Origin of the sequence: Crenothrix polyspora (assembly GCF_900163755.1) — a bacterium.
Classification (GTDB): Bacteria; Pseudomonadota; Gammaproteobacteria; order Methylococcales; family Methylomonadaceae; genus Crenothrix; species Crenothrix polyspora.
Genome location: NZ_FUKI01000101.1, coordinates 1 through 57,671 on the forward strand (window position 1 = coordinate 1; position 57,671 = coordinate 57,671).

Consider the following 57,671-nt stretch of genomic DNA (forward strand, 5'->3'; position numbering starts at 1 on the left):
GACGTGTATCCCGACTTTCAGTCGATACCTTAAACCCACCGGCCTAGCCGGTGGTTGTTTAGTCGGCAGGTCTTAATTGTGATGATGAACGGATGGATTTAGGGCCGATATTGGCGCTTATGCAATAAACTTGTTTGGTATATACTGATTTACCGTGTATGGCAGTTATATTGATTAAGGGGTTTAAGTCATGGTTAAAATAAATTTGTTATTTAAGTGTGTTTTGTTTTTTGCCGTGCTAACACGTACAGGGGTGGGTATCGCAGAAACGCTTTATAAATTTCAGATAACCCGTGGTGTAGCCACAACAACGCCCGCCCGTAATCCGGCGAATTTACTACCGACTAAAACAAAGCTTACGGGTAATTTTAGTGCAAAATTATACGATGGAAAAATAAGATTTTTAAATCAAGGTAATGGACAGCCTGGAATATCGGCATTGTTAGCGGATTATAAAAATGGAAAATTTATCGCCAAACTAGATGCGGCAAATTTTGATAATGGCTATCAAGGCTATTTTGATGGTAAAAAAATCAGCTTAAATGGAGCAGTTGATCAGCGTCCGTTTGATGGCAGTATGACGGAATATAGCCTGATAGCGAAACTTATCAAGTCTACTGTTGTGACAGAACAGAAAGGCTATTTTAAAATCAGACGTGATATGCGCAAATGCGCGTCGCCAATGTGCGGTGGTTATTTTGTTAAGCAGGTGAATAAAACGAAAACCCAATGCGCTGATAAAGTTACGCGTAATGAATGCTATGTGCCTAGCGTAGATTGGGGAAACATACATGAGCCTGCTGTCGCGTTAGATGCTCTTTTGACTTACGGCTGGTTATCGCCAGAAAACTTTAAGGATTTCGGTTTGCGCGATCAGTTTACCGTCAGTGCCGCTTATGAGGCGGCGGGCGACGCATCGCATAGGGTAGGTAAGTTTTTTGCAGGTTTTAAAGATACTGGAATTCGCTGTATTATGGCACCTTGCCCTTCTATAAAAGAATATGTGTTAAACAGTTCTAAGGCTGCAACGTCTGTAGGTGTTAATTTAGATCGCGTTAAAACAGCAAAAATAAAACGCAGTATGGCCGATGATATTTTAAGCCAAGGTGGTTTATTATTGGCTGAGGGAAATCATCGTACCGAAACCTATACGCTAGCTGTTGGTGGCGAGGTGTCGGAGATTGTGTTTGTAGCCAGACAGTTTTATCTGCCTATTTTAAGTTGTGCTAGCGGTTATCAGGCCAAAAATGGTCGTTGCGAAACGGATTTTGGCTGTGTTGCGCCCAAATTAGAAAAGATAACTTACGGTGGCGCAGCTTTCACTGATCCTGTTACGGGTGAAACAGGCAGTAATATTTCGAGAAGCTGTGTTGACGCTTGTGATCCGCCTGGAAATTTAGAGCCAATAGGTGGCGTGTGCAGTGTTTATGCACCGTAATTAGCGCATTTTATTTTAAATGGATTTTATCTTAAAAATACGGGTTTTTATATGCACGATAACGCATTAAATCGTTTACAGCACAGGCATGATTTTGTCGTCAGTAACAAACAAGGCGAGCGCCGTACCAAGCTGATTTTAGTGTTGACAGTTTTTACGATGTTAGTGGAAATTGGCGCGGGTATTGTATTTGGCTCGCTTGCATTGCTGGCTGATGGTTGGCATATGGCAACGCATATTGCAGCCTTTATGATTACTTTATTTGCGTATCGTTATTCGCGTTTGCATACTCACGACAATACCTTTGCTTTTAGTGCCGGTAAAGTAGGTGTTTTAGGCGGGTTTGCAAGCTCTATTGCGCTGGGTGTTGTTGCGTTAGTTATGTTGGTTGAGTCGGTGGCACGGTTATTTACACCGCATGTTATTCAGTATAACGAAGCTATTTATGTGGCACTATTTGGCTTGTTGATTAATGTGGTGTGTGCTTTTTTAGTTAAAAATCATGTCCATATTCCTGTTGATACTGACGACACTGATCACAGTGAATCAGATTTTGAACATGCGTTTGATGCTGAGCATGAAGAAGATCATAATCTGAGAGCGGTGTATTTGCATATACTTGCCGATGCTTTAACGTCAATATTAGCTATCATCGCGTTGGTTGCTGGCAAGTATTATGGCTTAAGCGGCTTAGATCCTATTATGGGTATTATAGGTGCATTGGTTATTAGCCGCTGGGCGTATGGGTTAATTAAAGAAACCAGCCCTATTTTATTAGATGAAAATATTTCGGTGCGTTACAAGGCTGCCATACAAGAGACGATTGAAGCCGATGCGGATAATCGCATCTCTGACTTACATATTTGGCGAGTTAGTCCTGGGTATTTTGCCGTTATGATGTCCGTAGTGACGCACCATCCTAAACAACCCGATTACTATAAAGCCTTGTTAACACAATTTAATTTGCACGGTAGTAAAAATCATTTGGCGCATATAACGGTTGAAGTCAATCTGTGTTCGGACGAAGATTGTCTAGCGTCTGATTTATCGGCTCATAATGCGTCAACCTTAATCGATGCAGGGCAGGCCTAACGTATTTCAGGCTGCCAATAGAGATCGCGCCAGGTGTTGAAATCAGTGGTGACGCGCCTGCTTCTTTGCAGGTAATCATTTTGATTGATGACCGCATCGGTATTAATATTGGCACAAGGTTTTTTTGTTGTCCAACATTGTTTAACCCACGTTTGAAATTCTGCTTTTAAATCATTATTTTTTTTAGTTTTATCAAGTGAATTAATCACTTTATCTTTGTTAACATCCGCTAAAGCGATGAAATTTGTTTTCATAATGCCATTAATATAACTGACATACTTAGATACCCGTGTATAAACCCCGTAATAACCAGGATTAGCACAACCATTGCCCCAGCTAGTAATACCCGCCAAACGCCATTGTTTATTTTGTTGAATAACTAAAGGTCCACCGCTATCGCCGGTACAGCTGTCTATATTTGCATTGCTAGTGCCTGCACACAACATGGTGTCGACTATTTGTGCGCCATCAGGCGATTGTTTACATACGGCATTGGAGATAATCGGTAATACTGCATCGTATAAATTCTCTGGGTATATCGAGTGTATGGAATCAAACTCAGATAATGCCCCCCAGCCAATAATAGCAGCGTTTATACCTACTAGTGGTGAACTTCCGGTGACCAAAGGTAAGGCAGTTACACCGGTAATAGGTTTTTGTAATTGTATTAGCGCAATATCATTACTGTGGTTTTTAATATTATATTTTGGGTGCAAAATAATGCGCTTAACGGTAAATACTTGGCCGACATCATATTTTAAATTAAGGACTTTATAAATAACGTTAATATTTGCTGATTTTTCTTTTTCAAGACAGTGTGCTGCCGTCACTATCCAGGCTGGACTTATAACGCTGCCCCCACAAAATTGGCCTTGATAATTATCATTGCCTTTTCTTGATAAAGCCACTATCCAGGGCCATTGGTTTGCAGAAGACGCTTTGCCGCCGACAATTTTAGTGGTGATAGCGGCAGATGTCGTTAATGACCATGTGCTAAATGCGGCCAGAGTAAAGCAGATACAATAGTGTTTTATGCCCATAAAAACGCCTGTCTAGTGTAATAGGAAGGGGCATAAGTATAGTATATTAAAGGTATTTGTGCTGACGAATACACCGTTTGGCTGAGGTATTATTTTAGGTTTGTAGGGCAGGGTGGTTGTGCAGACAATGATGAGCTATTTAAATGAGCGTAAGCGCTAACCATCTAATTGATTGGTAATGAAACTTTATTTTTTCTTTGAATAAATGGGTATGGGTGCCGAGGTTATAGGTTTTCAGGCAAACAACCTTAGGCTTGATTATATAACATATTGATTTTAAATTATTTTGTACCGATAAAAATACAAGTTATTTATCTAACGATTTGGCGGGTATTAAAGTAAAACGCAGAACACAAGGCGCTAAGATCTCGTATTCTGCAATTTATACTTAATTCTTGGAATTAATGCTTGCGTTTTTTATTATGTTTTTTGCTTTTAACAGCGGCTACTTCAGGGGCTTTGGTTTTCACCGCTTCTGTGGTTGATGCAGGGGCGGCTGTTACTGCGCCTGTTGTTGCACCAGGGGCTGTTACTGTGCTTGTCGCAGGTGCTGCAACGGCGCTTGGTTTGGGAGCTTCTGTTGTGGGAAGCACGCTGGTGGCTGCTTCGGTCACTTGATTTTTAACAGCTTCAGTGACTTTGTCTTTAGCCACGTTAGTTGCCATGTCAGTAGCCGCGCCCAAAACAGTTGATTCGGCGAATGTTGCGCCAGACACTAATAACAATGAAACTAATAATAATGTTTTGTTTTGCATAATAAACCCTCGGTAGTGTGTAAGCGGTAACGGTGGTGTAACCGCAATAATATAATCGTTAGCTTTAAAAAGTGACGGTTATCTGGGATGGCCTCCTTAAAATACCTCATTAAAACAAAATAATAAAGTGTAATGCGTGACACCGCTTATTTAGCCAATAATCGTTTAAAACAATACAGTGGCTAATTAATTGCTAAGTATAGAGCAGTTATATTGTTCATGGGTGTAGCTTACGCCTATGAACCTGAACAGATAATGAATCAATTAAATTATTTATAAGTTTGGCAGTTGCATCGGTTAATTATTTGATAAGGTACAGCGTTTTCAACTTAGGACAGTTACAGCCACCGTTCGTGCTGAGCTTGTCGAAGCATGAACGGCACACTTCGACAAGCTCAGTGCGAACGGTTACGCTGTAACTATTGAACTGTGAAAACGCTTTAATATTCAATAGGATAAGGATAGCTACCTTTGCGAATATTAAAAAATAGCAGCTCTGGTAAGCTCGCTAACATACCTCTAGCGCCTATTTTTAGTGTTTTACCGTTATCGAATGGCCAGCGTGTCAAGCCGTATACACTTTGGCTGGTTGCGGCCAGCATATTTACCGCACCAAATAATGGTCTTAATAAAACGGTGTCGTCGGTAAAAAATACAAACCAGGCATCATCTGGATTGTGCTTATAAAGTCGTGAGCTAAATATATTGGCCTCTCGCGTGTACGCCCAACTATCTACTTCCCGTGCATACATTTTGGTTAATGCCTGTTGTCTGTAGGCAGGCAGTTCTGCTATTTTGATAACATTGTAAGTATTTTGCACCGCAGCAAAGGCTTGAAATGGGATAAACGTTGTTTGAGGATCAATAAATCCACCTAATAAGCGCACCGATTGTCCAGACACCGCCCTATTGATCTGTTCAAACAGCACTGTGACGCAGTTTTTAGTGATCAAATGATACGCGCTATGTTTACGATCGTGTTGCGTTAGGTCATTGTTAGCGATGTGTTGTTGATGCAGTGCCGTGTTTAATTGTATTGTGCTTAACTCGGTCAGTAAAAAATCGTTTAAAGACAGGCTTTTTCTCGGTACAGCCTGCTGGTTTTTATAAGCTAACACACCGGTTTTGTCACTGTTTAGCCATTGCTGATAACGGTTTGCGGCTATTTCCATCTCTACGTAATGCGATTCTTGCAGGTCTGGCTCAGACTGTAACGCAAACATCGTGTGTTGTAAGTGCTTTTCATCCTCATGGCGTTGCTGTTGCAAGTGTTGTGGGTACAGCTTTAGTTTTTGATTGGAAACAGGATGGACGGTTTCGTCATTGTCATCTAAAAATGTCCAGTGGCGTGATTGTAAGCTGTGTTCAATGACGATCAGTCTCGCCAATGTGATAAATAAGGCATAACCCCAATCAGGGCGTTTTGACACAATGAGTGTGTGTGCCGAACGCAACAAACTTTGCCGAAATGCTCGTATTTGTATTATCTGTGCGTGATTAATCGGCATATCGGCACGCTTGATTTGAAAACAGCTGTTGGTGGTCAGTGGTTGAGAAGTTTGCAGGGTTTGTAAGGCTAATAAAGCGTTCGATAGATCGCTGTAATGTTCGGAATAAGCATAAGGGTAAGACGATAGCTCGCTGATAACTGTCGGCTTGAGTTGGCTCAGTGTACTTTTAAGCGCGTTAATTTTTTGTACTAAAAAATCTTTGCCGTATTGATTTGCCAGTTGCCGCTTAAGTTCAGCACTGATGTTGGTGCTTGATTGCTCAGTCTTACAGTTTGATGTGCTTTTTGGCAATGTGGGACTATTTTTATCAGGATAAAACAGCCCTGCACCCAGTAAGCGTGGCAATAGTTCAGATAGTGCTGGTGTGATTGGTTTTTGGGCTTTCCATTGCAGTAACGCAGCTAATAAAGCGTGATTAGAATATGCCGCTTGTAATTGTTTAAGTTGTTGCGATTGTTGAAAATATTGGTTTTTAAAATAGTGGCTGACTTGTTCGTAAGTTACATCAGATATTTTAATGTCGGCTGAGCGAATGCTGCGGTTTTGCCGTAACTGGTAGTTGACGCGAAACGCATTAGCATCGTGTTTAAATAATCGGATGTGTGCGTTTTTATACTGATAATCGTAAACCGCATCACCCAGCTGAATAGCCACATGACCACCACTGGAATTGCCTTCGCTGGCGTTGATGTATAAAAACTCAAAATTCTTCGCCTGAGCGCTACCTGCAAATACCAGTAGTCCGAGTAAGGCTATTTTCACACTGAGCTTGATTTAGTGTTGATAGCCTTGCTGAATCAGCGCCATCTTGATGTTATCGCTGCGGGTGAATTGTCTTTTGTAAGCCTCGTATTGGTTTTGAGGTAGATTTATCTTTTTTAACGCCATGCCAATGGCGTGATACGTGTGTGGGTTAGCTTCCCAGTCGACAATGCCATTTTGGGCGGCGACATCGCTGATACCTGCCATAAATGTGTGTTGGTCGGGCGTATTAGCAGTTGAGCGTAAATAAGTGGCGATGAACTCTTGCGTTTCGTTTTCATAACGACTGGTTTTGCTGTCGTTTTCGCTGCTTTTACTGGAGGAAGTCGACGATCCTGAAATGCTGTCTGAGCTTTTTGCCATTGAGCCTGCACTATCGGAGGATGAACCTGCGCCGTTGGAGATGGAGCAGGCGCTCAGTAAAATAATAATGCTGGCGCTGAGCGCTGTGTAGCTAATCGACGTTAAATGATTTACATTAATCATGCTATTTCTGCCTATTAATAACAATAAAGCGCAACAAGTGCGGTTTTGTAAAATAATTATTTGAGGTTTGGGTTTTTTATGGTGGCTTAATGAAAATCAAGGTATAGTGTATTATCAGTGGTTTACAGTGCTTAACTACGCTATCAACTTCGGGTTTATTTTTACGTAATCTAAAGATTACTAATAATTAGGCATTAGCGGGCTTCCCTTTTTTGATTTCTTTGCCATAATTAAGTCGTCGTCAACAAAAGGATAAGGATGCTTTTTAGCAGGATGCTAAAGAAAGGATGCAGTTTTAATTAAGACGGCTTTAGCCTCAGAACCCCCTCTGTTGTTCTGAGGCTTTTTTATGCGTGTGTGTTTATCAATAGCAAAGTGGGCTAGCCTGTGCATAGCCCAATCTACCGATGACAAATTAGCTTTTAGCGGCTCTTTTACGTTCGTTTTCAGTTAATAATTTTTTACGCAAGCGTATTGATTTTGGTGTAACTTCGACTAGCTCATCTTCAGCAATAAATTCTAAAGCTTGTTCTAGCGTCATTTTTTGAATTCGCGCCAATACCAAACTTTCATCAGTACCTGAAGCACGCACGTTGGTTAATTGTTTGGGTTTACACGGGTTAACGCACAAATCATTGCTGCGTGAATGCAAGCCGACCAACATGCCTTCATAAACTTCATCGGCATTGACTAACAGCAATTCACCGCGTTCTTGCAAAGGATGCAATGAATAAGTAACGGCTTTGCCAGCGACCATAGAAATCATGACACCACGCAGTCGATTACCGACTTCACCGGCTTTCATGGGGCCGTAATGGTCGAAAACATGGTATAGCAAGCCTGAGCCTGACGTGGCGGTCATAAATTCGGTTTGGAAGCCAATCAAGCCGCGTGACGGCATCATATATTCCAAACGGATACGACCTTTGCCGTCGGGTACCATATTAGTCAAATCGCCTTTACGGTCGCCCAGTTTTTCCATAATGGTGCCTTGGTGGATTTCTTCCACTTCGATGGTCACCATTTCGAACGGTTCGCATTTTTTACCGTCAATTTCTTTTAGAATAACTTCAGGACGCGATACGCCCATTTCAAAGCCTTCGCGGCGCATGTTTTCAATTAAAACCGACAAATGCAATTCACCACGGCCAGAGACTTTAAACTTGTCTGGATCGCCAGTATCTTCAACGCGCAGTGCCACGTTGTGTTGCAATTCTTTATCTAAACGATCGCGGATTTGGCGGGTGGTGACATATTTGCCTTCTCTGCCAGCAAACGGTGAGTTATTCACCTGGAAAGTCATGGTGACCGTGGGTTCATCCACCATTAATGGCGGCATGATTTCTACTTTATCGGGATGACAGATAGTGTCAGATATTTCCAGTTTTTCAATACCGGCAAACGCAATGATGTCCCCGGCACGGGCTTCGGCCACTTCAACACGCTCCAGACCATGAAAACCATAGATTTGTAACATGCGGCCTTTACGTTCAACGCCTTCGCGGTTAACGATAGTCAGTTGTTGATTGGGTTTAATGCTGCCACGTTGAATACGGCCAATACCGATAACGCCCACATAGGTGTTGTAATCCAAGCTTGAAACCTGCATTTGAAACGGGCCATCCATATCCACTGGCGGTGGACTGACTTTTTCAATAATGGTTTCAAATAAGGGGGTCATATCGCCACCGGTTACCGTGTGTTCTAAACCGGCGTAACCGTTGATAGCAGAGGCGTATACGATAGGGAAATCCAATTGTTCATCGGTAGCGCCTAGACGATCAAACAAATCGAAAGTTTGGTCAACCACCCATTCAGGACGTGCGCCAGGGCGGTCAATTTTATTGATGACGACAATCGGTTTAAGCCCTAAAGCAAAGGCTTTTTGGGTGACAAAACGGGTTTGTGGCATAGGGCCATCCACCGCGTCAACCAATAATAACACCGAGTCAACCATTGATAACACACGCTCCACTTCGCCACCAAAATCAGCATGGCCAGGGGTGTCAACAATATTGATATGGTAGCCGTTCCAATCCAGCGCAGTATTTTTAGCCAGAATAGTGATACCGCGTTCTTTTTCAATATCATTGGAATCCATGATGCGTTCAGTTACTTTGGTGTGCGCGGCAAACGTACCCGATTGTTGCAATAATTTATCAACCAAGGTGGTTTTACCGTGGTCAACGTGTGCAATAATTGCAATGTTTCTTAGTTTTTCAATCACTTGTTGTACTCTACTGTTTTTAAAGGAGGGGTGGTGTGTTTGTCAGCACGGTTGTTATTTAACATTTGAAACGGTTAGATCTATCTAATACAGGGCTTTGTGTACTAAAAACGCACAAGTGTCTATCGATGTTAAATGCGAGGCGAGTGTTGAACCTAGCGTGTTGTCAGTGCAATACAGCATTATCTGGCCTGCAATGACGCGGGTTATCGATGTATTAGTGGATATATTTCAACATTTTGGACTAAGCCCGATGTTGCATTATTGAGACACAGCTATTATAGCAAATAATGCGTGTGATTAACTTTGTTGCCAAGGTAAGCCAGAAAATCGCCAGCCCGCTTGGTTGCCACGGCGCTTGTGTGCGTCTAACGGACCTTCAAAACCATCAGCGATGTTGATGAGGTGTTTATAACCTATAGCATCTAGCGCCAAAGCTGCATCTAATGAGCGTTGGCCACTGCGGCACAGTAATAAAATAGGGGTGGTGTAATCGGGCACGGTGTTGCTAACTTCGTTGATAAAATTATTATTGAGTTGCCAGTCGGGAGCTTCTTTCCAGGCAATATGTACAGCGCCGAGCGGATGACCGACAAACAGATGTTCCATTTTGGTACGCACGTCGACAATCACTGCCGTAGGGTCACGTTGTAATAAAGCCCAGCATTGTTGTGGTGTTAAATTTTCTATCATAAACAGAAGCCTATGGGTTGTTTTGTCAAGGATATGCGGCGCAAGTGTATTGCACTGTTTGGTCGGCTATTATCGCAGTTATCAAGCACTGGTCAAGTAATCACAACAGATGTGATACTGCTGTTTTTGTTAGATTATTCAGGCGGCGGCATACTAACGCGATGCTCTAGCCAATCTTGCAAAAAATCCATAAAGCTTTTTACTTTGGCAGATAAATATTTTCGATGCGGATATACTGCGTAGACATCCAGCGGCGGCAATAAATAATCTTCTAGTACGACTTTTAATTTGCCTTTTTCAATATCTCTGCCGACCACATAAAATGGCAGCATCACTAAACCTAAGCCATTAATGGCGGCAATGCGCACCGGCTCACCGACATTGGCCCATACCCGACCTGAGACATTGATGGTGGTATAACCGGTTTCAGTTTTAAAGCGCCATTTGTCTTTGGGGGCAACTGCCCAGTTTACTAAGCAACTGTGATTCAATAAATCTTGCGGTGTTTGCGGTACGCCGTGTTGTGCAAAATATTCAGGTGAGCCACAAGCTACCAGTAAAGACGTGGCGACTTTTCGCGCGACTAAGCTGCTGTCATCTAACGCCCCTAAACAAATGGCGACATCAACGCCTTCATCCACCAAATCCATTGGGCCGTTTTGCAAAATCATTTCCACGGTTAAATCGGGGTGGATTTTTAAAAATTCGGCGACGGCACGGGCAATATGGGTTGAGCCAATGCCGTAGGGCGCACTGATACGTAACAAGCCACGCGGCTCGGTTTGTAAGTGGGTGACGGCCGCTTCCATTTCTTCAACTTCGGTGAGTACGTGCTGGCAGCGTTCTAGGTAAGAAACGCCGACATCGGTTAAACTCAAGCTACGGGTGGTGCGATTAAATAACCGTGTGCCCAAATCGCTTTCCAGCGACATAATATGCTTGGTGGCCATCGCTCTGGAAATATCCAGTTCGCGTGCGCCCGCTGCAAAACTTCCGGCTTTGGCGACACGGACAAACACATTCATACTGGTTAATTTATCCATTGTGTTCTTATGTTCGGTGAGTTTAGTGTAGAAATATCGGCTACCCGTTTAAGTTGAGACACACTTGTAGGTTGGGGTGAGGTAACGAACCCCAACGATACGATCCATCATTATGTTGGGGGTTCCTAGCGTCACCCCAACCTACAGCGGACATTCTTATTTTGTCTCATGTTAAGCGGATAGCCCAAAATACGGAATATATGGTTTTTTGTGCCTTTTGTGCCTTTTGTGTTTTTCGTGGACAACTAAATTGTAATTGTGGGCTATCCACTTAAGACGGGACAATAAACTACAACTACCGTTCGGCCTGAGCTTGTCGAAGGCTGTTATTCATGGTTCGACAAGCTCACCACGAACGGCTTAACCTAAAACTGTCCCGCCTTAAGTGGGTAGCCTAATTGTGGAGTTCTTGCGTGGTTTTACCTAACATTAGCCACGCTCAAATAACTGATACGCCACTTCTCCGGCTGTTTTATGCTTTAATACCTGCCAATTAGCCGGTAAACCGGATAGCGTGAGTGACCGTTCAGTTTCTATATAAATCTTGGCGTGCGGATTTAGCCAACCGTTATTTTCCAGTGTCAAGCAGGTCGTTGGCACGAGATCTTTAGTAAACGGGGGGTCAATAAATACCACATCAAAGCCTTGCGCAGTCGCCGCTAAAAAACGCGACACTTCCGTTTGCGCAATGCTAATCTGCTGAGCCGACAACATCGCCACATTGTTTTTTAACGACAGGCAAACCTGCGCGTTGCTTTCTACCAGTACAACAGATTTAGCGCCTCTGGAGGCCGCTTCAAATCCCAGTGCGCCGCTGCCTGCGTACAAATCCAAACACGTCTTGCCAGCAATATCATAGTGCAGCCAATTAAACAGCGTCTCCCGTACCCGTGCCGGTGTCGGCCTAAGGCCAGGTGCATCGCTAAACGTAATATTACGGCTACGCCATGCCCCACCAATAATACGTAGCTTATTTTGCACTGTCGGTTGTCGCCTGCTTCAGCTGACCTGCGGTCACGGTTTGCAATAATTGTGGATTAACACGGCGCTGAAACGCACTGACAATCTCTGCTACAGTCACTTTTTCTATACTTTGCTGAAAGGTATCCAGATAATCCAGTGGCAAGTCGTAAAAGCCGATCATCGCCACATAATTGGCCAGTTCCTTATTGGTATCAAAGCGCATGGCAAAACCACCGACGATATTTTGCTTGGCAGCGGTTAATTCCTCTGGGGTTGGGCCTTTGGTAATATAGTCGCTTAAGGTTTTATTGAGCACTTCCAAGGCTTGCTGGGTTTGGTCATTACGGGTTTGTAAACCAATGGTAAACGGACCTTGTTTTAACAACGGCGAAAATGAACTGGACGCGCTATAGGCCAAGCCACGTTTTTCACGTACTTCATCAAATAATTTAGACACCAAACCACTGCCACCTAATACATGATTGCCGACGTAGAGCGGGAAATAATCCGGATCTTTCCGGTAACTGCCGGGCAAACCCACCAAAACATGGGTTTGTGAGGAAGGGAATTCGATATGTTGCACACTGGCTTTACTGGGCATAGTAACATCAGGCAACGCGTCTGGCTTCTGGCCGGTTGGCAAGCCAGCCAGCAATTTTTCAGCAGTTTGTTCCGCTTGTTGTTTGCTTAAATTACCAACGATCACCACCATTGCATTGGCGGCGACATAGTGTTGTTTATAAAACTCTTTCAGATCTTTCGCTGTCAGCGCCGCAACAGTTTTGATAACACCAGCGGTGGGGTGAGCATACGGGTGTTCGCCGTAGATGGCATTGGAAAACGCGATGCCAGCCAAATCCCCCGGCGATTCTTCGGTTTGCTTGAGCATAGCCAGCGTGCGTTTTTGTTCGCGGCTAAAATCGTTTTTACTAAAAGCAGGCTTGGTTAAAATAAGCTGTAGGGTGTCCAGGGCTTTATTAAACAAGGCGGGATCAGTTAAGCTGCGCAAAGACACGGTAGCCAAATCGGTACTGGCACCGGCACTAAAAATAGCACCGACGCTTTCAAAACGCTTGGCGATATCGTCAGCGTTTAAATCAGCTGCGCCGCTGTCCAGCAAATCTGCGGTAAACGAGGCCACGCCAAATTGCTTGCCATCACGGGCGCTACCCGCATCAAACACCACCTGAATGTCCGCCATCGGCAAACCATCGGCTTGTACGTAGTACACACGACTGCCTTGTGCGGTGCGCCAATTTTCAATTTTTGCAGCCGCCCACGCGCTGTTACAGGCCAGCAATAACAATAAACACACTAAACGTTTTGGCATTATTTTGCTCCCTTTTTAGCAGCAGGTTTTTCGGTTTTTTCGGTCTTTTCAGAATTATTGATGGCTTGCGGTTCCAGATAGGCAATGTTCAAATGATCTTCAATCAGGTATTTTTTGGCCACAGCACGAATTTGCTCAGCGGTGACCTGATTGACTTTTTCAACGTAGTCATCGGCTTTTTTCCAGCCCAAACCCACGGTTTCCAACATGCCTAGCTGCATAGCCTGATAAAAATTGGAATCTTTTTCGTAGACATTGCTGGCCAAAACTTGCGCTTTTATGCGCTGCAATTCGTCGCTACTGACCAAGTCTTTTTGCAACTTGGTGATCTCGGCTTTTAAGGCGGTTTCTAAATCGTGTACAGTTTTGCCTTCGTTGGGCGTGGCTTGCAGTTCAAACAAGGTTGGTAGTCGATCCGTCATGTTATAGCCTGCACCTGCCGATACAGCAAGCTGCTTGCCGCGCACTAAACCTGAGGTTAACCTCGCACTGCTGCCACCATCTAACACACCGGCTAATACTTCTAGCGCATAGGCTTCCCATTCGGGATCGGCGGTTTTTAATACCGGCACTTTATAACCCATGATCAGGTACGGCAGTTTGGCGGGTAATTTTACCGTTATTTTGCGCACACCGAGTTGCTCGACTTCGGTTTGGGGTTTTAAGGTTTCAATGTCACTGGTTTTTAATGCACCAAAATATTTTTGCGCCAGATCAAATACTTCTTGCGGCTTAACATCGCCCACTACCACCAAGGTGGCATTATTGGGCGCGTACCAGCGTTGATACCACGCTTGCAAATCTTTCACGGTATACGCGGCAATATCAGCAGGCCAGCCGATGACTGGATTTTTGTACGGGCTGTTGCTAAACGCCATGGCCATAAAATGCTCCTGCATTTTGGCTTGTGGGTTGTCATCGGTGCGCATACGGCGCTCTTCGGTGACCACTTGTAATTCTTTTTTCAGCTCTTCGGGCAATAAATGCAAATAGCGCATTCGGTCGGCTTCAAGCTCCAAGCTCACCGATAATTTGTCAGCCGACATGGTTTGAAAAAAAGCGGTGTAATCTTGGCCGGTAAAGGCATTTTCATCACCGCCGTTGGCGGCAATAATTTTGGAGAATTCACCGGCGGGGTGTTTGTCTGTGCCTTTAAACATCATGTGTTCTAACATGTGCGACGCGCCGGTAATGCCACCAGGCTCATAACTGGAGCCGACTTTGTACCACACTTGCGATACCATTACCGGTGAGCGGTGGTCTTCTTTTACTAAAACTTTAAAGCCGTTACGCAAGGTGTGTTCAGATACTTTGCTAACGGTTGCGCTGGCCAATACCGGCACAGCTAATAACACGAGTCCTATTAATTGTTTGTACATAACTCTCCCTTTAGTAAAAAGCTAGTCCTTCGGACTATTTCAATAATCAATGGTTCACTGTATTCTATTGGATAATTAAAAAGTTGGAAGTTATAAATTAATGCAAAAGCCATCTACCCACAGACCCGCTACCTGGCAATGTTACCTGAATTTGTGTAAATCTAACGTTGTTATCGAAATGATTTTCACCTCAACGGTCGGCATGTTATTGGCTGTTCCGCTATTTCCGCCGTGGTCTGCACTTATTTACGGTAATTTGGGGATTGCATTAGCCGCTGCATCGGCGGCGGCTATTAACCATTATGTGGACAGAGACATTGATAAAAAACTCAATCCGCATCGCCCGATTCCTATGGGGTATTTAACGCCGCAACAAGTGATACAGTTTGCAGCGGTGGTCGGCGTTTTGGCTATGTTAATACTGTTAATATTGGTTAATACCTTAACTGCGGTACTCACATTATTGTCCATGTTTGGGTACGCCATTATCTATACCCAATATTTAAAGCGTATGACCTCGCAAAACATCGTTATTGGCGGTGCGTTTGGTGCAACACCGCCGTTATTGGGCTGGTGTGCGGTAACCGGTAGCATACATCCGCATGCTATCTTATTGGTATTGATTATTTTTGTGTGGACGCCGCCGCATTTTTGGCCGTTATCCATTGCTCGGCTGGAAAAATACCAGCAAATTTTTCTCGACCATAAAATCCCCATGTTACCGGTTACTCACGGGGTTAATCACACCCGTTTACACATTCTTTTATACAGTATATTGCTGCTGATCGTCACCGTGTTGCCTTATCTTACCCACATGAGTGGTTTGATTTATCTGGCCATTGCTGTGCCGATGGGCTTAGGGTTTATTTATTATGCGTTGTTAATGATGCGTAACAAAGACGCAAAAACCGCTATGACCACGTTTTGGTATTCAATTGTGTATATTACCGTGTTGTTTGCCGCACTGTTAATCGATCATTATTTTCGTATCACCTTATGACCTTTACTCACCACGAACAAACCAATCAGCCTGAGCATGTGTTTGCAGAGTTTATCCGCATACTGGGCAAAGGCAAAAAAGGCTCGCGGCCTTTAACGCAAGATGAAGCCTACCGCGCCATGCGCCTAATTATGGCTGATAAAGTATTGCCTGTGCAACTGGGCGCATTCTTAATGTTAATGCGTGTAAAAGAAGAAACGCCGGAAGAATTAGCTGGTTTTGTCCTGGCGGCCAGAGCCGCTTGTGGCATGGTAGCTGACGAGGTACACATTGATCTGGACTGGTCATCTTATGCCGGTAAGCGTCGGCATTTACCGTGGTTTTTATTGTCAGCCTTATTACTGGCTCATAATGGCATTAATGTGTTTATGCACGGTGCTAAAGGTCCGTCGGCGGATCGTGTGTATACCGAAGACATGTTGTCGTTTTTGGGTTTGCGGGCGGCTACCTCGGTGGCAGAGGCTAAGCAGCAACTGTTAGCACAGCATTTTAGCTATCTTTCTTTAGAGCATTTTTGCTCTAAGCTGCATGAGATTATTGAGCTGCGTCCGGTACTGGGTTTACGTTCGCCCGTACATACCTTGGTGCGTTTGTTAAATCCGTTTAATGCACCGTGCAGTATTCAGGGAATTTTTCATCCGGGTTACCGGCCAGTGCATCAATTGGCTGCACAGTTGTTAAACCAACCCCATGCGGCGGTGTTAAAAGGCGATGGCGGTGAAACTGAGTGTAATCCGGATGTGGAATGTTTAGTGCAAAGCGTCCATAACGGCGTATTATCAGATGAAATCTGGCCCGCGTTATTTGCACGCCGACATGTAAAGCCTGAGCAGCTTGATCCTAAACAATTAGCCTTGGTTTGGCACGGTGAGCTTGTGGATGAATATGCCCAAGCGGCGGTGATAGGCACGGCGGCGGTCGCGTTAAAGTTGTTGGGTAAGGCGACTACGCAGCAGGAAGCGCAGGCGTTGGCGGCGGATTTTTGGCGAGATCGATTAAAATAGACCGTGGTTTTACCGCTTAGGAACGCGTACGTCACGGCTGAGTTTAACTCGCGTTGTGCGGATAAATCTGCACCTACACTAAAAAAAATTGTTCAATGGCGCTCAGATGTTTCTAAGCAAAAAATTTGCAACCCTGTGATGCTTTTTCTTCATTTAAAAACTTCAGTAAGCACTTTCTTATGAAAATATCACTCATTGTTGCGATGGCACGCAATGGCGTTATTGGTCTTGACGGCCAAATGCCGTGGCATTTGTCGGCAGATCTTAAGCATTTTAAAAAAATAACTTTGGGCTCGCCGATTATTATGGGGCGAAAAACCTTTGAGTCCATCGGCAGGCCGCTACCCGGTCGTAGCAATATTATTATCAGTAGAAATCCTGATTATCAACAAGACGGTTGCACGGTGTTTGACAGTATTGACGCGGCGTTAAAGCACTGTTGCACGACGGTATCGCGTGTTTTTATTATTGGTGGTTCCACGTTGTATCAAACTACATTGGCATATGCAGATACTTTGTATGTGACAGATATACAACAAGATTTTTTAGGAGATAGCTTTTTTCCCGTCTTGGATAAAGAGCAGTGGTTAGAAACAGCACGCGAAGATGTAAATGATGACCCTGATGTGTCATTTAGTTACAGTTTTATAACTTATCAACGTAAGTAAGTGTAGTTGACAGTATTGCCAACAAGGGTTAGATGGACTGATAAAAGGCAGTTTGTCTTGCTTGCTACGTGTTTAGAGTTTCGGGAGTCAGTTGCTTATTTTTCTTTATAGACTTTCAAATAAATAACGCCACTGATTACTCTGTAACATGCTGATTAAAAATAATTTTATTTTCACAAAATGGAAGTTATTTATCTGAAAAACTATAGATAAAGTTTATTGCTGCATTGCTCAGTTAGGTGTATTATCGAATCGAATAGTATAAATAAACGCAATGTCAAGTTTACAGTGATAAAACAGATACACCCTATGTAAATAACAGAAAATAAGAAGCTTACGATGATTTTTAATCCAAGTCCCCATCAAGGCTTTAAGCCTGTACTCATCGTTGCCGGATTACTGTTGGCCTTGCCCTTTAGCCATATGGCCTTAAGTGCCGCCGTTGTTAAACTCGCTCCAAAACCCGTTTACAAAATACCGCTTAACGACACCGGTATTGCTACTTGTTCAAATGAATCTAAAAGTGGCTTGCCTTGCCCAGTCGTGGGTTTTCCTGGCCAAGATGCCCAATACGGCCGCGATAAAACGCACAACAACAATGCTGACGGCCACGCCGGTTTTAGTTTTACCAAAATCAGCAACACGGGCAAGGCGTTAGCGGCCAGTGCCAAGAACTGGAATTGTGTAAAAGACAACGTAACGCGCCTGATGTGGGAAGTTAAGGCCAATGACAAAAGTTTGCACGATATGAACTGGACCTACAGTTGGTATAACCCCGATAACAAAACTAATGGTGGTGCTGAAGGTTATCAAAACGCGGGTAAGTGTGTAAATACTATAAGCTGCGATACCGATGCCTATGTAAAAGCGGTTAACAAGGCCGGTTGGTGTGGCTATAAAGACTGGCGCATGCCCACTCGAATGGAATTAATAGTTTTGGCCTCATTAAATGGGATGGATCCAGCACTGGATAAAAAGTACTTCCCTGAGTCCAATATTTTGATGTTTTGGTCGTCGTCTCCTTCTGTCGACACTGTCATCCGAGCATGGCTCTTCGTCTTCAACAACGGCGGCTACAGTGATAACGACTTCAAGGGTTACGGCCATCAGGTGCGGTTAGTGCGTAGCGGACAGTGATTCTGTCTTTTGCTGATGCCAAGAATCAATAGCTCTATCTGTTGGGCGGGATATCATGACTGTTGAGCCAAAATATTGTCGACTATAGTAAGGTAACCGGCTTTGTATGCTGCTAAACAGGCTTAAAATACCACTTTGTTTACCGTTAAATCTTTAAAATCGGAGTAACGTTAATGACGAAAACCTGCCAAACCACACTAAGCTGCTTGTTGGTATTGCCACTACCATTGCTAGGCAACGACCAAGTCTGCAACACCCAAGTAACCGCCACCACGCCAACGGCTCGCTTTACCAGTTTTAATAACGGTACGGTGTTAGATAAGTATACCGGCCTGATGTGGAAAAAATGCAGCGAAGGCCAGAAGTGGAATGTCGCCCGCCACACATGCAATTTATTTGCCGCCACCTATACCTGGCAACAAGCCTTGCGACGAGCGCAAGCGTTAAATAGCAAAGCGGGCTTTGCTGGTTATAAAGACTGGCGCGTACCCAATATAAAGGAGTTGAATACGTTGGTAGAAGAGCAATGCGCCCATCCAGCCATTAATCTGAGGGTGTTTCCAACAACTTCAATTCAAGGTTTTTGGTCGTCGTCTCCTACTGACTACGATAACTACGATGTCGCATGGAATGTCAACTTCAACAACGGCAGTTCCGGGGGCAACGGCGATATCGACGAAGGTCAGGTGCGGTTAGTGCGCCGCAGACAGTGATTTTGTGTTTTGTTGGCTTGGAGACAGAAAACAATACAGATACGCCATTTATACCTAGCATAAGGAGCTTACGATGACTTCTAGTCTCAGCACCAGGCAACGCTTTAAGCCTGTACCCATCATTGTCGGAATATTGTTTGCCTTGCCCTTTAGCCATATGGCCTTAAGTGCCACCGTTGTTAATCCCGCTCCAAAACCTGCTTATAAAATGCCGCTTAACGACACCGGCATTGCTACTTGCTCAAATAACTCTATAAATAATTTTCCTTGCCCAGTAGCTGGCTTTCCTGGCCAAGATGCCCAATACGGCCGCGATAAAAAGTACAACAACAATACCGACGGCCATGCCGGTTTTAGTTTTACCAAAATCAGCAACACGGGCAAAGCGTTACCGGCTAGCTCCCAAACGTGGAATTGTGTAAAAGACAACGTAACGCACCTGATGTGGGAAGTTAAAACCAATGATAACGGTTTGCACGATATGGACTGGACCTACAGTTGGTATAACCCCAATAAGAAAACCAATGGCGGTTATGCAGGCTATCAAAACGGTGGTGAATGTGTGAATACTACAAGCTGCGATACCGATGCCTATGTCAAAGCGGTTAACAAGGCCGGCTGGTGTGGCTATAAAGACTGGCGTATGCCCACTCTCATGGAATTAATGGGGTTACTTTCACTGGATCGTTTCAAGCCGGCACTGGATCAAAAGTATTTCCCTGAATACAATATCGGGGTATTTTGGTCGTCGGCTCCTTATGCCAACAACAGTACCCCCCCTGGATGGGCATGGGACATCGACTTCAGCGAGGGCTTCGTTGCCTGGGGAGAGTACGGCGTTGACGATGAAGGTCGTCAGGTGCGGTTAGTGCGTAGCGGACAGTGATACTGCTTTTTGCTGATGCCCAGAATCAATCTACCTATTTTGCGGGATCGACCGCCTGTTGCTGGCTGGTTAACCAAAATATTGGCGACTATATAGCAAAACACTCGACTGTGCGTGTTGCCGAACAGGCTTGAAATGCCGCTTTGTTTTACCATTAAATCTTTAAAGCCGGAGTAGAGTTAATGACCAAAATCTGCCAAACCACACTCAGCTGTTTATTGGTGTTGCTGCCACTGCTAGGCAATACTCAAACCTGCAAGACCCAAACCATAACCGCCACCACGCCAACGGCTCGCTTTACCCGTTTTAACAACGGTACAGTGTTTGACAAGTATACCGGCCTGATGTGGAAAAAATGCAGCGAAGGCCAGCAATGGAATGCCGCCAACCATACCTGCAATTTATTGGCCACGACCTACGACAACTGGCAACAAGCCTTGCAGCAAGCGCAAACAATAAATAGTAGCACTGGCTTTGCTGGTTATAAAGACTGGCGCGTACCTAATATAAAGGAGCTGATTACCTTGGTAGAAGGGCAATGCCACCATCCAGCCATTAATTTAAGTGTGTTTCCAACAACTTCGGGTAGTGCGTTTTGGTCATCGTCTTCTCTTGCTAGCGATCGCGACGTCGCGTGGTTAGTCGACTTCGCCTCCGGCGGCACTTCCAAGAGTTCCAAGACCAACGGTGAGGCGCAGGTGCGGTTAGTACGTAGCGAACAGTGATTTTGTGTGTTGTTGGCTAGCCAGAAAGAAAACAACAGCACGGTCAGCCAGCCGATAAGTGCATCGTTAGACTGCGGTTTTTTAAAAATACCTCTGTTGTGACTGCAATAACCGACATTCCGCACCCCTATTCATAATTTTATGATTAAATTTAATTTAATAGTTTCAGTATGTTATAAATTTTTCGAATTTTTGGCGTATTTTCAAAGTCATTTATATCAGCTTATATTTAACAAAAAACAAACGAGAGATGAATTTTTCTTGTTTTAACTCGAAAGTCTAAAATACTAAAATTCATTAAATATCAATATGTTGCTTAAATGCTGAATTTTTATTTAGGGGTGCGGAATGTCGGCAATAACAAAACAGATATGCCATTTATACCTAGCAGAAACAAGGAACTTACAATGATTTCTAATCTCAGCATCAGGCAACGCTTTAAGCATGTCCCGCTAATTACCGGATTACTATTCGCCTTGCCCTTTAGCCATATGGCCTTAAGTGCCGACGTTGTTAAACCCGCCCCAAAACCTGTTTATAAAATGCCGCTTAACGATACCGGCATTGCTACTTGCTCAAATAATTCTAAAAATAGTTTACCTTGCCCAGTAGCAGGTTTTTCTGGCCAAGATGCCCAATATGGCCGCGATAAAAAGTACAACAAAAATGCCGACGGCCATGCCGGTTTTAGTTTTACCAAAATCAGTAACACGGGTAAAGCGTTACCGGTCAGCGCCAAGAGTTGGAATTGTGTAAAAGACAACGTAACGCGCCTGATGTGGGAAGTTAAAACCAATGACAACGGTTTGCACGACATGGACTGGACTTATACTTGGTCTAACGCCAATATCCAACCCAGAAACGGTGGCCCCGATCCTGCCAAGTGCATGACAACTACAAATTGCAATATCACTGCCTACATCAAAGCGGTTAACAAGACCAGCTGGTGTGGCTATAAAGACTGGCGCATGGCCACTCGAACGGAATTAATGGGCTTGGCCTCATTGGATCGCGTTGAGCCGACATTGGATAAAAAGTATTTCCCTGAAACCAATATTGGGGTGTTTTGGTCGTCGTCTCCTAGTGTTTACAATGGCGGCATCTACTTATGGTACGTCGACTTGAGCGATGGTTACGTTTTCTGGTCCAACCCAGACTATGCCTTTCATGTGCGGTTAGTGCGTAGTGGACAGTGATTCTGCCTTTTGCTGATGCCAAGAATCAATAACCTTCTGGCGGAATATCAATCGCCTGTTGCTGGCAAATGTTGTCGATTATAGCAAGGCATCTGGCTGTTGCCGAACAGGCTTGAAATACCGCCTTGTTTACTGTTAAATCTTTAAAACCGGAGTAGAGTTAATGTCCAGAACCTGCCAAACCACAGTATGCTGTCTGCTGGTGTTGCTGCCACTGTCAGGCAACGCCCAAACCTGCTGGATCAAAACTATAACCGCCACCACGCCAACGGCTCGCTTCACCAGTTTTAACAACGGTACGGTGTTAGACAAATATACCGGCCTGATATGGAAAAAGTGCAGCGAAGGCCAGCAGTGGAATGCTGCCAGCCACACTTGCCATTTTTTTGCCACTGCCTACAACTGGCAAGAAGCCTTGCAGCAAGCGCAAACGGTAAATAGCAGCACTGGCTTTGCGGGTTATAAAGACTGGCGCGTACCCAATATAAAAGAGCTGAATACGTTATTAGAAGAGCAATGCGAAGATCCAGCCATTAATTTGACTGTGTTTCCAACGACTCCGGGGAAGGTGTTCTGGTCGTCGTCTCCTCATGCCGGCAGTGGCACCAACGCATGGGGCGTCGACTTCTACTACGGTTACCCCAGCGGGCAGAACCCTAAGGACAACTACTACACTCAGGTGCGGTTAGTGCGCGGCGGACAATGATTTTGTGTGTTGTTGGCTTTGGAGACAGAAAACAACAGCACTGTCAGCCAGCCGGTTAAGGCAACGTTATGCTACGGTGTTTTGTAAAAATACCCATGTTGTGATTGCACAAACAAAATAGATGCGCCATTTATACCTAGCAGAAACAAGGAATTTACGATGATTTCTAATCCAAGCATCAGACAAAGCATTAAGTATGTACCAATAATTGCCGGATTACTGTTTGCCTTGCCCGTTAGCAATATAGCCTTAAGTGCCACAGCTGTTAAACCTGCCCCAAAACCTGTTTATAAAATGCCGCTTAACGACACCGGCATTACTACTTGCTCAAATGGCTCTAAAAGAAATTTACCTTGCCCGTTAGCGGGTTTTCCTGGCCAAGATGCTCAATATGGCCGCGATAAAAAGTACAACAAAAATACCGACGGCCGTGCTGGTTTTAGTTTTACCAAAATCAGTAACACTGGCAAAGCGTTACCTGCCAGCGCTGAGATTTGGAATTGTGTAAAAGACAACGTAACCCACTTAATGTGGGAAGGTAAAACCAATGACAACGGTTTGCACGACATGAATTGGACCTACAGTTGGTATAACCCCGATAGCAAAACCAATGGCGGTAGTGCGGGCTATAAAAACGGTGGTGAGTGCGTGAATACTACAAGCTGCGATACCTATGCCTATGTAAAAGCGGTTAACAAGGCCGGCTGGTGTGGCTATAAAGACTGGCGCATGCCCACTCGAATGGAATTAATGGGGTTAGCCTCATTGCATAGTATCGAGCCGGCACTGGATCGGAAGTATTTCCCTGAATCCGATATTACGATGTTTTGGTCGTCGTCTCCTAGTGCCTACGATGCTTTCTTTGGCGGCAACCGCGTATGGGTCGTCGACTTCCGCTTCCACTACGGCTTCGTTTACTGGTGGTACAACGAGAACAACTACGGGCATCAAGTACGGTTAGTGCGTAGCGGACAATGATTCTGCCTTTTGCTGATGCCAAGAATCAATAGCCCTCTGGCGGAATATCAAACGCCTGTTACTGGCTGACGAGCCAAAATATTGTCGATTATAGCAAGGCCGCTCGGTTGTGCGTGTTGCCGAACAGGCTTGAAATGCCGCTTTGTTTACCGTTAAATTTTTAAAACCGGAGTAGAGTTAATGCCTAAAACCTGCCAAACCATACTAAGCTGCCTGTTGGTAGTGTTACCGCTGCTAGGCAACGCCCAAACCTGCCAAACCCAGATAACCGCCACCACGCCAACGGCTCGCTTTACCAGTTATAACAACGGTACGGTGTCAGACAAGTATACCGGCCTGATGTGGAAAAAATGCAGTGAAGGCCAGCAATGGAATGCCTCCAGCCACACTTGCCATTTTTTTGCCACTGCCTACAACTGGCAAGAAGCCTTGCAACAAGCGCAAACGGTAAATAGCAGCGCTGGCTTTGCTGGTTATAAAGACTGGCGCGTACCCAATATAAAAGAGCTGGGTACGTTGGTAGAAGAGCAATGCGTCCATCCAGCCATTAATCTGAGTGTGTTTCCAACGACGCTGGGTAATGGGTTTTGGTCGTCTTCTCTTGCTGGCGATGACGGCTTCGCATTGATCGTCGAGTTCGACTACGGCATCGCTGGCCACAGCCAGAACAACTCCAATCAATTGCGGTTAGTGCGTAGCGGACAGTGATTTTATGTTTTTGGCTTAGCTGGGTGGCTGATAAATGAAGTACGCGGTATGCTTGTGTACAAAGAAGATGTTATGTTGATTGTGCAGTATTTATTTGCGGCGCTGACAGCTCCAAAAGCTTTATGGTATCAAACGGTTGCGCCATTGCTATAAATACGCTAACCACAACTAACAATCCCATAATCCGTATCATACTGATTCCTCTCTGTTTTAATATTGATTGGTGCGTAACAACATAAGCAAGCTACACTTAAAAAGTACGTATTGCTTGGTGTTGTTACAGCACTAATTTTAAAAACGCCAATTACGCGTGTCTTTTTTGATAAAACGCGCTTAACTCAACATTACCTAAGCCTAATAAATTTAAAATAGCGGGATTAGGTGCTTTTCTGTGCTCATCAAGATGGGTAATTTGTGCGCTTATCGATTGGGATTGCTCCACCTTAAAATCTAAACGCAAGCGGGTAACACAATTAAACTGGGTTTTATCACCGCTAAAAGCCGAATAAGACTGAAAAAATTGCGTCCCCGTACACAGCTGAAATCCGGTACTGGCAAGACCGTCATTAATTGAGATATTTACAGAAAAATCAAAATCAACATCGAGTGCCTGTAACAAAATGCCATGACCTAAAGCATTAAAATCGGCAGCCTCAAAGCTGTACTCTATAAAACAAGTCCCGTTCGAGCCACCAGAATTATTAATTTTTAAGAATGAACCACCAATAATCACTGTTTCAAATTCGTAAATACCGCCAGTGGCTAATGCAGAGACATTGCGCGTTACTTGCTTAAGCGCAGTCGCTGAGGTTAGTTTTTCTAAAGAATTGGTGGCGCTATAGTCAACACCGTTGTCACCAACATGTTGATCGAGGGTGAAGTCATCAATTAATAAGCGTGAGATTTTGTTTTCACCTGCAAAGCCAAGTGAATTAAAAACCATAATTTTAGCGGCGGTAGATTTTATACTGGCAGTCATGAGCAATATCCTTATGTATTCAAAATTACGAAAGCGTATATTTTAAATAAAGCAAATCGTATGCCAATTTATAAGGTATTGATTGTAGTATTATATATAATTAAATTGCTAAATTACTCACTAGGGCATCAGCAAAAAATGTCACTTTTTAACAAAAAAAGCCCATCGTAGAGATGGGCTTTTTTGACAATCGGTTAGCCGCGTTAAAACACGCTGCGCAGTAACTGCTAAGATTTAGTTTTTCGCTTTATCCACAATCTGATTGGCTTTAATCCACGGCATCATACTGCGCAGCTCTGCGCCCACCACTTCAATAGGATGCTCGGCATTTAAGCGGCGCTTAGCAGTCATTTCAGGGTAGTTAGTTAAACCTTCTACGATAAAGCGTTTAGCGTATTCACCATTTCTGATATTTTGCAACGCTTCACGCATGGCTAAACGGCTTTCAGCGTTAATTACTTTAGGGCCGGTAACATACTCGCCATACTCAGCATTATTAGAGATTGAATAATTCATGTTGGCGATACCGCCTTCGTACATTAAATCCACAATCAGTTTCAATTCATGCAGACATTCAAAATACGCCATTTCCGGTGCGTAACCGGCTTCTACCAAAGTTTCAAAACCGGCTTTAATCAACTCAACTGCACCACCGCATAATACCGCTTGTTCACCGAACAAATCGGTTTCAGCTTCATCACGGAAGGTGGTTTCAATAATACCAGAGCGGCCGCCGCCAATAGCCGATGCGTAAGACAAGCAGATAGCCTTGGCTGTACCAGACATGTCTTTATGAATCGCGATTAAATCCGGTACGCCGCCGCCACGAACAAATTCAGAACGCACGGTATGGCCAGGTGCTTTCGGTGCAATCATGATGACATCCAAATCGGCACGGGGCACAACTTGGTTGAATAAAATAGAGAAGCCGTGTGCAAATGCTAACGCTGCACCCTGTTTGATATTTGGCTCAATTTCGGCTTTATACAATTGCGATTGAAATTCATCTGGGGTCAGAATCATGACAATATCGGCATCGGCAACGGCATCAGCCACATCTTTAACCACTAAGCCACAAGCTTGCGCTTTAGCAACCGAAGGCGAACCGGCACGTAAACCGACAACAACCTCAACCCCGCTGTCTTTTAAGTTGTTTGCATGAGCATGGCCTTGCGAACCGTAACCAATAATGGCTACTTTTTTGCCTTTGATGATTGCAAGATCGGCATCTTTGTCATAATAAACGTGCATGTGTTTTCCTAGGTATCAATAAAAGTAAAATAATGAGTAGAGTAGACTGGGTTTAAATTTTGAGCCTTGCTTGTCGTACTAATAATTAAATGTGCAAACCTTTTTCGCCGCGTGAAATACCGGTTGCGCCAGAGCGCACTACTTCAACAATGCTTTTCGCATCAATAGCGGCCAAAAATGAATCCAGCTTATCCGATGGCCCCGTAATTTCAACAACATAAGAAACTGGCGTGACATCAATGATTTTGCCGCGAAAAATATCCGCCACATTTTTGATTTCTTCACGGGTTTTTTCATTGGTATGGACTTTAACCAACATCAGTTCGCGCTCTATATGCGGGCAATCCATCAGATCGATCAATTTGACCACATCAATCAACTTATTCAATTGCTTAACAATCTGATCAACCACTTCTTCGCTGCCGCTGGTGACCAAGGTCATCCGTGACAAGCTGGTATCTTCGGTGGCGGCAACGGTTAATGATTCAATATTGTAGCCTCGCGCCGAAAATAAGCCCGCCACCCGCGATAACGCGCCCGATTCATTTTCAATCAGAATAGAAATAATGTGTTTCATTACGCCAATTCCCTATCCGTTGTTGTGCCTAGGGCAACTCTTAATTTCATATCGTGATGGCCTTTGCCCGCTTCTATCATCGGGTAGACATTTTCAGTGCGGTCGGTGATAAAGTCTAAAAATACCGTGCGATCTTTTAACGCAAAAGCCTCTTCCAAGGCAGGGCGCACATCTTCCGGTTTTTCAATACGCATCCCGACATGACCATAGGCTTCGGCCAGTTTCACAAACTCAGGGATGGTATCCATATACGAGTGTGAATAACGGCATTCATAGGTAAACTCTTGCCATTGCCTGACCATACCCATGTAACGGTTGTTCAGGTTAATAATCTTAACCGGTGTTTTGTACTGCAAAGCGGTCGATAATTCTTGGATACACATTTGTATACTGGCTTCGCCGGTAATACAGGCCACATCGGAATCAGGAAACGCCAGCTTAACGCCAATAGCCGCAGGTAAACCAAAACCCATCGTGCCCAAACCACCGGAATTAATCCAACGGCGTGGCTTATTAAAGTGATAATACTGTGCCGCCCACATTTGGTGCTGGCCGACATCAGACGTAACATAGGCATTGCCTTTGGTCACTTCGTATAATTGCTCCACCACGTACTGCGGCTTAATCAACGGGCTGTTACGGTCATAAGCCAAGCAATCAATAGAGCGCCAGTCTTCAACTTGTTTCCACCAAATTTCCAAGGCTTTCTTGCTGGGCTTTTTCTCGCTGTCTTTAATCAAGTCAATCATCTGCTCCAGCGCTGGCACAACATCGCTGACAATAGCGACATCTACTTTCACGGTTTTGGAAATAGACGCAGGATCGACATCGAAATGAATGATTTTGGCATACGGGCAAAATAAATCCAGCTTGCCCGTAACGCGGTCGTCAAAACGCGCACCAATCGCGATAATCAAATCACTCTCGTGCATGGCCATATTGGCTTCATAAGTTCCGTGCATACCCAACATACCAATAAACTGCTTGTCGGTCGCAGGAAATGAGCCCAAGCCCATTAAAGTATTGGTAATAGGAAAACCCAGTAAACGTGTCAGCTCGGTTAATTGCTTGCTGCCATTGCCCAATACCACGCCACCACCGGAATAAATAATAGGCCGCTGTGCTGCCAATATTAATTCCAGGGCTTTTTTGTATTGGCCTTTATCCGCAGTTACTGTCGGCTCGTAAGAACGGATACTGACTTTTTTAGGGTATTTATACGGCACTTTAATGTGCGGTGCGGTAATGTCTTTCGGCACATCAACCACTACAGGCCCAGGACGACCGGTAGTGGCCACATAAAAGGCTTTTTTAATGGTTTCAGCTAACTTGGTAACGTCTTTTACCAAGTAGTTGTGTTTAACACACGGGCGGGTAATGCCGATCATATCGACTTCCTGGAACGCATCGCTGCCGATAACCGGCAATGATACCTGACCAGAAATAATTACCATCGGAATAGAATCCATATAGGCTGTGGCAATACCAGTGACGGCATTGGTCGCACCAGGGCCTGAGGTGACCAGTACCACACCGGGTTTTCCCGTCGCGCGGGCATAGCCATCTGCCGCATGGGTTGCACCTTGCTCGTGCCGAACCAATATGTGTTTGATATCTTCCTGTTGATACAGTGCATCATAAATATGCAACACTGCCCCGCCAGGATAGCCAAAAATGAATTCTACACCTTCGTCTTTCAGACTTTGAATCAGAATTTCCGCGCCGCTTAGCTCCACGCTAATACCTCGTAAACGTAAGATGATTTTTGCGATGTCATTAAATTATAAGTGTTTTTGGGTCGCTCTGTGCTTACGCACGGCTAAAAACAAGTGAATACACGACAGCAAAATAAAGTTAATGCTATTACCTAACCGGACATTTTACTGGATTTTGGTTGAAATTGTAACGGCGATATGTATTGTTAAGATAAAAAAGCACAATTTTTATAAAAATCAGGCATTTTTCGGCAATGTAGAGGGGATTTAAATAATCTGACTAAAACTGGTTAGCTAAAATATTTAATTGAAGCGTATTGGGGCGGAGATGTTCATGGTGTAATCTTAACGGTGCTAAAAACCGTCAACAAAATAAAAAGTGTATCTCCCACCGATGCCGTTATACACTTTCGTCCTTGAACCGATGGTTCAAGTGGGGATGCGGGCGATAAATCAGGCTTCCCGTCGAGACGGGCATGCTCACATTATCGGAATTCACCCCCGGGGGTAATATAGGTTCAGGAAACACCCAGCGCACTGTCGAACACTGTAGGAGATACCGGTTAATAGTTTACTCTGTTTGTGGATTATCCAAAACGTTTTCTATTTTATTGCGGATATGATCTAAGCACTCACCAAGTTGCTGGCTTAGCAAGGCATTTTGATTTTTAACTATTTCTAACTCATGAGACAGGTTTAAAGCGGCCATTACCGCAATTCTATCGGAGCCATTAATTTTTCCGGTATCACGCATTTTACGCATTTGCTGATCCAACAATTGCGCAGAGCGAACCAATGTATCTCGCTCGTCAGGGTCACAGGCAATTTTATACTCCTTGCTCATAATAGTCAGTGATATGGGTTGAAATTTCTGTGTCATGAGCCATACTCCATTGCTTTTAATCGATTAATCATGGCCTCAACCCGTAATTTGGCAAGATTGGTTTTTTCCAGGAGACTGTCTTTTTCTTTGACCAACATTTCTTGTTTGGATTTGAGAGAGTTATTTTCGTTTTTAACGGCTGTATACTGCTCAATGAGCTGATCAAGCTTATTTTCAAGGTTTTTCAATTCTAGGATGTATTCTGTCTGTGTCATGTCGTTAACTAACATTGCAAGTAAGCGCAGCCAATTTTTAGTAAATTTTACAGTGTGATGCCTAATTAGGATTTATTTTTGTTACATTATGGCGTGATACAGTTATTGTTAGCGATTTGACTTTAATGCCAAAAACAAGGCTGTAGAGTCCGCTAGTAATCGTAGTCAACTACCTTTCCGTAGGTATTAAAACATTGGTTGCAATGCCACGCTAACCCACAGCATTATTATTTTGCCCCATCCTAACTGGGAAGCCACAACGTTTAACAAATTTCAGTCTGCTTAGAACTTCAATGGTAGCATAGGCGCTGATTTTTTTTTAGCTATCGTAACCAATTGGACACAATCATGGCCTACGCCGAGATCAATAGCCTGCTGCTACAAAGTGAAATTGAGTACTGTGCTGCCGAAGCACACGGCTTAGCTACCGGATTGCTGTGCGCTAATCAACACGCTAACAGCGCACACTGGTTAAAAGAGCTATTATCTGCTGAGCAATCTTTGTCGCACTCACACAGCGATGTACTGGTAAAATTTTTCAATATCACTCGCACAACGTTGACCAGTGATGATTATACTTTTAATCTGTTTTTACCTGACGATAGCCAAGCCTTGATTAAGCAAGCGGAAGCGTTACAAAGTTGGTGTCGCGGTTTTTTATTTGGCATCAGTCTAACGGGCACATCGGTTATTAGTAGCGTAAAAAATGGCCGCGAAATACTCAAAGATATTGCCGAATTTACCAAACTCGATACCGATGTCGAAGGTGAAGAGGATGAGCAGGCTTTTATGGAAATTACCGAATATTTACGCGCTGCTGTTTTATTACTGCGTGATGAGCTTGCTGTCAGTCATACCGATACTGTCCATTAACTAGCCACTGTGACATACGTTATTGCAAGTCAGTATTTACGAAAATATCACTATAAAAATAAATACAACTATGAAACACAGCGAATTTAAAAAACGTCGCAAACAACTCATGCAGCGACTGGGCCAAGGTAATATTGCTTTAATCAGCAGCGCTTCAATACGTTCGCGTAATCGGGATGTCAATTATGCGTTTCGACAAGACAGCGATTTTTACTACCTCACCGGTTTTAATGAGCCCAACGCAATGGCGGTTTTCATTCCAGGGCGTGAGCAAGGTGAATACATATTATTCTGCCAGGAATACGATGAGAAAAAAGCTATTTGGGAGGGCGCTCATGCAGGGCTAGAAGGTGCTACCGGCAACTACGGTGCTGACGATGCTTTTCCTATTGACGATTTAGACGATATTTTACCCGGCATGCTGGAAAATAAAACCCGTGTGTTTTACCCCATGGGACGCAATTCCGATCTTGATCACAGTTTACTTGATTGGATTAACCACATTAAAAGCCACTCGCGATCCGGTGCAGTAGCGCCAGGTGAGTTAATTTCTTTAGATCACCTTGTCCATGACATGCGGCTTTATAAAAGCGCTGAAGAAATCAAGCTAATGCGCCGTGCTGCCGAAGTATCAGCCAGTGCGCATATTAGAGCCATGCAAACCTGCAAACCCGGCCTGTACGAATACCAAATAGAAGCCGGATTAGTGCATCATTTTATGCAAAATGGTTTGCGTTACACGGCGTATCCTTCTATTGTCGCTGGCGGTAAAAACGCTTGCGTACTGCATTATGTTAACAACACCGATAAATTAAAAAGCGGTGATTTATTACTGATTGATGCTGGAGCAGAATGCGATCATTACGCGGCGGATATTACCCGCACCTTTCCTGTTTCTGGTCGTTTTAGTGAGCCGCAAAAGCTGCTTTATCAACTGGTGTTAGATGCGCAATACGCTGCTTTAGAGCAAGTTAAGCCTGGGCAGCCGTGGCTTGCGCCACATGATGCCGCTGTTGAAGTGCTAACGCGTGGCTTGGTAGCACTAGGACTTTTGAAAGGTAAAATCAAAAAATTGATTAAAGACGAAAAATACAAAGCCTTTTATATGCACAAAACCGGCCACTGGCTGGGTATGGATGTACACGATGTCGGCGATTATAAAATCAATCAGGAATGGCGGTTGTTAGAACCTGGCATGGTATTAACTGTAGAACCTGGTTTGTATATTCCCGTTAACTGTAAACAAGTGGATGAAAAATGGCGCGGCATTGGTATCCGCATTGAAGACGATGTCTTGGTTACCACACAAGGTCATGAAGTCTTAAGTAGCGGCGTGCCTAAAACCATACTGGAAATTGAAACTTTAATGCAGGCTATCAATGTCAGCTGAATATGATGTGTTAATTGTTGGTGGCGGCTTAGCCGGTAATTGCTTGGCTTTAGCGCTGCATGATAGCGGTCTGCATATTGCTGTCGTTGAGGCCAATACTCCCGAACAATTGCACAATCATCCCGCAGGCAGTCGCGCTTTGGCTTTAGCCGCTGGCACGATACAGCGCCTGGAAGACCTTGGGGTTTGGCAAGACATACAGCATCATGCGACTGCGATTAAAACCATCCATGTGTCTGATCGCGGTCATTTTGGTAAAACACGCTTGTCGGCACACAAAGAAAACGTCGATGCTTTGGGTTATGTTATTGCTGCCCGCGACATTGAAAGCTACGTTGCCAAGCGGGTTGCTGAAAGTGCAATTGAGTGTATTAATCCGGCGCGTGTTGTTGGCTTAATGTCCGGCATCAGTGAGATGAATATCAGCTTAAAACGCCACAATGACAGCTTTAGTGCGGCGGCTAAATTGGTGGTGGGGGCGGATGGCGGTCAGTCTTCGGTACGCAAGCTGCTGGAAATTGATCAACACGTCCGTGCTTATGATCAAACCGCACTTATCACCACGGTAAAAACATCGCGCCCTAACCTGAATACCGCTTACGAACGTTTTACCAGTACAGGGCCTTTGGCGCTATTGCCCATTGGCAACCACCACAGCGCGGTTATTTGGACGCATTCTCCTGAAAACGCCGAAGCTTTAATGTCCGGTAGCGAAGCTGATTTTCTGGCAGAATTGCAATTGTGTTTTGGCTTTAAGCTGGGCGAACTGACGCTGGCCGCACCACGCCACGCCTTCCCATTATCATTGATCCGCGCAAAGGCCATGATCAGTGATCGTGCGGTGATTATTGGTAACGCCGTGCATCAATTGCATCCGGTGGCTGGGCAAGGTTTTAATTTAGGTATCAGAGATGTGATTCAATTGGCAGACAGTATTAAAGCGCAGTCTAGCCGGGGTGAAGATATTGGCGCAAGCGACTTTTTGCAAAATTACGCCACAAGCAGACAGCGTGACCATGATCGCACGGTGGCTTTCACTGACAACTTAATCCGCATTTTTTCCAATGATTGGTTACCAGTGGCCGCCGCCAGAAATGTGAGTCTAACGCTATTGGATCACATTCCTTTTGCCAAATCGTTGTTAACACGTCATGCCATGGGATTAGCAGTGTCGTTATTGCCCAAAAATTAAGCTGAGTTGCCTGTGGTCGATAAAAGGCAACCAGATCTCAGTATGCAACAAAATCGCTCGCGTTATGATTTACTTTTAAGGGCGTATGCTGCTAATTGCTCTGGCGTAGCCTCGTGCTGAAATTTATCGCGCCATTCACTGTATGGCATACCATAGACAATTTCTCTGGCTTGTTCGTAATCCACATCGATAGCTTTGTCTTGTGCAGCGGCGGTATACCATTTTGCCAAACAGTTTCTGCAAAAATCCGCTAAGATCATTAAATCAATATTTTGCACGTCGCTGTGTTGCTGTAAATGTGCTATTAAGCGCCGGAATGCAGCGGCTTCTAATTCTAATTGGGTAGTTTTATCCATAATAATAAGGTTTGTAATTGATAGCACATTTTAGCAGGAACTGTCATATCATCATGTACATTTAGACACAAAGATTTTACAATGACCACATTAAGCTCATAGTTTTAATGCAATAATCGAACTCTGTGCAAAAATAGGCTGTTAAGTAGTAAAAAATGAACTATTCTTTATTCGGTAGAACTTTTGCTTAACTGCCGATAATGCGGCGTTTTGCCAGCGATACAAAAAATAACGCAACAACCGATGTAAATCAAACACCCTGGCAACGCTTAAATAATCAACACGCGCTCTTAAAATCGACTTTTCAGTGGATTACAATCGTGCATCTTATTCCTCCACGCTAACGATTATGAAACAAATTTTCGAGTTTTTTCCCGTACTGTTGTTTTTTGCAGCCTATAAGTTTTACGATATTTACGTTGGCACAATGGTTATGATTGCGGCCACCATAATACAGGTTGCGATTGATTTGGTATTACACCGTAAAGTTGCAGCCATGCGCTGGATTACCTTGGCGCTGGTGGTGGTTATGGGCGGTGCCACTATTTATTTACATGATGAGCAATATTTAAAATGGAAGCTGTCGATTATTGAATGGCTGTTTGGTTTGGCCTTTTTAGGCAGCCAGTTTATTGGCGAAAAACCTTTTGTTCAGCGCATGATGTCGGGCAGCCTGACCTTGCCAGCTAACATCTGGAAGCGTTTAAACCTACTGTGGGCAGGTTTTTTTACCAGTGTGGGTTTTATTAACTTATATGTTATGTTCCATTACAGCACTGACGACTGGGTCAACTTTAAAACGTTTGGTGTGCCGGTGTTAATGTTGGTTTTTATTGCGTTACAAATGGTTTTTTTATATAAATACGTATCTGATACCGAGGAATAACCGTGTTATACGCCATTATTAGCGAAGATGTTCCACACAGCCTGGAAAAAAGATTAGCTGCACGACCCGCTCACCTTGCCCGTTTACAAGCACTGCAAGATGACGGACGCTTAATACTGGCAGGGTCACATCCCGCTATTGACACTGAAAATCCAGGTGATGCAGGTTTTACCGGCAGTCTTATTGTGGCCGAATTTGATAACCTGCAAGCCGCACAGCAATGGACAGTAGCTGATCCCTATATCGACGCTGGTGTTTATGCCAGAGTCTCTGTTAAACCCTTTAAAAAAGTTTTACCATAATGACCTCAAACTTAATTAAAAAATCATTAACCGATGCGCTTAAACCACAACTGTTAGAGGTACTGGATAACAGTGCTGCACATGCCGGCCATGCGGGTGCAAGAAGTGGCGGCGGTCATTATCATGTCACTATTGTGGCAGATGTATTTGAAGGAAAATCGCTCGTCGAACGCCATCAACTTGTTTACAAGGCGCTGGGCGATCTCATGAAGCAAGAAATTCACGCGTTAGGTATTAATGCCATTTCACCCTCAGAAGAAACCAAAGGAAGTTTATAAATGAATAAGAAACTTATCCCCTTATTAGTTGCTGGTACTGCGCTGCTCGCAGGTTGTGATCAACAAATGAATAGTACCACTGGCAGCAATACTGCCGCGCCCGCAGCGGTCATTAAAAAAGAAGATGCCATTGCCAGCGTTAATGGTCAATTTATCAGCAAAGCCACCTTGGCTGAGTTAGAAAAAGAAATTGCTGAAAAAGCCCATGGCCAAGCTTTTCCTAAAGAAAAGTTAATTGAAGAATTGGTACAGCGCGAATTGTTAATTCAAGATGCGGTTAAAAAGCAGTTGGATAAATCACCTGACATGCAAAAACAACTGGATTTGGCGAGAAAATCGTTGTTAACACAGGCGGATCTGCAAGATTTCGTTAAGAAAAATCCTGTTACGGACGCAGAAATTAAAGCGGAATACGATGCCAAAGTAGGTGGAACAAATGCTACCGAATACAAAGCGCGCCACATTCTGGTAAAAACTGAAGACGAAGCGAAAAAATTGATCGCAGCTCTGGATAAAGGGGGTGACTTTGCGAAGTTGGCTAACCAAAATTCATTGGATGCTAAAGAGTCGAAAAACGGCGGCGATTTAGGCTGGTTTAATCCTGGCCAAATGGTAGCACCGTTCTCGGAAGCAGTTGCTAAACTTGAAAAAGGCAAATACTCCAAAGTACCGGTTAAAACCCAATTTGGTTTTCATATTATTTTAAGAGAAGATTCTCGCGCTCAAACACCCCCCCCGTTTGACTCGGTTAAAGATCAAATAACACCGTCTTTGCAACGTCAAAAGATTCAAAAAATGCTTGAAGGTTTACGTACCCAAGCAAAAGTTGAGATTTTGATACCGGTTACCGATGACAAAGCCAAAGTCGTTGCGCCTGCCACCGTTCCTGGCGCTAACCCTGCTGCCACAGCACCCACACCTGCCGCAGGATCAGCACTAGGTGCAGAAGTTGCACCTGTCGAACAGCCAGCAACTATTGAGCCTGCGCCAGATGCTGCACCGGTTCCGACAGCAGCGCCTGCTGCTGTACCTGCGCCCGCAGCGCCCGCACCAAAGCCTGAGCCTGCAAAAAAATAAGGTTTTATTGGCACGACTAAAGGGCGGTTATGCCGCCCTTTTTTACAGGGTTTTTTCCATATACTGCACCATTAATTGCAGCGAACGATTACCTCTAAATTCATTGATATTAAGGGTGTAAACAGCAGTACACGCACGCATTCCTTGCCAGTGTTCGGGTTTATCAATAAAAAATGCAATCGCATCGATTAATAGATCGCCGTTGAGTTTTCTAAGTAACAGCTTTAAATGCCGTTGCCCCACAATTTTTACTTGTACCACCTCAAACTGGCCACTGAACACAGGCTCAGGACAGCCTTGCCCCCAGACGCAAGCGTTTTGTAACATATCAGCAAATTCAATGTTCATATCGTGTTCGCTAAGTTCACCATCAACCAGTAATTTTTGCGCTAGATCGACCTGTGCTAGGCGTTTTTTAACCATTGCATCAAATAGCAGGGCAAAGGCTGGGTAATCGTGCATGGCAATCGTTAATCCTGCTGCCATTGCATGGCCACCAAACATATACAATAATTTAGGCTGTGCGATGGCGATATCGGCTAATACATCACGAATGTGTACACCTGGAATTGATCGTGCCGAGCCTTTAATTAGATCTTTACCGGCAGAAGCAAAGGCAATCACGGGACGATGCAGTTGATCTTTAATACGTGATGCCAAAATACCAATAACACCTTGATGCCAGTTAGCTTCATACAAGCAAACGCCTGCGAGCGCTTGTTTGCCATCCAGCATTTTCATTTCGCTTATCAAATGCTGGGCTTCTTGTTTCATTTGGCCTTCAACTTCTTTGCGGTCATTATTTAACGCATCTAATTGATCAGCCATTTTTTTAGCAGTGATCAAATCGGTCGCTAACAAGCATTGTATGCCTAGCGACATATCGTCCATACGGCCTGCGGCATTTAAACGTGGCCCCAATGCAAAGCCTAAATCGGATGCTTGAATGGTGTGTGGACTTTTACCGGCCACCGCAATTAATGCATTAATGCCAGGCTGCGCTGCGCCTGCGCGAATACGCAATAAGCCATGATGCACCAAAATACGATTCACCGCATCTAACGCTACAACATCGGCCACTGTGCCCAAGGCGACGTAATCCAGTAAGCTGGCCAAATTGGGTTCAGGGCGTTGTTCTGTAAACCAAGCGATTTCTCGTAAACGGCTGCGTAAGGCCAGTAATACATAAAACATCGTACCCACACCGGCAATTGCCTTGCTTGGAAATTCATCACCAACCAAAGCCGGATTAACAATAGCTGCCGCAGCCGGTAATTGCTTACCAGGTAAATGGTGATCGGTAATTAAAACTTTAATGCCCAGTGCATTGGCTGCATCAACGCCTTCAATACTGGAAATGCCATTATCAACGGTCAGAATAATATCCGGCTGTTGTAACTTAACCAGCTCAACGAGTTCCGGTGTTAAACCGTAGGCATATTCAAAGCGATTTGGCACAACAAAGCGCACTTGCTGCAAGCCGAGTAACTGCAAGCCTTTAATGGCTAACGCACAACTGGTTGCGCCATCGGCATCAAAATCTGCTACCACGGTGATGCGTTGTTGCTGCAAAAATGCGGTGATAAGATGATTCACCATAGTCTGCATGTTTGACAATAACCAGGGCGAAGGTAGCTTAGCGAATGATCTGTCCAGATCAGCAGCTGATGTTAAATCACGACTTAAAAACACCCGTTCCAAAACGGGATGTATATCACCCAAGCTATTGGATTTTTTAGCAACTTGTCGAGTAACAATGGTTTTTTTAACGCCTTGGGAATACATAATGCCTGCTGGGTAAGTAGTTGTAAATGTAGCGGATGTTGTATAGTGCAAAAAATTATATGTGTCGCATAAAAGCTTACGCTAGATTTTTTAAAACGGTACTGTTTTAGCAGTTATTGAAAAATTTAATGGCTTTATTTGTGACGCGATTCACGTTATTTTCGGTATAACTAATGTATGCTAAACGAGCTTAAAGGTGTGGTAAAAACAATAGCAATCGCAGCTCGATAGTGTCGGTTTAATTTACAAATATATTCTTAAAAACAAAAAATATAAACACTAAGTTAGCCTAAATACGCTATCGGCAAAGCCAGAGAGCTTGTTGACTGTATGCTTTACAGTGATGTGGAAATATTCAAGCTATGGTGGAATAGCACAGGTTTTTATTTATCACTAACTATGTCGTATTAATTTACAACTTAGCGAATATTTTTCAACTAAAATACCGAGTGATACTAATAATAGACTGATTTTGTGAGTATAGTTTTTTATGGCACAACTATTGCATTTTATTGTTCTATGAATCGGGTTAAATTTAGCCATATGCCTGCACAACACGTTTAGGTAACAAATGACAGGCGCACTCATCTTTGTTAAAAACGTAATACAGCGCTTTTGAAAATTTAAAATAATTTTTATGCGCCTCACCTGTTGATTCCTAAAACATTATAGCCAGTGTCTCGTGTCGTATACAAAAATTGTCATCTTTGATTGTATTTGTTTTTTAAAAAGAAAGAAGAAAGGAGTAAGTATTCAAGGTAAGCCCTTAAGGATTAATCTTAGCGTACTTATGTTAAGTTTTTAGTCGAAAATATTGGTTAACACGTAATCAATATTGGTTAGTAATACGTTGTTTGATAGCTTTTAGATTGCTTAAATTCTTATTTGTGAAAAGGAAAATAAGCGTTTTTTCATTAATTTTATATAGGTTTTTTCCATGCGCAATAAATTTGGATCGTATTTGATACAAGGTCTGGCTATCAATATGTTAATTTTTTCCGGCTCAAGTCACGCCATCTCTTTAGCACGATTTAACGTGCGACTAAACGACATTGCTGTCGGTTCTGAGACGGCAAACCTTGCTAATAAACGTGCATTTGTGTCTTTAGGTAAAGGTTTTACTGCCGCAAAAGCCTTTGATCCCATATTTAAATTTGATACCGCCGGTAGTTTTTCGTTTGAATGTGGTGGTGAAAAAATGAAAAGTGGCCAACCTTGCCATTTTAAAGCGGTAAAATACGGTGATAGCTCAGAAGTTATTAAAGTTTTTAACGGCAGTGCGTTGGTTGATACCTATACAGTGGTGTTCACTAATCTTCCGGTTATACAAATTACAACCACAGGCCCCATTATTAATACCCCTAAAGTTCGTGGTGATTTTCGCTTAATGAGTGGCGAATTTAACCAAGACACCGGAAAATTACCTATGGGTATAGAAACCCGTGGCCAAACAACGCAAGACTTTGATAAAAAATCTTTGGGCTTAAAATTGGGTACAGCCGCTACACCTAACAAGGTTAAATTACTTGACATGAAGGCGGGCGATGACTGGATTTTGGATGCGTCTTACGCAGACACCAGTTTTGCCCGTAATAATATTAGTATGGATGTGTTTAATGAAATCCATCCTAATAAAGACAAGGCACGCCCTAATGGGCAAAATGCCATACAAGGACAGCCAGTAGAAGCCATTGTAAACAACAAGTACCAAGGTGTTTATATTTTAAATCAGCATGTAGGGCCAACATTGCTGGGTTTAAAGCTTGCAGCCGGTAGTAGCATATATAAGGCAGATTTTTCTGTATGGCACGGAAAAACGGTGGCGACATCTGAGCTGTTCTTCCCTTATAAAAAAGGCGATATTGAATTTAATTTTTCTCAGGTATACCCCAATACCAAAGCAGACTTTGCACCGCTTAAAAAATTGATTGATTTTGTTGCCAATTCGAGTGAGCTTGATTTTCTTGTTGGTATAGAAAAACGCATTGATTTTAACAGTCTTGCTGACTGGTACTTGCTATCAAAAGCCACCCAGTCGTCAGATACAACCTCCAAGAATTTTTTCCTTGCACAAAATGCTGGCAGTAGTAAGTTTTTTGTTGTGCCTTGGGATCACAACGCTACCTTCGGTTTAGCGTGGGATGGTAAGGCAGATCCGACATCTACTTTTTTTGCAACGGTAGATAATAATTTAATTAACCGATTGTTAGCTGATCCTGATACCGGCTTTAGTGAATTATTGAAAAAGCGTTGGGCGGTACTCAGCAAAACCAGTTTATCTGAAAAAGCCTTACTGGCACGTTTTAGTCAAAAACAAGCTATTTTAGTACGCGGTGGTGCAGCTAAAAGAAATGCTGCGTTATGGCCGCAACCAGGTACTGGTACACTTACCAGTGGCCAACCTAAAGGTATTTCTAACCCTACATTGAGCACAACTAAGTATTTAACCGCGTTCTTAAAAATACGTTTGCCTGCTATGACTAATTACATTAACACGTTGCCATAACCAATAACAACAGCGTATTATGTGCGCTGAGCAGGTTATAAGCTAAAGTCTTAGTTCCATAATAACCCTCGCCGGAGTTTTCCGAGCGGGGGTTTTTTATGCCTACTGACAACAGCACCGGTTTTGATTAAAATAGCCGCTTTTACGCGGTGGATTTACGATCCAACCTGCACCAGGAAAATTAGTTATGTCTCAAATCGTTGTGTGTGCGCTGTATAAATTTGTTACCTTGGATGATTATCAAGACTTACGTCAACCCTTACAAAACCTAATGGAAGCACACGCTATTCGCGGTACTTTACTGCTGGCGCGTGAAGGTATTAATGGCACAGTATCAGGAACGCGGCACGCTATAGATGCGTTATTACAAGGTTTACGTAACGATGCGCGTTTGGCAGACCTTAATGGCAAAGAATCTTACACCGACACCGTTCCGTTTAATCGTGCTAAAGTTAAGCTGAAAAAAGAAATTGTTACGATGGGGGTTGCCGGTATTGATCCGCAATTTGTTGTGGGTACTTACGTTAATCCGCATGATTGGAATGCCCTGATCAGTCAACCTGATGTATTACTTATTGATACCCGTAACGATTACGAAGTAAAAATTGGCACGTTTAAAAATGCGGTTAACCCACACACCGAGTCTTTTCGCGAGTTTCCGCAGTATGTGAAAGATCATCTTGATCCTAAAAAACATACCAAAATTGCCATGTTTTGTACGGGCGGCATTCGCTGTGAAAAATCCACGGCGTTTCTAAAAGAACAAGGCTTTGATAATGTTTACCATTTAAAAGGTGGTATCTTAAAATACCTGGAAGACGTACCCACACAAGACACGTTATGGGAAGGTGAGTGTTTTGTATTTGATGAACGGGTGACGGTTAATCATCAGCTTAAGCAAGGTCAATATGACCAATGTAATGCGTGCCGGATACCGATTACCGAAGCAGAAAAACAAGATCCACGCTATCAACAAGGGGTTAGCTGTGTTTATTGTTACGACAAAAATACCCCTGACCAAAAAGCACGTTTTACAGAGCGCGAAAAACAAATGGCATTAGCCAAGCAACGCGGTGAGGCACATATAGGTTCTGATGCGGCTAAAGCCCTGCTAGCCAAACGTGTAGCTAAGTTAAATCGAGCCGTTACCGCGCAGTCATAATCTTGGCTACCAACGTAGGCTGGGACAAAATGTAGCTTGGGTTGAGTGCTTTTTTCAACCTAACATGATTTAATAGGTGTTAATGTGGTTGACAAACAGCAGATCGCCCAACTTTCAGTATCATTATTTTTTGCCCCGCTTTACGTTGGTAGCCAAATTTTGGAGAAAGCATGCACTGGATATTAATTGGCATTGGATTGTTAATTTTACGGTTGACTGAACCGATGTTTGGTATGTTTTTAAGCGAAATCAGTTGGTTTGTTTTTTCCGGGCTTTTTATCTATCTTGGTTTTGCTTTAAACAGCTTGCAAACGGCTATTCGAGAATTACAAATCAGACAGCGCGAATTATTGTTAGAGATCAAACGGGTATCAAAAACCACACTACGTGCTGTACAAACACTGGATTACGGTTTAGAGCAAGACGTTAAGCCCTTTGAAACCAGCTCTTGGCTAGAGGAATATGATAGACACGAGGACTCTGTTGCTGATATATCGTCCTCATTAACTGACCAAGATTGGCAAAATTGGCTAGCTGAGCAAACGGGCACTGTATTACGTCATCAGCAACATATGCCACCCAATGTATAATTATAGCTAATCGGTCTAACTGGACTGGCCAGTTGTCCACCTCAAAAGTTACTGCCATCAAAAACTGTCTTTCTTAAGTAAAGAAAGGCATGTCTTGTTAAATATGTAATGGCAGCAACTGTAAAAATGGCTTGCTTCTTTATCAAGCCATTCGCTCCAATTTAATATTTATGGCATAGGTTTTTTACTGATTAAAACCTTATCGTCAATAATTAACTCAGTAATACCGCCAACAATTGTACGCACTGTGCAACTGGCTTTTTTAAAGCCACCGGTTTTAGCATTTTCGCCCACCCATTTTAGTGTGAGATAGGTCTCCTTATCACTGTCTGTTTCTGAGGTAAAATACACCTGCTCCTTAGTGGCTTCCATAATGGCGGCAGGGCATTTTTGGCTAGCCATTGTATGCAGCGCCGCATAGCCGGAAACCTGTGCCGCGCCTTGTTTTTGCTCATTTGTTGAAGTATCCATTTTGCTAAGCCCTACCACTATAAAGCCTATAACAAAAACACCCACAATACCGAACAGCATTTTGCTGGTTTCAGACATTTTTTCATTTTCTTCAGACATATCGATCCTCTCTCATTGCTATTAACACGCCTCTTTTGAGGCAAAATCTTACGTTTTTAGCGTACTGGCAAGTACATTAAAACTCAATCCCCTGCTCTGCTTTAATGCCTTGTTCATACGCATGTTTTACTTTGGTCATGTCGGTTACCGTATGTGCGATGGCAATTACTTCCGGTGCTGCATTACGTCCCGTCATAATCAAGTGTAGCCATGCGGGCTTATCATGGGTAATAAAATCAGCAATTTCTTGCCCAGAAATCCAGTTATACCCGCAACAGTAATTAATTTCATCCAGCAAAACCACATCAAACTCACCGGACAGTATTTTTTGCTTGCTGAATTCCCATATTTCTCGACTGGTCTTGATATCCTGTTCCGGATTTTTAGTATCCCACGTAAAACCATCGCCCAAGGCATGCCATTCAATATTATCAAATTGCTGCGCTGCTTTTTGTTCGCCAGTTTGCCACTGGCCTTTAATAAATTGGATGACACATACCTTCATATTCCAGCCTGCCGCACGAAATACCATGCCTAAAGCGCTGGATGATTTGCCCTTACCTTCGCCGGTATTAACCACTACCAGCCCTTGTCGCCGCTCTCTGGTTTTCATTACCTATCCTGTTATTGGAATTAGCCAAAGCCAGCATTCTACCGCATACAGCACCTGTATTCATGGTAAAGTTATAACACTATTACTTACTTATAATTTGATTATGATCAACTCTTCTACATTATTTTCCGATGCTAAACACGTTATTCCTGGCGGTGTAAATTCACCCGTCCGATCATTCAGCGGTGTAGGCGGCACACCGGTTTTTATTGATCATGCCTTAGGTGCGCATATTTTTGACAGCACCGGAAAACGTTATATTGATTATGTCGGTTCCTGGGGGCCGATGATACTGGGGCACGCGCACCCCGACGTGATTGCTGCCGTTAAAGCCGCTGTTGACAAAGGCTTAAGTTTTGGCGCTCCCACAGAGATTGAAACCCTTATGGCACAACGTATTTGTGCCTTATTACCATCAATTGATCTGGTAAGAATGGTCAGCTCTGGCACAGAAGCTACCATGAGTGCCATCCGTTTGGCCAGAGGCTATACGGGTCGCGATAAAATTGTTAAATTTGAAGGCTGTTACCACGGTCATTCCGATTCTTTATTAGTGAAAGCAGGTTCAGGTGCGTTAACGCTGGGCGTACCCAGTTCGCCTGGGGTTACTGCGGCAGTTGCCGAAAATACCATCACCCTGCCTTACAACGACAGCGCTGCCGTTAAAGCTCTGTTTGCCGAAATTGGCGAGCAAATTGCTTGCATCATTGTAGAACCCGTGGCAGGCAATATGAATTGTATTCCGCCCGTGGCAGGCTTTCTTGAAACACTGCGCCAAGTCTGTGACCAATATCACAGTGTACTGATTTTTGACGAAGTGATGACCGGCTTTAGGGTGGCGTTAAACGGCGCACAAGGTTTATACAACATTACCCCAGATTTAACGACACTGGGTAAAATCATTGGCGGCGGTGTGCCGGTAGGTGCGTTTGGTGGGCGACGTGACATTATGGAATGTTTAGCACCGCTAGGCCCTGTTTATCAGGCGGGTACGTTGTCTGGTAATCCGGTGGCGATGGCCGCTGGCCTAAAAACCCTGGACTTGTTAATGCAGCCGGATTTTTACCCAACACTGGCGGCAAAAGCCAAATTATTGACTGAAGGTTTAAAAGCCCGCGCCCAACAAGCAGGTGTTGCCTTTACCACCACGCAAGTTGGCGGTATGTTTGGCTTGTATTTTAATGCACAAGACAATATGACGTGCTTTGCACAGGTGATGCAATCGGATCAGGTGCTGTTTAAACGCTTTTTTCATGCCATGCTGGAAGCTGGGGTTTATTTAGCACCGTCTGCTTTTGAGGCGGGATTTGTATCTATGGCGCATAGCGATGATGACTTAGCTCAGACACTGGCCAGTGCTGAGCGTGTATTCAAAAGCTTATAAAACTCTTCAGCTAAGTTGATTTGCACGGAAGAATATCCCCGATAAAATTTTACAGCGTTTTCAACTTAGGAACGCGCACGAAATAACTTGAGCAAGTTCATGCTTCGACAGGCTCAGCACGAACGGTGGTGGCGTTTAAGTTGTTCAAGTTATTTCATGCACGTTCCTTAGGACAGTTACAGCCACCGCTCGTGCTGAGCTTGTCGAAGCATGAATGGCACACTTCGACAAGCTCAGTGCGGAACGGTTACGCTGTAACTATTGAACTGTGAAAACGCTGTATATGTTTACGAAAGACACGAAAAATATGAAGAAGCATTTATATTTTCTGTTTTTCGTGGATAATTTTTTTGGTCGCTTTTGGGTGGCCTAATTTCAATTGAAATGATACGTATGACACACCCTACTGATTCAGTAAGCTAGGATTTTTTTTGATCGTACCGGTCATTTTTTTTGTAGCTTTATTTTAATTAAACTATGTCTTTTAACGCACTAAAATTGTGTCATATCACCTAGTTGTTATAAGTTGTTTATAAATAATAACTTTTTTAAAATAAAACTGTGTCATATCACCTGTTTTTTTAGATCGAATATAATAATGAAATTTTTTTGCTCGCTTTTATTGTTATCGGCATGACAAATTCCAAAAATCGCCAGAAAATATATTGTTTAAATTCAATTAATTATCTTTTTAAGAGTAAAAGTTAGTATAGTGTGGTTAGCTCGATGATGGCATAGATAATGCTGTACTTAGGCACTAGTGGCTAAAATCACTGGCATAAAAAGAATTTTAAAAAAATCCGAATAATAAAATACCCTGAGGAATATTCAATGATTCATTCATCTTTTAAAAAACTAGCGCTGTGTTCATTCGTTAGCCTGTTTGCAAGCCAAGCTTACGCACACACCGGTGTAAGAGACCAAGTTGACGAAGGTAAGCCCAGTTTCAATGGCTTTACTATTGGCCATGGTTGCTCAGGCTCTGAAGGCGCGGCCTATGCGGAGCAATACCCTGTGCTTGGGCAATCTGCTGTATTTCCTTTGTTAGATAACGTGGTGTGGCGAAAAAATGGTGCAAAAACAATCGGTGGTGATGGTGGCAACGTCATTGAGGCGGGTACAACATTAAAATTAGGTGTAACAGGTTTTGCAGGCTTAAGTTCGGCTTTTCGCACTAGCCAAGAAATCGTCGATAGACTAGGCAATGTTCATGCTTTGCATTGGAGTAAAGGGGCAATGGAACCTAAATTAAACACGGTTACACCGTTTAAAATAACTGCGCCACTGATTGCTGATAACTGTGTAAAAAGCTTAAAAGTGCGCATTGGGGTTATCAATTGGTGTGATTTGGGTAGAAATGCGGCTACTGATGCAAAAGGGCCGTATTTACAACCCAAAGATGCCTTTGGCGATACAGTACCCAGAGTGACAGGCTTTGATAACGGCGGAATACAGCGTAATGTACCGGGTGCAAGTGTGTATACCAAAATGCCAGCGGGTAATGGCGATAATAACCGTGCAGATTGGTGGTTCCCAGTGCTAGAAGGTGGCAGCAAATTGTATAACGATGTAGATTTATTGCAAAAAGATACTCCTGCAACAGCCACTGCCGCCGCCAGCCCTGCTTTTTGGACAACAATGACGATTAATAATAGTGCTGCTGATATTGCTAAGTGTACAGGTACGCCGGTGGATGTAAGCGTTGAGCCTTTGGGGGTAGATTTTGATACTTACTTAACCGCGCGCAACACACAACCCTTTACCAAAGGCAGTATAAATTTCTAATATTTTTGAGATTTACACCAAATTAGTAACAGACGGTATTTAAATCAGGCCTGTCAGATTTTAAAAGTTTGCCAGGTCTATCGCCGTTATTCACGGCGATTGAAATAGTGTTTCAACCAAGAGATTAGTATGAAAAACTTTTTTAAAAGCGTAATGTTAATTATGGGGCTGATGACTGTTGCCGACTGTGTATTAGCGCATAGCCAAACCGGTAGCCTGGGTAAAAAAACCACAGGTGCAGCGGCAACAGATGTTTATCTCATTAATTGTTTTGATGATGAAAGTGGTGCAGGGATACCTAACAAAATTTTTGTTCATGTTAAAGACAATGCGCCTAAGTTAGCTTCAGAAATAAGTGTGCAGATTATTAAAAGTGGATTAGCCAGTGTACCGAGTATTGATAAAGTTGATGCTGATGCCGGTTACAGTCCGGCTGCCAGTTTGACAAAAGGTGCAGGGGATTACACTGTTTTAGTCAATAAATCTGCCACCACCGCAAAAGGGCTAGAGAACTATGCGCTTGAGTTTCATTGTCAATCCGCTAGTGGGGTACATACCGGTACAGAATGGACGATGACACAAAACCAATAGCGGGTTTATTGGCTTGTTGCGTAATTAACTATCTGACCGTTAAGGTTTTTTGGCGATCACCAAAAGCCCTGCAATAATTAACAAAGCGCCCATAATGACACGGACGCTAATGGTTTCTTTTAGCAACAGCCAAGCCAGGATAATCGCCACGACAACACTGCCTTTATCAATCAGAGCAACAGTAGCCACATCACCCAGTTTTAGTGCTTTGTAATAAAAAATCCATGACAATGTTGTGGTTAAGCCAGATGCTCCCAACCACGTTATATTACTGCGGGTGAGCGTAGACCACTCGTGCAATGGCACGGCAACCGCAGCAAAGCCCAATACCAACACACTGACGAATAAAGTACGAACGCTTAAGCCCAGTTCGCCGGAGATGCCGGTTAAGCCCACTTTTGCAATGACTGAGGTAAAGCCAGCAAAAAACATCGACAGCACTGCGAACTTTAGCATTTCAGAACTGTGTCTGTGTGTTGTAAGGCAAAGATAAAGCGCGTTAACTTAACGCACATTACGTATCAAAAAATTAGCACGGCCACAACTTAACCGGCTACGACGCTGTATATCAATACCGCAAGTTTTGGCGGTTTGGCCTTTTTTGTCAAAACAAACATAGATTTCTTGTAAAAAACGCCCCCCGTCTACACAAGAAAAGGCAATCGCATTTTTAGTTAGCTTTGGGTTGTCGACCAATATTAATTCATTGAGCTGTGCGCTGGTTACGCGTAGGGGTTTGGTCAAATTTTGCAAAACACGGGGTATCAGCACCGATTGTTTCAAATTTTGGGATAGATCTAAATAATCGCGTGGAGACAATTCTGAACATGTGCCGTGTTTTAGCCATTCGTGTACGGCTAATTTGGCGCTGGGGTAAAGTGTTGCAAAACTATCCAGTAAGCTTTTAGGCAATAATTCTTTACTGCACGATTGTGGATAGCCTTTATCATATTGTGGCCATAAGCCATGCAGTACCGCGCCATAGTTGCGCATACATTGATTATCTTTAGGGTGTGTAGAGCAAAATTCCGGTGACCAAGACAGACTTAACACGTAATAATCAAATGGTTTTTTGGCGGCGGCATTTGTGGTTGGTATGCACAGTGTTGCTAAAATCAATAAGCTATTCAGTAGGTATTTCATGGTTAATCTCTTGGGTTATTGGGCTACCAATTTAATACGCGAAAAAATGTAGGTTGAGCTGCCTGCGTGAGGGGTATTGTTTTTTCAGCTTTAAGTCATCGCGGGTTATTGCGTATTTATCGTTAATTTCTACGGTTAAAAGCTAAAGTATGCAGCCAAGAAAAATAGTTTTATGGTGGTGTGTTGATTAATTCAGCAAGTCAGCAAAAACTATAATAAGATAGCAACTGTTTCATTTTAACAGAGCTTACTATGTATCGCTTTATTCTCCTTAGTCTTTTGGCATTCCCTGTGTTTGCAGATGAAGAACAACCCCCCGTGCTTGAGGCCGTGCCTGAGGAGGCACCGGAGTCGCCCGCAGTGGTAGAAAGTGGCGAAGAAATGGAGCCAGACATTACTATCGTACGTAAGGCCAAGAAAACTATACAGGAATATCGTAGGGGCGGTAAGCTGTATATGATAAAGGTGATACCTGACATTGGTCCGCCGTATTATTTTATGGATACCAATGGGGATGGCAAGATGGATGTGCGGCGCAGCGAATTAGACAGAGACAGTAATATTAATATGTGGAAACTGCTGGAGTGGCATTAAGTCAGTGACGCTCACATAGCCGTTATGCCTTGTTTTACTGCGATTACCTCGCGTATGTTTTCGCTCCAAAGGTTTGTATTTTTTCCTTAGCGAGTTAGTAAACAGCCGTACGCCGTTGAAGAATAGCCATTGCTCACTTGATGCCGATCTGGCGTGACATTGTGCTTATGACCTGCTGGTAGCAAATCACAAAATCCCGCGCCAAACTTTGAACACCCTCCCAATATTTAAAATCTACTAAGGAACGCGCACGAAATAACTTGAGCAAGTTCATGCTTCGACAGGCTCAGCACGAACGGTGGTGGCGTTTAAGTTGTTCAAGTTATTTCATGCACGTTCCTTAGGGCAGTTACAGCCACCGTTCGTGCTGAGTTTGTCGAAGCATGAACGGCACACTTCGACAAGCTCAGTGCGAACGGTTACGCTGTAACTAACGGTAACTCAGAGGTTTTTCACGCAAAATTTCATATCAAAAAATAACAATAATGTCAATAGTAATAATGCACTTTATTTGAGGTAATAATACCATTGACTTTATTTTTGTATGCTCTAACATCTAAAATAACGTACTTATTTACTTACAGGTATAAAAAATGTAAACTGAATTTACACAAATTAGCTGAACAGTCGTATTAATCATTAAAATATATTAATTTAATGTCAAATTGTTAATGGTTAGCAGGGTTTTTTTGTGTACATAGTTTAAATTAGCGACTAAGCGTTCTTTAGTTTCCTGTAATAGCCTCGTATAATCGGGAGTAGTTTATATAAAAATATTATTTATTTGTTAAATTTATTTACTAAGTGTAGTAATTAGCATGTTTTATGTTAAGTAAAACACTGATCCTTATAGGGGAGTTAGTGCATAAATACAGCGTTTTCACTATTAATACATACGCTCTAGGTTTTAAGATCAGTCTCTGCCTGATCCTCATTTAGGTGTAATCAACTTGATATAAAAATGCTGTATAAAAATTAAGCCAAACAATAGGGAGATGTATGAGTACTAAAAAACCTAACGTATAGTTAACTAAATTTTGGAGAAGATCATGGCTGTTTCTATCAAGTTGGTAAGCAATGAAATCATAATACCCTACAAAACAAAATTAGAACCTGTCTCAGCAGTAACTGAGTTAAGCGCATTCCATTTGGAGTCTCAGGCACGCAGCTATTGCCGTCACTTCGACACGACATTTGTTAGCGCCTCTGGCAGCTACATGACAGATGCAACAGGCCGCCACTTTATTGATTTCTTAGGTGGAGCTTCCGCTCTCAACTACGGCCACAATGACCCCGACATGGTTCAAGGGCTTATTAACTATCTTGTTGCAGGGGGCGTAGCGCATAGCCTAGACTTGCACACTTGGGCTAAAGCACGCTTTATTGATGCCTTTAATCACCTTATACTCGCCCCCCGTTCGTTATCGTACCGACTTCAATTTACAGGACCTACAGGTACGAACGCTGTTGAAGCCGCGCTCAAGCTGGCTCGAAAGGTAACAGGCCGCACCGAAATCATTGCTTTCACCCAGGGGTTTCATGGTATGTCACTGGGGGCGCTCGCCGCCACCGGAAACCGCCATCACCGGATGGGCTCTTCTATCCAGCTTCCAGGAGTCATGCGGGCTTTTTACGATGGCTATTTTGGTGCCGAAATAGACACGGCGGCCATGTTGGATAAAGCCCTCAGCGACCCATCAAGCGGCTTTGATGCCCCAGCGGCTATCTTGCTGGAAACTGTGCAAGGAGAAGGTGGGCTGAATACGGCTTCCGCCGCGTGGATGAAGAAGATTGCCGATATTGCAAAACGGCACGGTGCCTTGCTTATTATTGATGATATCCAGGCTGGCTGTGGTCGCACCGGCAGCTTCTTCAGCTTCGAGCCACTGGGCATAGACCCCGATATTGTCGTGCTGTCCAAGTCTTTGTCTGGCTTTGGCTTACCGCTGTCGCTGGTGTTGATTCGTCCGGAACACGACCAATGGTTACCCGGCGAACACAATGGCACTTTCCGGGGCAACAATCACGCATTTGTGACAGCGACTGTCGCATTAGAAAAGTTCTGGGCTAACAATGCACTGATGTCTGATGTACAAAGACGCGGCACTTTGATCGTCGATGCGCTTGAAGAAATGGCAAACTATGTTCCAGGTTCACGTATTAAAGGACGCGGTATGATGCTGGGTCTCGATGTGGGTGATGGCGCACTGGCTGCAAAAATCTCAAAACGTTGTTTTGCTGATGGTCTTATTATTGAGACAGCAGGCGCTCGTGGTCAAGTCGTCAAAATTTTGGCACCTTTAACAACACCTGACGCAGTACTTGCCGAAGGCTTGTCGATTGTAAATGTCGCCATCGCCAAGGAGATGTCCAAGCTAGGAGCGAAGTCATGAGCCGCGCCTATGAGAGAACTCGCAGTGCAAACATCCAGATAGAGGGTGAGTCGGCAAACTATTCACCTTCTTGGCAACTGAAGCACGTCCCTATTCGCGGCCCTGTGGAAGCGGATAATTGCCAAGAAGCCGCCGTATTAGTCAGTGCTCGTCATTGGAACAACGTCTATCCAGTGGGCGAACGTTTCCACGATGTGTTTGAGCGTAGGTGTTTGCAATTTGGGGAGGCGGCTTACCGTCATCTTGCAATAGATTATGGTGAGGTCGCGGTTACTTACTCCGAAGTGCTTGATAGAGCCAATCGTCTTGCGCGATTCTTCGAAGCGCACGGTGTCACCGCTGGCGCACGCATTGCTCTGTTGCTTGATAGATCTATTGATTCTTATGCGGCCGTGCTGGCGGCATCAAAAATCGGCGCAGCCTATGTGCCGCTAGACACCTCATTTCCGACCGACCGCATCCACTTTATGCTGGAGGATAGTACCGTCAGCGTGGTTATCACCTTGCGTGGTTTCGCCAATCGATTCACAGGAGTCAATGCGACAGTTTTATCATTGGATGCGTGTTATGATGACATAGACGCACTTTCAGCAGCGCCGTTTAAACCGGTCATCAATCAAATAGCCACTGATCCGCTGGCCTATATTATTTATACGTCGGGTTCGACTGGCCGTCCTAAGGGTGTGCCTATCCGGCATTCAAGCATTTGTAATTTCATCCACATCGCATCGGCACTTTATGGCTATGTGCCATCGGATCGAGTCTATCAGGGCATGACGATTGCATTCGATTTCTCGTTTGAGGAATTGTGGGTTCCCCTTGCCGCAGGGGCTACGCTGGTGCCCGCGCCGTCACAAGCCAAGTTGATCGGTAGCGACTTGACGGATTTTCTTACCACCCGTAATGTAACAGCGCTGTGCTGCGTCCCTACTTTGTTGGCAACCCTTGAACCCGTTCTACCACAACTGCGTTTCCTGCTGGTTTCCGGCGAAGCGTGCCCTAGCGATGTTGTCGCCAAGTGGCTTATACCTGGGCGACGTGTGTTGAATGCCTATGGGCCAACCGAGACCACAGTTACCGCTACTTGGTCGTTACTTGAACCGAACAAACCTATTACCATCGGCGGGCCATTGCCCACTTATTCCGTGGTCATTATTGATCCCGATACACGACAGGCGCTTGAAGCTGGGGAAGCCGGTGAGATTTGCATAGCGGGTGTTGCATTATGTGACGATTATGTGAACCGGCCAGATCAGACGGCGCGGGCTTTCATCCCTGACTTTTTAGGTTTACCAGACAACCCTTGTGGGCGGCTGTACCGCACCGGAGATTTGGGGCGCATTAATGCCAGCAACGAAATTGAATACCTTGGCCGGATAGACACCCAGGTGAAAATTCGCGGTTACCGTATCGAACTGTCCGAGATAGAATCAGTAGCGCGGGGTGTACACGGTGTTGATCAAGTGGTCGTACAACCGTTCGATCCCGATGGTACTGGCACAATACTTGCCGCTTATCTCACCGCAATGCGAGCTGACGAACAACTCGACATGGCTCATATTGATGCTGCGCTGCGTGCGGCACTGCCAACTTACATGGTGCCGGCTTACTACAGCCAGTTAGATGAGATTCCGCTTTTAGCCAGTGGCAAGGCTGACCGGAACGCATTACAACCGCCGTCAGGTAGCAAATTTTCCGCAACCAGCGCTGAATTAGTCGAGCCGCGAACGGCACGGGAAGGTGAACTTGCCTTGTTGTTAGCCGATGTTTTAAAACGCGAGCAGGTTTCTGTGACGGCCAATTTTTTTGATGAACTGGGTGCCGATTCCTTGAGCATGGCAGCTTACGCCACGGTTATTCGCAAACAACTGGGTTTGCGCCGGGTTTCTATGCGGCAGCTTTATGAACACCCGTCGATAGCTGATCTTGCCATCGCCTTGGATAAGCTATCGATAGTGGCTAAGGTTAGCCCCTCCCCTGAGGCAGAGGTAACCAAGCCAGATGCGGTCAAGCCAGAGGAAGCCGTATCCGCAGAACCCTTCAGGCCAGCAGGTGTAAAGCGCGCCGCCGAACGTCACGGTGTAGCGCCGCACATAGCCTCGAATGCCGCACGTTTCGCAACGGCTATTGCCCAGATTGCCGTCTATGCCATCGCATTGTTTTTAAGCGAGTTGGCGATAGTGGCGGCTTTCCATTGGGTTAGCGCCGGTGTAGGCTTTGTTGATATCTACCTGCGTACGGTTTTGTCAACAAGCAGTATTTTTTTTGGCACAGCCGCCATATTGATTGCCACCAAGTGGCTGGTCATGGGCCGGTTTACTACCGAACCTATTCCGCTGTGGAGCTTGAAATACCTGCGCTTTTGGATTGCGCGGATGGCTATTCAGGGAAATCCGTTAATCCTTTTTGTCGGTACATCCATCTATTCAGATTACTTACGCTTGCTCGGTGTGCGGGTTGGCAAGGGGGCTATTATTCTCACCCCTACACCGCCTATTTGTACTGACCTTGTCAGTATCGGCGCGCACAGTGTTATCCGGCAAGATGCCTTGCTCCCAGGTTATACCGCCTGTAATGGCTACCTGTATCCTGGCACTATCAGTATCGGTTCCAATGTCCTCATTTGTGAAGCCACCTTACTTGATATCTTCACCGCCATCGGTGACGGCAGCCAGCTTGGCACTACATCGGCGCTACTTGAGGGACAGGCTGTTCCGGCAGGTTGTGTTTACCAGGGGGCACCCGCAGAACCGTCAAAATCTAATTTTGACCGTGTTGCGTCTTGTCCGGTGTCAAAGTCGCGTGAGATTTTTTATACAACCTTGCAACTTCTTACCCATTGCCTTGTTGCAGTGCCTGCTACAGTAATGGTTGTGTCACTGTTGTTTTATGCAATCATTGCGGCAGTCGGCCTGAATATACATTTGAGTGGATGGATGTTACTTGAGAATGCGGCCATTAGCGCAGGTGTAATCTACTTCGGTAATTTGCTTCTGCTCATAATCGTAGTCCTTACTGTGCCCCGTGTCTTAAATTTGTTTGTTAAGCCGGAGGTGGCACACCCGCTTTACGGGTTACAGTATGAGCTAGCAAAGCTCATCGCACGCTTCAGCAACAACCAACTGCTTAACAAAGTATTCGGCGACAGCTCGATGATCATTTACTGGCTGTCCGCCGTTGGTTACGATTTGTCACGCAGCACCCAGACCGGCTCTAACTTTGGTATCGAACAAAGCCATCACAACCCGTTTCTGTGTGAGTTCAATCGTAACACGCTGATATCAGACGGCTTGAAAATGTTGAATATGGAGGTATCGTCCACGTCGTTTATTATGCGTAAGGTTGCCATGCCAGCGGATACTTACGTAGGTAACTCAATCCACTATCCGGCCGATGCCCGCTTGGGTGCTAATTGCCTGATAGCCACAAAAGCCGCCCTGCCGATTGATGGCGAGTTGCGTACCAATATTGGCCTGCTGGGTTCACCGTCTTTCGAGATACCACGCACCGTAGCGCGTGATCATTGCTTTGATCACTTTAAACAGCCCGCCATTCTTAAACGGCAATTGGTAAAAAAACTGCGCTCGAATCTGGTTACCCTGGGGTTATATTTTCTAAGCTCTTGCATGATTGTCAGCTTGGGTCTATTGTTGAGTTATGGCTGTTTTAAACTGTTCGGTGTATCTGGCGCGGACGGTTCAGGTTCGACCATCCTAATAACCACGCTGGCATTAACCGTTGCATCCCTGGCTTTTATTTTTCTAACGGTAGTGTTCGCTATTTTTTGTGAACGTTTGGTGTGCAAATTTCGTCGTCTACAACCGTTGTATTGCTCATTGTACGATCCTTTATTTTGGGCGCACGAACGCTTCTGGAAATTTCACTACACTGATGGTTTGCTGACCTTATTCAATGGTACGCCTATGAAGCCATTTTTCCGTAGATTGCAAGGCGCTAAGATTGGCCGCGGTGTCTTTGACGACGGCGCAGGACTTTCTGAGCCTAGCATGGTGGAAATTGGCGACAATTGTACATTGAATTTCTCCTCTCATTTTCAGCCCCATTCACTTGAGGACGGTACGTTCAAGTCCGACCTGATTAAAATGGGCGCACGCTGTACGTTGGGGACTGGCGCTTTCGTGCATTACGCAACGGTGATACATGACGACACCGTGCTTGAAGCCGATGCTTTCCTGATGAAAGGCTCGGTGATGGAGCAAGGCACGCGCTGGCTCGGAAATCCTGCGCGCGAAGCTTCCACGACACGGGACATCACATTAATCATTAAAAATGGAGCAAAGAAATGGTAAGCCAATCCATTACTGCTATCGACATGCCATCGGCTGATGAGTTCGTCGAAAATTACATCGCGAAGAATCAACCCGTTATTGTAAAAGGCCTGGATTTTGATGCCGACCAATTGAAGCCGGAGGCCTTAAAAGCCAGTCTTGGCGACTTAACAGCACTGCTGTACGGTAGCCTGTTTGATCTGGAGGATATCCTTAGCCTCAGCGACTATATGGACGATTGGTTCAACTTAACGGGCGCGATGGAAGAAAACGTGCCCTATGTGCGCTGGTATAACAAGCTAAAAGATGTTGACTTTGCCTGGGGCGATGAAGCCTTTCAGCGTTTGGCTGCCGTCTGGCGGACACCGCACTGTCTGCCCAAGGCTGATTTTTTGGTGCCGGTTAGTGCAGCGGGCGCGGGTACAAATCCGGTATGCGATGCGTTTCCGTACCGTGGCCTGCTGGTTGCAGCGCGGGGGGCGCGTACCCGCTTGCACCGGGATCCGTTTTGCAGTGATGCCGTGGTTTGCCAGTTTTATGGCACTAAAGAAGTCGCCTTGTACCGGCCAGAACGTGCGGATGAACTGACTAAGGCATCCGATGGTACGTCTTTTGGTGGCTTTGTTGATGTCCGCGAGGACAAGCTGGATAGTCTTTCGGCAATACCGGACTATCATGGCTTTTTGCGCCCAGGGGAGATGGTTTACATTCCGCACGGTTGGTTGCATGATGTCATCGTGACCGAAGATTCCGTTTCTATCACCTGGAACTTCGTGCATCGTCAGGGCGCTAAAGAGTTCTCCCGCTATTTGGCCAGTCAATCAAACGGTGATCCTGAGTTTGAAATATTGCAGTATTTCCATCGGCCTGTAGGTTCGACGAAGCTTACCGCGAGTGAGATTTCTAACTACCATTTTGCAGCGAGTTAGATTTGGCAAGGGCGACCGCACCCGTCACGACGATAGTTCCTAGATAATAATAGAAAACCGAAAAATGAAACGGATCAAGCTCTTTTATGTCATGTTCGATCCGCAACCAATCTGTGCGGCAATCCACGGTCGTTGGCGCAGGTATCCGCAGCGTAATTTCCTCGAACTCGATAAAGCGGCGGGTGAGAGGGAATTGGGCTTTATAGACAGCCTCTTTAGCGCTGAACAGACAGGTTGCCATTTGATCTCTTACCAATGGGGATTGTTGGTTAAGGTATTCAATTTCTGGTGTCGTGAATACAGTTGGCCAAATAGCAGGATTGCGTCTTCCGCACTGCTCGGCATCAATGCCTATTCCGGCTGGGTGTTGCCCTGTTTTCGGCAGCCATACGACAGCGGCGGCAAACTTACCCGTGTGTGTCATCGACCCCATTACACCCTCAGGCCAAAGGGGTTCACGATCAATGCCGCATGCAATGGGCGTAGGCAGTTGCTTGAGATTAACCAGGCCACGCTGAGCCAAAATTCGACCAACGATGAATTCCTGGCGACGAGCTGTATTACCGGTATAAAATTTCATGTCGTTATGGCTTTGACTATCAACAGTTTCGATATCTAAAGCCCAATGTACGGCAATCAAACGATCGCAACCGGCAACGATAAATTGCTGTTCAAGCTCTGGAAAGCGCGTATCAGTGGTCATCGTTTACCTACACGTAGCAATCTTATTTATTACCTTTTGGCGTTTTTTATTCTCTATGGCAACACTACTTTAGAGGTAAATGCAGCTGATAAGTATAATAAAATGGGTACTAAATCCCAAGAAAACAGCCATAAAATCGACGATGACGATGACGATGATGACAGTGACGATGATGACAGTGACGATGATGACGACAGCAAAGACAGCAAAGACAGCAAAG

General features: G+C 44.3%; 54 protein-coding genes and 1 other RNA gene (1 of these 55 running past the window's edge). 31 read left to right on the top strand and 24 right to left on the bottom strand.

All coding sequences use genetic code 11. The features are described 5' to 3' along the window. The first annotated feature begins 190 nt into the window (after window positions 1-190). Entirely contained in the window at window positions 191-1,438 is a 1,248-nt protein-coding gene (locus CRENPOLYSF2_RS07280) for a DUF6748 domain-containing protein (RefSeq protein WP_087143296.1), read from the top strand. 51 nt (window positions 1,439-1,489) lie between these two features. Continuing rightward, complete coding sequence (gene dmeF / locus CRENPOLYSF2_RS07285) at window positions 1,490-2,530, top strand: CDF family Co(II)/Ni(II) efflux transporter DmeF (protein ID WP_087143297.1); 1,041 nt, start codon at window positions 1,490-1,492, stop codon at window positions 2,528-2,530. Here dmeF and CRENPOLYSF2_RS07290 read toward each other — a convergent pair. The 10 genes from CRENPOLYSF2_RS07290 to CRENPOLYSF2_RS07335 form a co-directional block, all read right to left on the bottom strand. Next, on the bottom strand, window positions 2,527-3,570 hold the full coding sequence (locus CRENPOLYSF2_RS07290; protein ID WP_087143298.1) for a S1 family peptidase: 1,044 nt from the start codon (window positions 3,568-3,570) through the stop codon (window positions 2,527-2,529). The two genes, dmeF and CRENPOLYSF2_RS07290, sit on opposite strands and share 4 nt — an antisense overlap. A gap of 401 nt (window positions 3,571-3,971) precedes the next feature. Next, entirely contained in the window at window positions 3,972-4,325 is a 354-nt protein-coding gene (locus CRENPOLYSF2_RS07295; RefSeq protein WP_087143299.1) for a hypothetical protein, read from the bottom strand. Between the two features lie 440 nt (window positions 4,326-4,765). Next, window positions 4,766-6,598 carry a hypothetical protein gene (locus tag CRENPOLYSF2_RS07300; RefSeq protein WP_087143300.1) on the bottom strand — a complete coding sequence of 611 codons (1,833 nt, stop codon included), beginning with the start codon at window positions 6,596-6,598 and terminating at the stop codon, window positions 4,766-4,768. A 12-nt stretch (window positions 6,599-6,610) separates the two neighbouring features. Continuing rightward, on the bottom strand, window positions 6,611-7,084 hold the full coding sequence (locus CRENPOLYSF2_RS07305; protein WP_087143301.1) for a putative lipoprotein: 474 nt from the start codon (window positions 7,082-7,084) through the stop codon (window positions 6,611-6,613). A 415-nt stretch (window positions 7,085-7,499) separates the two neighbouring features. Next, on the bottom strand, window positions 7,500-9,311 hold the full coding sequence (typA, locus tag CRENPOLYSF2_RS07310; protein WP_087143302.1) for a translational GTPase TypA: 1,812 nt from the start codon (window positions 9,309-9,311) through the stop codon (window positions 7,500-7,502). A gap of 300 nt (window positions 9,312-9,611) precedes the next feature. Beyond that, the gene (locus tag CRENPOLYSF2_RS07315) at window positions 9,612-10,004 is read right to left on the bottom strand and encodes a rhodanese-like domain-containing protein (protein ID WP_087143303.1); all 393 of its coding nucleotides are present in this window, start codon (window positions 10,002-10,004) and stop codon (window positions 9,612-9,614) included. A 134-nt stretch (window positions 10,005-10,138) separates the two neighbouring features. Then, window positions 10,139-11,047: a LysR family transcriptional regulator gene (locus tag CRENPOLYSF2_RS07320; RefSeq protein WP_087143304.1), complete on the bottom strand. Its 909-nt coding sequence runs from the start codon at window positions 11,045-11,047 to the stop codon at window positions 10,139-10,141. A gap of 429 nt (window positions 11,048-11,476) precedes the next feature. Next, complete coding sequence (gene rsmD, locus CRENPOLYSF2_RS07325; protein ID WP_087143305.1) at window positions 11,477-12,028, bottom strand: 16S rRNA (guanine(966)-N(2))-methyltransferase RsmD; 552 nt, start codon at window positions 12,026-12,028, stop codon at window positions 11,477-11,479. Then, window positions 12,018-13,340, bottom strand: coding sequence for a M16 family metallopeptidase (locus CRENPOLYSF2_RS07330; protein WP_087143306.1), 1,323 nt, complete (start codon window positions 13,338-13,340; stop codon window positions 12,018-12,020). Before CRENPOLYSF2_RS07330 ends, rsmD begins: the two co-directional genes overlap by 11 nt. Next, window positions 13,340-14,719 carry a M16 family metallopeptidase gene (locus CRENPOLYSF2_RS07335; protein ID WP_087143307.1) on the bottom strand — a complete coding sequence of 460 codons (1,380 nt, stop codon included), beginning with the start codon at window positions 14,717-14,719 and terminating at the stop codon, window positions 13,340-13,342. Before CRENPOLYSF2_RS07335 ends, CRENPOLYSF2_RS07330 begins: the two co-directional genes overlap by 1 nt. Window positions 14,720-14,819: 100 nt before the next feature. On the opposite strand from CRENPOLYSF2_RS07335, the gene cyoE reads away from it, so the two are divergent. From cyoE to CRENPOLYSF2_RS07390, 11 genes are all read left to right on the top strand, one after another. Further along, complete coding sequence (gene cyoE, locus CRENPOLYSF2_RS07340; RefSeq protein ID WP_087143308.1) at window positions 14,820-15,719, top strand: heme o synthase; 900 nt, start codon at window positions 14,820-14,822, stop codon at window positions 15,717-15,719. Next, a complete protein-coding gene (locus tag CRENPOLYSF2_RS07345; protein WP_087143309.1) occupies window positions 15,716-16,723 on the top strand; it encodes a glycosyl transferase family protein in 1,008 nt (335 codons plus the stop codon). The genes cyoE and CRENPOLYSF2_RS07345 overlap by 4 nt, the downstream gene beginning before the upstream one ends. Window positions 16,724-16,902: 179 nt before the next feature. Continuing rightward, entirely contained in the window at window positions 16,903-17,391 is a 489-nt protein-coding gene (locus tag CRENPOLYSF2_RS07350; RefSeq protein WP_087143310.1) for a dihydrofolate reductase, read from the top strand. 339 nt (window positions 17,392-17,730) lie between these two features. Continuing rightward, window positions 17,731-18,528: an Lcl C-terminal domain-containing protein gene (locus CRENPOLYSF2_RS07355; protein WP_087143311.1), complete on the top strand. Its 798-nt coding sequence runs from the start codon at window positions 17,731-17,733 to the stop codon at window positions 18,526-18,528. Window positions 18,529-18,701: 173 nt separating this feature from the next. Beyond that, window positions 18,702-19,241: an Lcl C-terminal domain-containing protein gene (locus CRENPOLYSF2_RS07360; protein ID WP_087143312.1), complete on the top strand. Its 540-nt coding sequence runs from the start codon at window positions 18,702-18,704 to the stop codon at window positions 19,239-19,241. A 73-nt stretch (window positions 19,242-19,314) separates the two neighbouring features. Then, the gene (locus CRENPOLYSF2_RS07365) at window positions 19,315-20,127 is read left to right on the top strand and encodes an Lcl C-terminal domain-containing protein (RefSeq protein WP_087143313.1); all 813 of its coding nucleotides are present in this window, start codon (window positions 19,315-19,317) and stop codon (window positions 20,125-20,127) included. Window positions 20,128-20,309: 182 nt separating this feature from the next. After that, entirely contained in the window at window positions 20,310-20,852 is a 543-nt protein-coding gene (locus CRENPOLYSF2_RS07370; RefSeq protein ID WP_087143314.1) for an Lcl C-terminal domain-containing protein, read from the top strand. 407 nt (window positions 20,853-21,259) lie between these two features. Beyond that, window positions 21,260-22,048 (top strand): Lcl C-terminal domain-containing protein, encoded by a 789-nt coding sequence (locus tag CRENPOLYSF2_RS07375; protein ID WP_176371060.1) that lies wholly within the window; start codon window positions 21,260-21,262, stop codon window positions 22,046-22,048. Window positions 22,049-22,211: 163 nt separating this feature from the next. Continuing rightward, window positions 22,212-22,754: an Lcl C-terminal domain-containing protein gene (locus CRENPOLYSF2_RS07380; RefSeq protein WP_087143316.1), complete on the top strand. Its 543-nt coding sequence runs from the start codon at window positions 22,212-22,214 to the stop codon at window positions 22,752-22,754. Between the two features lie 159 nt (window positions 22,755-22,913). After that, entirely contained in the window at window positions 22,914-23,732 is an 819-nt protein-coding gene (locus tag CRENPOLYSF2_RS07385) for an Lcl C-terminal domain-containing protein (RefSeq protein ID WP_087143317.1), read from the top strand. Between the two features lie 180 nt (window positions 23,733-23,912). After that, window positions 23,913-24,440 (top strand): Lcl C-terminal domain-containing protein, encoded by a 528-nt coding sequence (locus CRENPOLYSF2_RS07390; RefSeq protein ID WP_087143318.1) that lies wholly within the window; start codon window positions 23,913-23,915, stop codon window positions 24,438-24,440. A gap of 304 nt (window positions 24,441-24,744) precedes the next feature. Here the strand turns inward: CRENPOLYSF2_RS07390 and CRENPOLYSF2_RS07395 are convergent, their stop codons facing one another. The 7 genes from CRENPOLYSF2_RS07395 to CRENPOLYSF2_RS07425 form a co-directional block, all read right to left on the bottom strand. After that, a complete protein-coding gene (locus CRENPOLYSF2_RS07395) occupies window positions 24,745-25,419 on the bottom strand; it encodes a hypothetical protein (RefSeq protein WP_087143319.1) in 675 nt (224 codons plus the stop codon). 234 nt (window positions 25,420-25,653) lie between these two features. Then, complete coding sequence (ilvC, locus tag CRENPOLYSF2_RS07400; protein WP_087143320.1) at window positions 25,654-26,670, bottom strand: ketol-acid reductoisomerase; 1,017 nt, start codon at window positions 26,668-26,670, stop codon at window positions 25,654-25,656. An 85-nt stretch (window positions 26,671-26,755) separates the two neighbouring features. Further along, window positions 26,756-27,247 carry an acetolactate synthase small subunit gene (ilvN, locus tag CRENPOLYSF2_RS07405; RefSeq protein ID WP_087143321.1) on the bottom strand — a complete coding sequence of 164 codons (492 nt, stop codon included), beginning with the start codon at window positions 27,245-27,247 and terminating at the stop codon, window positions 26,756-26,758. Then, a complete protein-coding gene (locus CRENPOLYSF2_RS07410) occupies window positions 27,247-28,983 on the bottom strand; it encodes an acetolactate synthase 3 large subunit (protein WP_087143322.1) in 1,737 nt (578 codons plus the stop codon). Before CRENPOLYSF2_RS07410 ends, ilvN begins: the two co-directional genes overlap by 1 nt. Before the next feature lie 360 nt (window positions 28,984-29,343). Next, a non-coding RNA gene (ssrS, locus tag CRENPOLYSF2_RS07415) (6S RNA) lies at window positions 29,344-29,521 on the bottom strand. A gap of 12 nt (window positions 29,522-29,533) precedes the next feature. Continuing rightward, complete coding sequence (locus CRENPOLYSF2_RS07420; RefSeq protein WP_087143323.1) at window positions 29,534-29,842, bottom strand: cell division protein ZapA; 309 nt, start codon at window positions 29,840-29,842, stop codon at window positions 29,534-29,536. Next, window positions 29,839-30,060, bottom strand: coding sequence for a TIGR02449 family protein (locus CRENPOLYSF2_RS07425; protein ID WP_087143372.1), 222 nt, complete (start codon window positions 30,058-30,060; stop codon window positions 29,839-29,841). The genes CRENPOLYSF2_RS07420 and CRENPOLYSF2_RS07425 overlap by 4 nt, the downstream gene beginning before the upstream one ends. A gap of 348 nt (window positions 30,061-30,408) precedes the next feature. Here CRENPOLYSF2_RS07425 and CRENPOLYSF2_RS07430 point away from each other — a divergent pair, with 348 nt between their 5' ends. The 3 genes from CRENPOLYSF2_RS07430 (at window position 30,409) to ubiH (ending at window position 33,515) form a co-directional block, all read left to right on the top strand. Further along, window positions 30,409-30,933 (top strand): UPF0149 family protein, encoded by a 525-nt coding sequence (locus tag CRENPOLYSF2_RS07430; RefSeq protein WP_087143324.1) that lies wholly within the window; start codon window positions 30,409-30,411, stop codon window positions 30,931-30,933. A 70-nt stretch (window positions 30,934-31,003) separates the two neighbouring features. Further along, complete coding sequence (locus CRENPOLYSF2_RS07435) at window positions 31,004-32,323, top strand: aminopeptidase P N-terminal domain-containing protein (RefSeq protein ID WP_087143325.1); 1,320 nt, start codon at window positions 31,004-31,006, stop codon at window positions 32,321-32,323. Further along, a complete protein-coding gene (gene ubiH / locus CRENPOLYSF2_RS07440) occupies window positions 32,313-33,515 on the top strand; it encodes a 2-octaprenyl-6-methoxyphenyl hydroxylase (protein ID WP_087143326.1) in 1,203 nt (400 codons plus the stop codon). The genes CRENPOLYSF2_RS07435 and ubiH overlap by 11 nt, the downstream gene beginning before the upstream one ends. A gap of 62 nt (window positions 33,516-33,577) precedes the next feature. Here ubiH and CRENPOLYSF2_RS07445 read toward each other — a convergent pair whose 3' ends face one another. Then, window positions 33,578-33,871 carry a DUF1244 domain-containing protein gene (locus tag CRENPOLYSF2_RS07445; protein ID WP_087143327.1) on the bottom strand — a complete coding sequence of 98 codons (294 nt, stop codon included), beginning with the start codon at window positions 33,869-33,871 and terminating at the stop codon, window positions 33,578-33,580. Between the two features lie 349 nt (window positions 33,872-34,220). Between CRENPOLYSF2_RS07445 and CRENPOLYSF2_RS07450 the strand changes: the two genes are divergently transcribed. Genes CRENPOLYSF2_RS07450 through CRENPOLYSF2_RS07465 form a run of 4 tightly spaced genes read left to right on the top strand, consistent with a single transcriptional unit; the run spans window position 34,221 to window position 36,414 of the window. Continuing rightward, the gene (locus CRENPOLYSF2_RS07450; RefSeq protein ID WP_087143328.1) at window positions 34,221-34,757 is read left to right on the top strand and encodes a septation protein A; all 537 of its coding nucleotides are present in this window, start codon (window positions 34,221-34,223) and stop codon (window positions 34,755-34,757) included. Window positions 34,758-34,759: 2 nt separating this feature from the next. Further along, window positions 34,760-35,059: a YciI family protein gene (locus CRENPOLYSF2_RS07455; protein WP_087143329.1), complete on the top strand. Its 300-nt coding sequence runs from the start codon at window positions 34,760-34,762 to the stop codon at window positions 35,057-35,059. Next, complete coding sequence (locus tag CRENPOLYSF2_RS07460; protein WP_087143330.1) at window positions 35,059-35,337, top strand: BolA family protein; 279 nt, start codon at window positions 35,059-35,061, stop codon at window positions 35,335-35,337. The genes CRENPOLYSF2_RS07455 and CRENPOLYSF2_RS07460 overlap by 1 nt, the downstream gene beginning before the upstream one ends. After that, window positions 35,338-36,414, top strand: coding sequence for a peptidylprolyl isomerase (locus tag CRENPOLYSF2_RS07465; protein ID WP_087143331.1), 1,077 nt, complete (start codon window positions 35,338-35,340; stop codon window positions 36,412-36,414). A 42-nt stretch (window positions 36,415-36,456) separates the two neighbouring features. Here the strand turns inward: CRENPOLYSF2_RS07465 and recJ are convergent, their stop codons facing one another. After that, the gene (recJ, locus tag CRENPOLYSF2_RS07470; RefSeq protein ID WP_087143332.1) at window positions 36,457-38,199 is read right to left on the bottom strand and encodes a single-stranded-DNA-specific exonuclease RecJ; all 1,743 of its coding nucleotides are present in this window, start codon (window positions 38,197-38,199) and stop codon (window positions 36,457-36,459) included. A 937-nt stretch (window positions 38,200-39,136) separates the two neighbouring features. Here recJ and CRENPOLYSF2_RS07475 point away from each other — a divergent pair. From CRENPOLYSF2_RS07475 to CRENPOLYSF2_RS07485, 3 genes are all read left to right on the top strand, one after another. Beyond that, window positions 39,137-40,705, top strand: coding sequence for a CotH kinase family protein (locus tag CRENPOLYSF2_RS07475; protein WP_087143333.1), 1,569 nt, complete (start codon window positions 39,137-39,139; stop codon window positions 40,703-40,705). Window positions 40,706-40,892: 187 nt separating this feature from the next. Then, window positions 40,893-41,867 (top strand): oxygen-dependent tRNA uridine(34) hydroxylase TrhO, encoded by a 975-nt coding sequence (trhO, locus tag CRENPOLYSF2_RS07480; RefSeq protein ID WP_087143334.1) that lies wholly within the window; start codon window positions 40,893-40,895, stop codon window positions 41,865-41,867. Between the two features lie 170 nt (window positions 41,868-42,037). Beyond that, window positions 42,038-42,457 carry a hypothetical protein gene (locus CRENPOLYSF2_RS07485; RefSeq protein WP_087143335.1) on the top strand — a complete coding sequence of 140 codons (420 nt, stop codon included), beginning with the start codon at window positions 42,038-42,040 and terminating at the stop codon, window positions 42,455-42,457. Window positions 42,458-42,625: 168 nt separating this feature from the next. On the opposite strand, the gene CRENPOLYSF2_RS07490 is transcribed toward CRENPOLYSF2_RS07485, so the two are convergent. Then, window positions 42,626-43,027, bottom strand: coding sequence for a hypothetical protein (locus tag CRENPOLYSF2_RS07490; RefSeq protein WP_245807938.1), 402 nt, complete (start codon window positions 43,025-43,027; stop codon window positions 42,626-42,628). A gap of 76 nt (window positions 43,028-43,103) precedes the next feature. Beyond that, window positions 43,104-43,640: a cob(I)yrinic acid a,c-diamide adenosyltransferase gene (gene cobO, locus CRENPOLYSF2_RS07495; protein ID WP_087143336.1), complete on the bottom strand. Its 537-nt coding sequence runs from the start codon at window positions 43,638-43,640 to the stop codon at window positions 43,104-43,106. A 103-nt stretch (window positions 43,641-43,743) separates the two neighbouring features. Between cobO and hemL the strand changes: the two genes are divergently transcribed. The 3 genes from hemL (at window position 43,744) to CRENPOLYSF2_RS07510 (ending at window position 47,400) form a co-directional block, all read left to right on the top strand. Continuing rightward, window positions 43,744-45,024, top strand: a complete 1,281-nt coding sequence (hemL, locus tag CRENPOLYSF2_RS07500) for a glutamate-1-semialdehyde 2,1-aminomutase (RefSeq protein ID WP_087143337.1) — start codon at window positions 43,744-43,746, stop codon at window positions 45,022-45,024. An 831-nt stretch (window positions 45,025-45,855) separates the two neighbouring features. Then, window positions 45,856-46,809, top strand: coding sequence for a hypothetical protein (locus CRENPOLYSF2_RS07505; protein WP_087143338.1), 954 nt, complete (start codon window positions 45,856-45,858; stop codon window positions 46,807-46,809). A gap of 129 nt (window positions 46,810-46,938) precedes the next feature. Next, the gene (locus CRENPOLYSF2_RS07510; protein WP_087143339.1) at window positions 46,939-47,400 is read left to right on the top strand and encodes a hypothetical protein; all 462 of its coding nucleotides are present in this window, start codon (window positions 46,939-46,941) and stop codon (window positions 47,398-47,400) included. Window positions 47,401-47,439: 39 nt separating this feature from the next. Here the strand turns inward: CRENPOLYSF2_RS07510 and CRENPOLYSF2_RS07515 are convergent, their stop codons facing one another. After that, window positions 47,440-47,856 (bottom strand): EamA family transporter, encoded by a 417-nt coding sequence (locus CRENPOLYSF2_RS07515; protein WP_087143340.1) that lies wholly within the window; start codon window positions 47,854-47,856, stop codon window positions 47,440-47,442. A gap of 48 nt (window positions 47,857-47,904) precedes the next feature. Then, complete coding sequence (locus tag CRENPOLYSF2_RS07520) at window positions 47,905-48,543, bottom strand: ribonuclease T2 family protein (RefSeq protein WP_087143341.1); 639 nt, start codon at window positions 48,541-48,543, stop codon at window positions 47,905-47,907. 252 nt (window positions 48,544-48,795) lie between these two features. Here CRENPOLYSF2_RS07520 and CRENPOLYSF2_RS07525 point away from each other — a divergent pair, with 252 nt between their 5' ends. The 4 genes from CRENPOLYSF2_RS07525 to CRENPOLYSF2_RS07540 all read left to right on the top strand — a co-directional run bounded on the left by CRENPOLYSF2_RS07525 (window position 48,796) and on the right by CRENPOLYSF2_RS07540 (window position 56,748). Continuing rightward, a complete protein-coding gene (locus CRENPOLYSF2_RS07525) occupies window positions 48,796-49,137 on the top strand; it encodes a DUF2782 domain-containing protein (RefSeq protein WP_087143342.1) in 342 nt (113 codons plus the stop codon). Between the two features lie 1,049 nt (window positions 49,138-50,186). Then, window positions 50,187-51,530 carry a diaminobutyrate--2-oxoglutarate transaminase gene (gene ectB / locus CRENPOLYSF2_RS07530; protein ID WP_087143343.1) on the top strand — a complete coding sequence of 448 codons (1,344 nt, stop codon included), beginning with the start codon at window positions 50,187-50,189 and terminating at the stop codon, window positions 51,528-51,530. Further along, window positions 51,527-55,840 carry a Pls/PosA family non-ribosomal peptide synthetase gene (locus tag CRENPOLYSF2_RS07535; RefSeq protein ID WP_087143344.1) on the top strand — a complete coding sequence of 1,438 codons (4,314 nt, stop codon included), beginning with the start codon at window positions 51,527-51,529 and terminating at the stop codon, window positions 55,838-55,840. Before ectB ends, CRENPOLYSF2_RS07535 begins: the two co-directional genes overlap by 4 nt. After that, on the top strand, window positions 55,834-56,748 hold the full coding sequence (locus CRENPOLYSF2_RS07540; protein WP_087143345.1) for a cupin-like domain-containing protein: 915 nt from the start codon (window positions 55,834-55,836) through the stop codon (window positions 56,746-56,748). Before CRENPOLYSF2_RS07535 ends, CRENPOLYSF2_RS07540 begins: the two co-directional genes overlap by 7 nt. On the opposite strand, the gene CRENPOLYSF2_RS07545 is transcribed toward CRENPOLYSF2_RS07540, so the two are convergent. Further along, entirely contained in the window at window positions 56,723-57,451 is a 729-nt protein-coding gene (locus CRENPOLYSF2_RS07545; protein ID WP_087143346.1) for a 4'-phosphopantetheinyl transferase family protein, read from the bottom strand. The two genes, CRENPOLYSF2_RS07540 and CRENPOLYSF2_RS07545, sit on opposite strands and share 26 nt — an antisense overlap. A gap of 102 nt (window positions 57,452-57,553) precedes the next feature. Here CRENPOLYSF2_RS07545 and CRENPOLYSF2_RS07550 point away from each other — a divergent pair, with 102 nt between their 5' ends. Further along, window positions 57,554-57,671, top strand: partial view of a hypothetical protein gene (locus CRENPOLYSF2_RS07550; protein ID WP_140396824.1) — the 5' portion only. Its footprint extends 1,214 nt past the window's final position; only the first 118 of its 1,332 coding nucleotides appear in the window; the start codon lies at window positions 57,554-57,556; its stop codon lies off the right edge, out of view.

What these genes read in the sequence shown, in the direction of transcription:
- CRENPOLYSF2_RS07280 (WP_087143296.1), top strand. Translation starts at nt 191, where the DNA reads ATGGTTAAAATAAATTTGTTATTTAAGTGTGTTTTGTTTTTTGCCGTG.
- dmeF (WP_087143297.1), top strand. Translation starts at nt 1,490, where the DNA reads ATGCACGATAACGCATTAAATCGTTTACAGCACAGGCATGATTTTGTC.
- CRENPOLYSF2_RS07290 (WP_087143298.1), bottom strand. Translation starts at nt 3,570, where the DNA reads ATGGGCATAAAACACTATTGTATCTGCTTTACTCTGGCCGCATTTAGC.
- CRENPOLYSF2_RS07295 (WP_087143299.1), bottom strand. Translation starts at nt 4,325, where the DNA reads ATGCAAAACAAAACATTATTATTAGTTTCATTGTTATTAGTGTCTGGC.
- CRENPOLYSF2_RS07305 (WP_087143301.1), bottom strand. Translation starts at nt 7,084, where the DNA reads ATGATTAATGTAAATCATTTAACGTCGATTAGCTACACAGCGCTCAGC.
- CRENPOLYSF2_RS07315 (WP_087143303.1), bottom strand. Translation starts at nt 10,004, where the DNA reads ATGATAGAAAATTTAACACCACAACAATGCTGGGCTTTATTACAACGT.
- CRENPOLYSF2_RS07320 (WP_087143304.1), bottom strand. Translation starts at nt 11,047, where the DNA reads ATGGATAAATTAACCAGTATGAATGTGTTTGTCCGTGTCGCCAAAGCC.
- CRENPOLYSF2_RS07330 (WP_087143306.1), bottom strand. Translation starts at nt 13,340, where the DNA reads ATGCCAAAACGTTTAGTGTGTTTATTGTTATTGCTGGCCTGTAACAGC.
- CRENPOLYSF2_RS07335 (WP_087143307.1), bottom strand. Translation starts at nt 14,719, where the DNA reads ATGTACAAACAATTAATAGGACTCGTGTTATTAGCTGTGCCGGTATTG.
- cyoE (WP_087143308.1), top strand. Translation starts at nt 14,820, where the DNA reads ATGCAAAAGCCATCTACCCACAGACCCGCTACCTGGCAATGTTACCTG.
- CRENPOLYSF2_RS07345 (WP_087143309.1), top strand. Translation starts at nt 15,716, where the DNA reads ATGACCTTTACTCACCACGAACAAACCAATCAGCCTGAGCATGTGTTT.
- CRENPOLYSF2_RS07350 (WP_087143310.1), top strand. Translation starts at nt 16,903, where the DNA reads ATGAAAATATCACTCATTGTTGCGATGGCACGCAATGGCGTTATTGGT.
- CRENPOLYSF2_RS07355 (WP_087143311.1), top strand. Translation starts at nt 17,731, where the DNA reads ATGATTTTTAATCCAAGTCCCCATCAAGGCTTTAAGCCTGTACTCATC.
- CRENPOLYSF2_RS07360 (WP_087143312.1), top strand. Translation starts at nt 18,702, where the DNA reads ATGACGAAAACCTGCCAAACCACACTAAGCTGCTTGTTGGTATTGCCA.
- CRENPOLYSF2_RS07365 (WP_087143313.1), top strand. Translation starts at nt 19,315, where the DNA reads ATGACTTCTAGTCTCAGCACCAGGCAACGCTTTAAGCCTGTACCCATC.
- CRENPOLYSF2_RS07370 (WP_087143314.1), top strand. Translation starts at nt 20,310, where the DNA reads ATGACCAAAATCTGCCAAACCACACTCAGCTGTTTATTGGTGTTGCTG.
- CRENPOLYSF2_RS07375 (WP_176371060.1), top strand. Translation starts at nt 21,260, where the DNA reads ATGATTTCTAATCTCAGCATCAGGCAACGCTTTAAGCATGTCCCGCTA.
- CRENPOLYSF2_RS07380 (WP_087143316.1), top strand. Translation starts at nt 22,212, where the DNA reads ATGTCCAGAACCTGCCAAACCACAGTATGCTGTCTGCTGGTGTTGCTG.
- CRENPOLYSF2_RS07385 (WP_087143317.1), top strand. Translation starts at nt 22,914, where the DNA reads ATGATTTCTAATCCAAGCATCAGACAAAGCATTAAGTATGTACCAATA.
- CRENPOLYSF2_RS07390 (WP_087143318.1), top strand. Translation starts at nt 23,913, where the DNA reads ATGCCTAAAACCTGCCAAACCATACTAAGCTGCCTGTTGGTAGTGTTA.
- CRENPOLYSF2_RS07395 (WP_087143319.1), bottom strand. Translation starts at nt 25,419, where the DNA reads ATGACTGCCAGTATAAAATCTACCGCCGCTAAAATTATGGTTTTTAAT.
- ilvC (WP_087143320.1), bottom strand. Translation starts at nt 26,670, where the DNA reads ATGCACGTTTATTATGACAAAGATGCCGATCTTGCAATCATCAAAGGC.
- ilvN (WP_087143321.1), bottom strand. Translation starts at nt 27,247, where the DNA reads ATGAAACACATTATTTCTATTCTGATTGAAAATGAATCGGGCGCGTTA.
- CRENPOLYSF2_RS07420 (WP_087143323.1), bottom strand. Translation starts at nt 29,842, where the DNA reads ATGACACAGAAATTTCAACCCATATCACTGACTATTATGAGCAAGGAG.
- CRENPOLYSF2_RS07425 (WP_087143372.1), bottom strand. Translation starts at nt 30,060, where the DNA reads ATGACACAGACAGAATACATCCTAGAATTGAAAAACCTTGAAAATAAG.
- CRENPOLYSF2_RS07430 (WP_087143324.1), top strand. Translation starts at nt 30,409, where the DNA reads ATGGCCTACGCCGAGATCAATAGCCTGCTGCTACAAAGTGAAATTGAG.
- CRENPOLYSF2_RS07435 (WP_087143325.1), top strand. Translation starts at nt 31,004, where the DNA reads ATGAAACACAGCGAATTTAAAAAACGTCGCAAACAACTCATGCAGCGA.
- ubiH (WP_087143326.1), top strand. Translation starts at nt 32,313, where the DNA reads ATGTCAGCTGAATATGATGTGTTAATTGTTGGTGGCGGCTTAGCCGGT.
- CRENPOLYSF2_RS07445 (WP_087143327.1), bottom strand. Translation starts at nt 33,871, where the DNA reads ATGGATAAAACTACCCAATTAGAATTAGAAGCCGCTGCATTCCGGCGC.
- CRENPOLYSF2_RS07450 (WP_087143328.1), top strand. Translation starts at nt 34,221, where the DNA reads ATGAAACAAATTTTCGAGTTTTTTCCCGTACTGTTGTTTTTTGCAGCC.
- CRENPOLYSF2_RS07460 (WP_087143330.1), top strand. Translation starts at nt 35,059, where the DNA reads ATGACCTCAAACTTAATTAAAAAATCATTAACCGATGCGCTTAAACCA.
- CRENPOLYSF2_RS07465 (WP_087143331.1), top strand. Translation starts at nt 35,338, where the DNA reads ATGAATAAGAAACTTATCCCCTTATTAGTTGCTGGTACTGCGCTGCTC.
- recJ (WP_087143332.1), bottom strand. Translation starts at nt 38,199, where the DNA reads ATGTATTCCCAAGGCGTTAAAAAAACCATTGTTACTCGACAAGTTGCT.
- CRENPOLYSF2_RS07475 (WP_087143333.1), top strand. Translation starts at nt 39,137, where the DNA reads ATGCGCAATAAATTTGGATCGTATTTGATACAAGGTCTGGCTATCAAT.
- trhO (WP_087143334.1), top strand. Translation starts at nt 40,893, where the DNA reads ATGTCTCAAATCGTTGTGTGTGCGCTGTATAAATTTGTTACCTTGGAT.
- CRENPOLYSF2_RS07485 (WP_087143335.1), top strand. Translation starts at nt 42,038, where the DNA reads ATGCACTGGATATTAATTGGCATTGGATTGTTAATTTTACGGTTGACT.
- CRENPOLYSF2_RS07490 (WP_245807938.1), bottom strand. Translation starts at nt 43,027, where the DNA reads ATGTCTGAAGAAAATGAAAAAATGTCTGAAACCAGCAAAATGCTGTTC.
- cobO (WP_087143336.1), bottom strand. Translation starts at nt 43,640, where the DNA reads ATGAAAACCAGAGAGCGGCGACAAGGGCTGGTAGTGGTTAATACCGGC.
- hemL (WP_087143337.1), top strand. Translation starts at nt 43,744, where the DNA reads ATGATCAACTCTTCTACATTATTTTCCGATGCTAAACACGTTATTCCT.
- CRENPOLYSF2_RS07505 (WP_087143338.1), top strand. Translation starts at nt 45,856, where the DNA reads ATGATTCATTCATCTTTTAAAAAACTAGCGCTGTGTTCATTCGTTAGC.
- CRENPOLYSF2_RS07510 (WP_087143339.1), top strand. Translation starts at nt 46,939, where the DNA reads ATGAAAAACTTTTTTAAAAGCGTAATGTTAATTATGGGGCTGATGACT.
- CRENPOLYSF2_RS07515 (WP_087143340.1), bottom strand. Translation starts at nt 47,856, where the DNA reads ATGCTAAAGTTCGCAGTGCTGTCGATGTTTTTTGCTGGCTTTACCTCA.
- CRENPOLYSF2_RS07520 (WP_087143341.1), bottom strand. Translation starts at nt 48,543, where the DNA reads ATGAAATACCTACTGAATAGCTTATTGATTTTAGCAACACTGTGCATA.
- CRENPOLYSF2_RS07525 (WP_087143342.1), top strand. Translation starts at nt 48,796, where the DNA reads ATGTATCGCTTTATTCTCCTTAGTCTTTTGGCATTCCCTGTGTTTGCA.
- ectB (WP_087143343.1), top strand. Translation starts at nt 50,187, where the DNA reads ATGGCTGTTTCTATCAAGTTGGTAAGCAATGAAATCATAATACCCTAC.
- CRENPOLYSF2_RS07535 (WP_087143344.1), top strand. Translation starts at nt 51,527, where the DNA reads ATGAGCCGCGCCTATGAGAGAACTCGCAGTGCAAACATCCAGATAGAG.
- CRENPOLYSF2_RS07540 (WP_087143345.1), top strand. Translation starts at nt 55,834, where the DNA reads ATGGTAAGCCAATCCATTACTGCTATCGACATGCCATCGGCTGATGAG.
- CRENPOLYSF2_RS07545 (WP_087143346.1), bottom strand. Translation starts at nt 57,451, where the DNA reads ATGACCACTGATACGCGCTTTCCAGAGCTTGAACAGCAATTTATCGTT.